Below are 57,308 nucleotides of genomic sequence, written 5' to 3' on the forward strand. Positions count from 1 at the left end.
GTTCATGATGATCTTCAGCGCCTGCGACAACGGCTTGTTGCCGTCGCGCTTGGCCGCCTCGCGCCCTTCGGCGACGCGCGCGACGATGGCCGGCAGGCAGTGCCGGGTGCGCGAGAAGCGTGCGCCGCGAAAGCCTGGCACCGAGTCGGCATCGCTCTGATGGCGCAGGCCATCCACCAGCCCGACCGGATCGATCAGGAAGCTGCGGATGATCGACGGGTAGAGGCTCTTGTAGTCCAGCACCAGCACCGATTCGTAGAGTCCCGGACGCGAGTCCATGACGAAGCCGCCGGGGCTGGCCTCCGGCGGACGCTCGCCGAGGTTCGGTGCGACGAAGCCCTGGCGGTGCATGGCCGGCAGGTACAGGTGACCGAACGCGGCCACCGAGCCGCCGCTGCGGTCCGCCGGCAGGCCAGTGACGCTGGCGCGTTCGAGGAGGAAGGTGAGCAGTTCGGTCCTGGCGAAGATCCGCGTGACCAGTTCGCAATCCTTGAGGTTGTAGTGCGCCAGCGCCGGTTTGTCCTCGGCGAACATCCGGTTGATCTCGTCCATGCGCTGGTACGGCGTGCTGATCGCCTTACCCTCGCCGAGCAACGTCTGCGCGACGTTCTCCAGGCTGAACGAGGGGAAGCTCCAGGTCGCCGAGCGCAACGCCTCGATGCCGTCGATGATCAGCCGGCCTGCGGCGGCCGCGAAGAAGTGCTGCTTGCTGCCGTGCTCGCGCCACTCCATCGGCTGGCCGCCGCGCCCCAGCAGCAGCGGCACCTTGAGCCGCTGCGAGTGCTCGTGCAGCACGCGCAGGTCGAACTGCACCAGGTTCCAGCCGATGATCGCGTCCGGGTCATGCAGCGCCATCCAGCCGTTGAGGCGCTCCAGCAACTGCGCGCGGCTGTCGCAATACTCCAGCGGGAAGTCCAGCCCGGCAGCATCGCCGTTGGCCGGCCCGAGCATGTACACCTGGCGCTGGCCGCAGCCTTCCAGGGCGATGGAATAGAGTTCGCCGCGCTCGGTGGTCTCGATGTCCAGCGATACCAGGCGCAACTGCGGGCGATAGTCCGGCGCCGGTTTCAGCACGGCGTCGAGGAGCACCCCGTCGGCGTCGGACGTGCCGGCGAACTGCACGGGCGCGGTGATGAAGCGCTCCATCAGGTAGCGCTCCGGTGGCCGGATGTCGGCTTCGTAGACGTCCAGGCCGGCGCCACGCAGGCGCTTCTCCAGCTGAATCAGTTGGCGATGCTGACGGCAGTACAGCCCGAGCACCGGGCGATGCTGGAAGTCACAGAGTTCCAGCGCACGCAACTCGACGTCGCGCTCACCTTGCAGCAGCAGTTCCACCCGCGCGCGCTGCTCGGCGGGCACGAAGGCCACCGAGGTCTGCAGCGGCAGACGCAGGCGCCGCGGGCCGTGGTCGGTCGCCAGCCAGAACTCCACCTGGGTGCCCGCGGGCGTGTCCTGCCAGTGCCGGGTCAGAACGAAGCCCTGCTGTAAATCCACCGTCGCATCCCGTGAAAACGCCATCGCGCCATTCTACCGGGCAACGCCGGGCCGCGCGCCGCAGAACCAAGCGCGCCGTCGGCTGCCTAAGCGCCAGGCGCTGGCGCCAACACACAACAAGAGGTTTCCACGCGTGAGCATCGAGCGTTACACCGGGCTGGCCCAGGCGCTGCACTGGCTCACCGCCGCGGCACTCTGCTTCGTGCTGCCCTTCGTCTGGGTGGCCGAGAACTTTCCTCCGGGACCGATCCGCACGTTCTGGTACATGGCCCACGAATCCATGGGCATCTCGGTGTTCCTGTTGATCCTGCTGCGCCTGACCTGGCGCTGGCGGCACCGCGCGCCGGCCTACCCCGCCGGCACGCGGCGCCTGATGCGGCTGATCGCGGGGCTCAATCACGGGCTACTCTACGCCGTGTTGCTGGCGATGCCGGTCACCGGCTACCTGATGGCCGGCAACGGCCAGGACGTGCCCTTCTTCCGGGTGATCTCGCTGCCCGGCTTCGAGAAGAACGAAGCGCTGGGGAAACTGGCCAATACCCTGCACGTGTGGGGGCAGTTCGCCGTGTACGGGCTGATCATCCTGCACGTGGCCGCCACCGTCTGGCACGTCGCCGTTCGCCGCGATGGCCTGCTGGAGCGAATGCTGCCGGAGCAGCGCCACTAGTCGGCACGCCGCGTCCGGCGCCCCTTGAACCCCCTGCAGCATCCGGGCACAGTGCCGCCACGGAGCTTTAATCTTTGAGGTCACGATGCCTCGCATCTGCTTGTTGCTGTTGGTGTTTCTGTTTGCCGGAGGGGTTTGCGCGATGCCGGTGGCGCCTCTGGATCAGGACGAACTGCGCCTGTCCCTGGGCCCCTACGTGGGCATTCTGGAAGACCCCGAAGGCCTGCTCGATATCGAACAGGTGCGGCGGATCGAAGACCGCCTGTTCCGGCCCGCCCCCGGCGTTTATCCCAACATGGGCAAGAGCCGTTCGACCTGGTGGCTGAAGGTGGACCTGCGCAACAGCCGGCCGCACGCGCTGGACGGCTTCATCGAGGTCAACTACCCGCTGCTCGACGACATCCAGCTGTACCTGATCGCGCCGGACGGGACGCTGACCCGGCAGGCCGGCGGCGACACGCATCCGTTCGGCGAGCGCCCGGTGCCGGTGCGCAACTTCTGGTTTCCCACCCGTGTGCCGCCCGGCGACAGCGTGCTGCTGGTGCGCGTGCAGACCACCAGCACGGCGTTCGTGCCGCTGTTCTTCGCCACCCACGCCGCCAGCGCGTCGGCGCAGGAAGTCGCCATGGGCTTCAACGGCGCCTTCTACGGCGTGCTATTCGCGATGTTCTGCTACAACCTGTTCCTCTACCTGTCGCTGCGCGAGCCGGCGTACTTCTGGTATCTGATGTACAACGTCAACATCGGCCTGTTCGCCGCCAGCTTCGACGGCCTGATGTTCCAGATGCTGCCGGACTGGCTCGAGCTGGAGGCGCTGGGCATCTACGCCCTGATGTACAGCCACTGCCTGTTCGCCCTGCAGTTCAGCCGGCACTTCCTGCACACCCGGCAGCACTTCCCGCGCATGGACCGCGCGCTGCAGCTGCTCATGCTGGGTACCGTGGTGTGCCTCTGCTCTGAGCCGCTGATCGGGATGATGGCCTGGACCATCCTCGCCAGCCTGACGGTGCTGACGGTGTCTTTCTTCTCGCTGCTGGCCGGCATCTACGTGTGGAATGCCGGGCTGCGCTATGGCTCCTACTACATGCTGGCCTGGGGCGTCCTGCTGCTGACGTTCATCCAGGCCACCACGGGCTCGCTGGGCCTGGAGGTGTTCGGCATCTACGGCGCCACCGCCGTGAAGATCGGCGTCACCGTCGAGCTCATCACGCTGTCCATCGGCCTCGCCGACCGCATCAACCTGCTCAAGGAGGAAGGCTTCCTCTCCCGCCAGACGGCCGAGCAGGCGGTGATCGAGAACAAGGCCAAGAGCCGTTTCCTCGCCACCATGAGCCACGAGATCCGCACCCCACTGAACGGCGTGCTGGGCATGCTGCAACTGCTCAAGGAAACCAGCCTGGACCGCAGCCAGCGCTTCTACGTGGAAACCATCGCCAGTTCCGGCACGGCGCTGATGGCGGTGATCAACGACATCCTCGATTACGCGCGCATCGAATCCGGCAAGCTGGCCTTGGAGAACATTTCCTTCGACCTCGAGGAACTGGTCTCCGACACCCTGAGCCTGTTCACCGCCCAGGCCATGGAAAAACGCCTGCGCCTGCACGTGAGCCTGGAGGGCGGCGTGCCGCAGCGGATCAAGGGCGACCCGACGCGCCTCAAGCAGGTGCTGATGAACCTGCTGGGGAACGCGATCAAGTTCACCGCCGAAGGCCACGTCGCGCTCGGCGTGACCCGGCGCACCGATGCGCGCGGCCAGGAGCAGCTGGTATTCAGCGTCAGCGACAGTGGCATCGGCATGCGCCGCGAAGTGCTCAACACACTGTTCCAGTCCTTCGCCCAGGGCGACTCCAGCACCACTCGCCGCTACGGCGGCAGCGGCCTGGGCCTGGCGATCAGCAAGGAGCTGGTGGAGATGATGGGCGGTCGCATCGAGGCGCAGAGCAAGCTCGGCCAGGGCACCCGCTTCACCTTCGACATCCCGTTGCAGGCCGAGCCCGATACCGACGAGCTGCGGGACCTGCTCGAAGGCCAGCACGCGCTGCTCGCCTCGCTGGACGCCACGGCGCTGGAAACCGTCGGCCATCTGCTGCAACGCTGGGGCATCCATACCGAACACTGCCAGAGCCCGGAACACCTGCTGGAACGTCTCGAAAGCGCGCCGAACCCGCAGTTGCTGGTGCTGATGGCGCCCTGGCCGGGCAGTGCCGAATACTGGCTGGACAGCCTGCGCAGCACCCTGGCACCCGGCCAGCGGGTCCTGCTGCTGTGCCCGCCGGAGCAATGCCAGCGGGTGCCGGCCAGCCAGGTGCTGAAACTCTTCGCGCTGGCCCAGCCGATCTCGGTGAAGCCGCTGCGCGAGACGCTGCTGAAGGTCTATGACCGTACCGAGGAACTTCCGCCCGAAGCGGCTCCGGCGCCACGACAGGCGCTCGGCGATGCGCCCTGCGTGCTGGTGGCCGAGGACAACGCAGTCAACCAGCTGGTCGTGCAGGGTTTCCTGCGCAAGCGCGGCTACCGGATCAGGCTGGTGTCCAACGGCGTTGCCGCGGTAGAGGAATACCGTCACTTCCCACGCGGCGTGCAGGCGATCCTGATGGACTGCGAGATGCCGGAAATGGACGGCTTCGAGGCGACCCGGCGGATTCGCCAGCTCGAACGCGAGCAGGACCTGCCGCCGGTACCGATCATCGCGCTGACCGCGCACATTCTCGAGGAACACCGCCAACAGGGCGCGGCCGTGGGCATGGACGACTTCCTCGGCAAGCCGCTGGACAGCCTGCTGCTCTACGCCACGCTGGAGCGCTACCTGCCACGACCGTCGCCGGCGGCCGCGCCGGTCGTCGAGGGCACGGATGACCACTCCAGGCCGGCGCGGTAGCATGCCGGCGCCAGGAGACTATCGATGCTCATCCCCCACGACCAACTGCAAAGCGACACCCTCACCCGCCTGCTGGAAGACTTCGTCACCCGCGAGGGCACCGACAACGGCGACGAGACGCCGCTGGAAACCCGTGTCGAACGTGCGCGCAGGGCGCTGGAGAAAGGCCGCGCGGTGATCGTCTTCGAGCCGGAAAGCCAGCAGTGCCAGTTGATGCTCAAGGAACAGGTGCCGCGCGAATGGCTCGATTGAGCCGTTGCGGCGGGCGCCACGCCTAGCCCAGCGTGCCGCCCTCGCGCTCCCAGGCGCAGCGCATGCGCAGGTCGCTGTCGTGCGGGCTGTGCAGGCCACTTTCGGATTCCCAGCGGAAGGTGTGGGTGCCGTTGAGCTCGGTTTCCAGGTGAACCACCGCGCTGACCCAGTACAGGCGCCGCAGCAGCGCCTCGAACTGCTCGATCCAGATCGACCACTCGTACTCCACTGCCGGATAGCTGGCACCGAAGTGGATTACCTGTGTTCGATAGAGCCCATCGCCGGGCTGCTCGCAGCAGTTGAACAGGTCGCGGCCGAGAAAGCTCCAGCCCTCGGCCGGCAATGAGGCGAGCACCGCACGGTTGTTCGCCCGGCGCTCGGCGCACTCCTGCGAACTGACCGTCGGCCAGTCGCGGATACAGCCATAGACGATGGATTCGGACTCCACGCCGTTACTCCGAAAAAACCAGGCTGCCTTCTAACACAGCGACGGCGCTCGGAGAAGCGCTCGCCGGGAGTCCGGCGGCAACGCTGTGACCGGCTGCAAGCGGCTCGCCGGGCATCCGACGAAGCCGCCCGGCCGCTTTCAGCCGCGCTGGGCCTTGGCGCGCATCTTCTCCGCCATACCGGCCATTTCCGCGTACAGGGCCTGCGGGTTCTTCTGCTTGAGCGCCCAGGCCATGCGGCCCATCTCGTGCGGCAGGATCATGAATTCGCCCTTGGCGATCTCCTGGTAGATGTAATCGGCGATCTCGGCGGCGCTGATCGGCGAGCCCTCCAGCAGCTTGCCGACCTGCGCCTTCATCGCCGGCGTCGGGCCGCGGAAGGAATCCAGCAGGTTGGTCTGGAAGAACGACGGGCAGACCACGTGCACACCGATGCCCTGCTGTTTCAGCTCGATCAGCAGGCTCTCTGACAACGCCACCACACCGGCCTTGGCGACGTTGTAGTTGCTCATGGCCGGCCCCTGCATCAGCGCCGCCATCGAGGCGATGTTGACGATCCGGCCCTGGCTGCGCTCGAGCAGCGGCAGGAACGCCTTGCAGCCCTTGACCACGCCCATCAGGTTGATCGAGATCTGCCATTCCCAGTCCTCCAGCGACAGCTCGCTGAAGAACCCGCCGGACGCCACGCCGGCGTTGTTGACGATGATGTCGATGCCGTCCAGACGCTCTTCGCAGGCCTGGGCGAACGCCGTGAGCTGGCTGTAGTCGCGCACGTCGCAGCGCTGGGTGAAGCCATCGCCACCTGCCTCGCGTACCAGTTTCAGGGTTTCCGCCAGGCCCGCTTCGTTGACGTCGGAAAGCGCCAGCTGGCTGCCCTCGCGCGCCCAGCGCAAAGCCATTTCGCGGCCCAGACCGGAACCGGCGCCAGTGATCATGATGCGTGTCTGCATGGGGTTTCTGCCTTCTTGTTGTTCGTCGTGAATGGCCGCAGTGTAGCGAAGGCAAACCGCCCTCCGGCCAACCATCAGGCTGCTGAATGGGTGCTCAGACGCAGCGACGATTCAGCGTTGGCGCCGCAGCCAATGTGCGTAGACCGCCAGGTTGAGCAGCACCACCAGGGCACCCATCCACAGCTGCGCCTGGACGGTCAGGCCCTCCGGATAAATCAGCCGAAGCAGGTAGTGCTCGATGAAATCGCCCGGGTAGCCGACCTCTCCGGCGGCGCGGCGCAGGCGGTTTTCCCAAGGTGTCAGCGGGCAGTACAGGTGCAGCAGCTCGACCGCCGCGCCCCAGCCCGCCGCCGGTAGATGCAGCCACGGCATCCAGCGCCAGCGCAGCGCGAGCAGGCCGCCGAACAGCACGAAGAGAATGAACGCCAGATGCAGTACCAGCAGCGCATCGGCGGCGAAGCGGTAGGCCATCGGCGACTCCACGAAGGCTCTGCAAAGGGGATGGGATGCGGATCATCGCGCTTCGGGTGAATTTTTCCCGCGCCGCGACAGTCGGATCAGATAAGCGTCGTCAAAAGCTCGACGCTGCCGGGTGCACGCCTCGAGCACCGTTCTTACATAAGGAGTTCCACCATGGGCATCAGCACTATTTTGATCATCGTCCTGATCCTGCTGTTGATCGGCGGTCTGCCAGTCTTCCCTCACTCGCGCAGCTGGGGTTATGGCCCCTCGGGGATCGTCGGCACCGTGCTGATCATCCTGCTGATCCTGGTACTGCTGGGCAAGGTATAGCCGGCCCCGTAACGAAAGAAGCCCGCCTCGCGCGGGCTTTTTCGTGCCTGCGATTCGCCGCCGGCAGGCATGAAAAAGGGCAGCCGAAGCTGCCCCAGGTGCCATAGGAAATGGCGGTCAGTGTGCAGCCGCGCTGCTCGAACCCAGGCCGGTTTGCGAGCGAACGAACTGCGGGAAGAACAGCTCACGTTCGCCAACCGCGGCTTTCGACTTGTCGGTGACCGAGAAGAACCAGATCCCGGCGAAGGCGATGAGGATGGAGAACAGCGCCGGATACTCGTACGGGTAGATGGCTTTCTCGTGGCCGAGGATCTGCACCCAGATCGTCGGGCCGAGCACCATCAGTACCACCGCGGTGATCAGGCCGAGCCAGCCGCCGATCATCGCGCCACGGGTGGTCAGGTTCTTCCAGTACATCGAGAGCAACAGCACGGGGAAGTTGCAGCTCGCGGCGATGGAGAACGCCAGGCCGACCATGAAGGCGATGTTCTGTTTCTCGAACAGGATGCCCAGGCCGATCGCCAGGATGCCGAGGGCAACCGTGGTGATCTTCGATACGCGCATCTCGTCCTTGTCGTTGACGCGGCCCTTGCGGAACACGCTGGCGTACAGGTCGTGGGACACCGCCGAGGCGCCGGCGAGGGTCAGACCCGATACCACGGCGAGGATGGTGGCGAAGGCCACCGCCGAGATGAAGCCGAGGAACACGCTGCCACCCACCGCATTGGCCAGGTGAACCGCCGCCATGTTGTTACCGCCCAGCAGAGCGCCGGTCGCGTCCTTGAAGTCCGGGTTGGTGCTGACCAGCAGGATCGCGCCGAAGCCGATGATGAAGGTCAGGATGTAGAAGTAGCCGATGAAACCGGTGGCGTAGAACACCGACTTGCGGGCTTCCTTGGCGTCGCTGACGGTGAAGAAGCGCATGAGGATGTGCGGCAGGCCGGCGGTACCGAACATCAGCGCCAGGCCCAGGGAGAAGGCCGAGATCGGGTCCTTCACCAGGCCGCCGGGGCTCATGATGGCCTCGCCTTTCGGGTGCACCTTGATCGCTTCGCTGAACAGCGTGCTGATGTCGAAGTTGACGTGCTTGAGCACCATGATCGCCATGAAGGAGGCGCCGGAGAGCAGCAGCACGGCCTTGATGATCTGTACCCAGGTGGTCGCCAGCATGCCGCCGAAGAGCACGTAGAGAACCATCAGGATACCCACCAGGACCACGGCGACGTGGTAGTCGAGGCCGAACAGCAGCTCGATCAGCTTGCCGGCACCGACCATCTGGGCGATCAGGTAGAACGCCACCACCACCAGCGAACCACAGGCGGACAGCGTGCGGATCTGGGTCTGGCCGAGGCGGTAGGACGCTACGTCGGCGAAGGTGTACTTGCCCAGGTTACGCAGACGTTCGGCGATCAGGAACAGGATGATCGGCCAACCGACGAGGAAGCCGATCGAATAGATCAGGCCGTCGTAGCCGGAGGTAAACACCAGCGCGGAAATACCCAGGAAGGACGCCGCCGACATGTAGTCGCCGGCGATCGCCAGGCCGTTCTGGAAACCGGTGATGGAGCCGCCGGCGGTGTAGAAGGCAGAGGTGGAGGTGTTGCGTTTGGAGGCCCAGTAGGTGATGCCCAGGGTCAGCGCGACGAAGGCGACGAACATGGCGATCGCCGAAACGTTGAGCGGCTGGCGCTGTACATCGCCGGTGAGCGCGTCGGCCCAGAGCAGCGGAGAGAAGCCGGCCAGGGCGAAGGCGGAAAGCAGGCGCGCGATCATTGTTTCACCTCATCCAGGATGGCTTGGTTGAGGCGATCGAACTCGCCGTTGGCGCGCTGCACGTAGATGCCGGTGAGCACGAAGGCCGAGACGATCAGGCCGACACCCATGGGAATGCCCCAGGTGACGCTGGAGTCGGGGCTGATGCGGGCGCCCAGCAACTGCGGCTGGAAGGCGATCAGCAAGATGAACACCACGTAGAGGCCGAGCATGATGGCGGAGAGAATCCAAGCGAACTTCTCGCGCTTGGCCACCAGTTCTTTGAATTGCGGGCTCTGTTCGATCCGCTTGTAAGCAAGGTCGTGCATTTTATTTTTATCCTCCACCGACGATTTGCGGTGAAGTTACTGTAAGCCGCCGGTTAGGCCGCGACAGCCGACCTTAGTAGTAATCGCGACCATAGTCGTAGAACCGGTCACGGACGTGCGGCGCTTGCCTGCGGCGCCTGCCAGCCGCCGCCGAGGGCGAGAAACAGGTCGATGCGGCTCATCGCGACCTGCGATTCCGCCGCCGCCAGTTGCCCGCGCACGTCGGTGTAGGTCCGCGTCGCCTGCAGGTCGGCGAGGAAGGATTCGCGGCCGGCCTGGAAGAAGCGGTGCGTCTGCTCCGCCGCCTGTTGTGCCGAACGCGCCGCATCGGCCAGTGCGTCGCGCCGCTCCAGCATCGCACGGTACTGCGCCAGCCCGGTCTGCGCCTCGCGGATGGCGTTGAGCACCACGCCGTCGAAATGCGCCAGCGCCGCCTGGCTCGCCGCCTCCGCCTCGCGGATGCGTTCGCGCGCGCCGTTGGACGGCACCGTCCAGCTCAACAGCGGGCCGAAGCCCCAGCGGTTGGTCGACGGCTTGCCGAGGTTGTCGATGATGCCCACCGTGCCGACGGTGGCCCCGATGCTGATGTCCGGATACAACTCGCCGGTGGCGATGCCGATGCCCGCGGTGGACGCCGCCAGGCGCCGTTCGGCCTGACGGATGTCCGGGCGCCGCTTGAGCAGCGCGGCGCCGTCGCCGACCGGCATTACCTGGCTGATCCGCGGCAGGTGTGCGCATTGCACGACACCCGCGGGCAATTGCTCCAGCGGCCGCGCCAGCAGCATCGACAGGCGAAACAGCCCGGCCTGGCGCTGCGCCTCGAAACGCGGCAGCTCGGCGCGCAGGGACTTGAACTGGGTTTCGCTGCGCGTCACCTGGGTCTCGTCGCCTCGACCGGCATCGCGAAGACGCTGCACCAGCGTCACGCCCTGCTGCTGCAGGTCGAGCGATTGCTCGGCGATGGCGCGCTCCTCGTTGGCCGCGCAGACCTGGGTGTAGGCGCGCACCACGTCGGCGACCAGGGTGATCCGCGCCGTATCGGCGGCGGCCTGAGTGGCGTCGGCGTTGGCCCTGGCGGCCTCGATGCCGCGCTGCAGCACGCCGAACAGGTCGAACTGGTAGGACGCGCTGAGCGCGACGTTGCCGATGTTCGCCACCGGCACCTTGTCGGGAAGCAGGAAGGCCTCGCCGGATTCCTGGATGCGCTCGGCGGCGAGGTCCACGCCACCACCGAAGCCACCGGCGGCGGCCGCCTCGTCGACCTGGGCGCGGGAACGCGAGAGGTTGGCCGCAGCAACCCGCAGGTCGGCGTTGGAGGCCAGCGCCGCGGTCACTAACTGGTCCAGGCTCGGGTCCTGATACAGCTTCCACCAGTCCGCCGGCACCGGCGCCGACACCACCTCGGCGCCCGCGCCGGCCAGCCCGCCCTGCAGGTCCGGGCGATTCAGCGCGGCCTTCTCGGGCAGGTGGTAATCCGGCCCGACGACCTGGCAGGCGGCGAGCAGCAGGGCGACGCCGACGGCGCCTGCCCGGATCAGCGCGCTCATTGCCGACCGCCCTCCCCGGCGCTGTCCTCGACGATCGACACCGTCGCGGTGCGTCCGGCGATCATGCGGAAATCCTCGGGTACCTCGTCGAAGTCGATACGCACCGGAATCCGCTGCGCCAGGCGTACCCAGCTGAACGCCGGGTTGACGTTGGGCAGCAGGTTGCTGCCGCTGCTGCGGTCGCGGTCCTCGATGCCGGCGGCGATGCTCTGCACGTGGCCGCGCAGGCGAGCGCCGTCGCCGACCACGCGGATGTCCACCGACTGGCCGACATGAATGCCGGCCAGCTTGGTTTCTTCGAAATAGCCGTCGATGTGGAAGGATTCGCCATCCACCACCGAGAGCACCGGCCGCCCCGCGCTGACGAACTCCTGGGCGCGCGGCGCGCGGTCGTTGAGGTAGCCGTTCACCGGGCTGCGGATCACCGAGCGGTCCAGGTTCAGCTGCGCGCTGTCCACCGCCACCTGCGCCTCGGCCAGCGCGGACAACGCCCGCGCCTCGCGCGACTGGCTCTCTTCCAGTTGCTCGCGGGCGACCAGGTTGCCCAGCTGCTGGTTGCGCCGTGTTTCGCGGCGCGCCTGCTCGTAGGTTTCCTTGCGCTCGGCGACGGTCGCCTGCGCCTGGCGCAGCGCCAGGCCGAAGCGTTCCGGGTCGATGCGGAACAGCACCTGGCCACGCGTCACGACTTGGTTGTCGCGCACGTCCACCTGGTGGATCAGCCCGGAAACGTCGGGGGCGATCTGGATCACGTCGGCGCGGATGTGGCCGTCGCGGGTCCAGGGCGCGAACATGTAGTACATCACCATGCGCCAGACGATCACCGCGGCGAAGGAGACAACGAGCAGGGTCAGGACCACGCGGCCCAAGGTCAACCAGGGTTTCTTCATGTCATCAGGTATCGACTGAGCCCGTCCACCGCGCCCAGCAGCAGCGCGTAGAGACCGACGTTGAACAAGGCCCGGTGCCAGACCAGGCGATAGAAATGGAGGCGCGTCAGTACGGCGTGCACCCCGAGGTAGAGCAGATAGGTGATGCCCATCAGCACCAGCAGCGTGGGCAGGAACACCCCGCTGATATCCAGATCGCCGATCACAGGGGAGCTCCATCGATGCCATAGGGCGGTGATTCTTCGGCCTCGCCGGTGCCGGGTACCTCGACGCCGGGCAGCAGCGCCAGGCGCAAGCCGCTGAGCGCGTGCAGCACGTGCGGGCGCGCCTCGTTGAAGGTGTCCAGCGACGAGGTCGACAGCGCGCGGCGGGCGCGATCCATGGTCATCTGCAGACCCTTGGGCGCGGGCAGGCGTTCGCCGGCGTCCAGGCAGGCCTGGAAATGCGCGCCCACCTCCTCGACGATCTGCCGCAGCAGCGCCTGCGGGTAGGACGGCAGGCGTGGCAGGTACGCCAGCAGGTCGAGCAGGTTGAGCGCGATACGCAGGTCGCGCAGGGCGACACCGGTGTCCTGCCCGGTCTGCGCCAGACGCGGCAACTGCTGCATCAGGCGATCGAGCATGCGCACCGCCATCACCCGGTGCTCATTGAGGTTGGCCGGCTCGCCCAGGCGGGCGATGTCGCGCCAGCCGGAATGGGTCATCCGCCGCGCCGCCAGTTCGACGCCGAACGGACGCATTACCAGGGTCCAGACGAAGGCGAACAGCAAACCCACCGGCCCGGCGAGGTTGGAGTTGATGAAGCTCATGAAGTCAGCGTCGTAGGCGCCCTGGATGCTGATGAACGACGCGGTGTTGACGATGGTCAGCAGGGTTCCGAGGTAGAAGCGCGGCTGCACGGTGAGCGTACCGACGCAGATGAACGGCACGGCGAACGCCAGCACCAGCATCGGGAAGTCGTGCAGGTTGGGCAGCACGAGGAACAGGTAGAGGCTGGCGAACAGCACCGACATCGCGGTCCAGAAGAAGAACCGGTAGATCTGCGGCGCCGGATCGTCCATCGCGGCGAAGAAGCTGCAGGCCACCGCGGCGAGGATCACCGCGCTGCCGCCGTCGCTCCAGCCGAGCAAAATCCACAGGAACGACGCCACGCTGATCGCGGCGATGGTCGAGCACACCGAGTAGAGCATCATGCCGCGGTCGAGGTAGGGCGTGAGGCGACCCAGCCGCCAGTGCCGGTACACCGCACGCCACGGCGTCTGGCTCTCGGTCTGGATGGCGTGCTGCAGGCTGCGGCAGTCCTGCCACAGGTCGATCCACTCGCCGAGGCGATAGAGCGCGTTGGAAAACAGCAGCTGGCGACGCTCGTCGAGCTGCTCCGGGCTCGGCTGCAGGCGCTCGAGACTGTCGCGCAGGGCCTGCCAGCGCTCGACCGGCGCGCCCTCGCGGGTGTCCCTGAGCCAGTCGCGCGTCTCGTCGAGCAACGGCGCCAGCCGCGCCACCAGCTCCGGCGAACGGCGCTCCAGCGCCCACCAGGCGTCGTCCAGCGCATCGACCACCGGCAGCAGGTGGATCATCCGCCCGCGCAGCTCCTTGGCGTTGCGCACCGTCTGCGGCCGGGCCCCTTCATGGGGCAACTGGCCGATCATCGGCTCGAGGGTGTTAAAGGTGGTGACCATCGAAGCCCGCAGCGCACCGACCTCCTCCGGCTGCACGTCGCGCGCCAGGAAGCGGTCGCTGTAGGTGCTGGCATCGGTGAACCAGCGCCCCGCCGCGTCCACCAGCACGGGCGCCAGACGTCGCGGCCAGAACATGCTGCCGACCACCGCCGCGCAGACGATGCCGAGGAAGATCTCCTCGGTACGCGAAACGGCCACTTCGAAGACGGCTTCCGGGTTGTCCACCACCGGGAAGGCGATCAGCGGCAGGGTGTAGCCGGCGAGCATCAGCGCATAGCTGTTGGCGGTGCGCAGGTGCAGCGAGAGGAACAGCAGGACGCCGGTCCAGAGCGCGATGACGATGGCCAGCAGATAGGGCGTCTGCACCAGCAGCGGCACGAAGAACACCGCCGCACTGGCGCCCAGCGCGGTACCGGCGGCGCGGTACAGCGCCTTGGAACTGGTCGGCCCGACGAAGGGGCTGGAGACGATGTACACGGTGGCCATGGCCCAGTACGGCCGGGGCATTTCCATCAGCAGCGCGATGTACAGCGCGATCATCGACGCCGCGAAGGTGCGCATGCCATAGAACCAGTCGCGCGCCGGCGGCACGCTGCTGAAGAACCCGGTCATGGCGCGCCCGAGCCCGGCACGCCCGCCGCCTCGAAGGCACGCAACACGCGCAGTGTCGCCTCGAGGTCGGCGGGGGCGACGTCCTGCAGCACCTCACGGCGCAGGCGGGTGAGTTCGGCTTCGATCGCCGACGCCAGCGCGCGCCCACTCTCGGTGAGGCTGAGGGACTTGGCGCGACGGTCGGCGGCGTCTTCACTGCGACAGACGAATCCGGCGCTGCACAGCTGATCGAGCAGCCGCACCAGCGACGCCCCTTCCAGCCCGGCGGCATGGGCCACGGTGACCTGCCGGACGCCGTCGCCAAGCCGCGCGATCATCAGCAATGGCACCGCGCAGGCTTCGGAAATACCGTGGTTGACAAGCGCCAACTGGCAGATCCGCCGCCAGTGGCGGGTCGCCACCACCATGCCGCTGCTGATGCTGAGTCGAAGGGCGTCGAGATTCATAGGAATGAAATAGAATGCATAAACATAGTTTGCTAACTATCAATATGCGTGAAACCTGTCGGGCTCGTCAATTGTTCGCGACGAGCGACCTTGTCTACCTACGTCAGCGCCGCCTGGAGGAAGGTTCAACGAAGAACCGCGGATCGGTCGACTTAGCCGCCCGCCCCTTTGCCGCATCGACGATGACCGCTCAAGCGCCGTTCACTCGAAACCATGCCCCGCGTCGACCAGCAGGCGCCGGCCCTGGTCGAGGTCAGCGGCCTTGAGCATCAGGAAGTCGCCGTCGTACGTCGAAACGACGAATATCCCCAGCTCCGCCTCCGACAAGGGACGCACCACCGACAGCACGATTCCGGTCTCGTCGAAGGCGAACGGCCCCACCAGTTGCAGGCAGGCCCAGCCGCCGTCCGAGATCACGCTGGCCGGCACGCGATGCTGCGGACAGACGATGGACAACTCGCCCGCGCTCCGGCTGATGGAGACGAAGCCCGGACCATCGGCCCACGCCGGAATAGGCTCGAAGCCGCCCAGTCGGGACACCGCATAGCGTTCGGGCAGCACGCGAAGGCGAACGGAGGCAGTCATTCGTGAATCCTGGAGGTAGGGATCGGCAAGCGTGGCGACGTGTGGCGGGCACAGCAAGAGAGGTGAACGACCAGCCGCCGACTCCACGCATCAGCCCGATGCAGACGCCGACTGGTCGCCCGCGCGCATCATAAGCTACCGACGCGCTATTGACGTCAATTTCACATCTTTAACTGAAGCTGCAAAAACGCTTTCCCGTTCGCAAAGCGCAGCGGCGGTTTTTCCAGGCACAAAAAAAGCTGCTCAAGGCAGCTTCTTTTGTTTCTCCGGTGAGGGAGAAGATATGGCGCAGCGGACGGGACTCGAACCCGCGACCCCCGGCGTGACAGGCCGGTATTCTAACCGACTGAACTACCGCTGCGTGTCGGTTGGACTTTCGTCCGATTCTCACATGGTGGCTGATGACGGGATCGAACCGCCGACCCCCTGCGTGTGATGCAGGTGCTCTCCCAGCTGAGCTAATCAGCCTTCGCCTTGCGAGGTGGCGCAATTTACGCAGCGGCCGACGCTAAGTCAACACCCCGCTTGAACTTTTTCCGAAAACGCTCAGTCGGTGTAGATCATCTTTCGGGTCATGCCGCCGTCCACGACAAACTCCTGGCCGGTGACGAAAGTGGCGTTCGGCGAGACCAGCCAGCTGACCAGCGAAGCGATGCCCTCCACCGTCCCTACCCTTCCTGCCGGATGCTGGTCGTGGTCGCTTTCGGACAGCGGATCGGCGCGCCGATCACGTGGGTCGCGGGCGTCGATCCAGCCGGGGCTGACTGCGTTCACGCGGATATCCGGCCCCAGGCTGACGGCCAGCGCGCGGGTCAATGCCAGCAGCCCACCCTTGCTCGCCGAATAGGCTTCGCTATGGGCTTCGGATTGATGCGCGCGGGTGGAGGTCAGGTTGACGATCGAACCGCCGTGGGCGCGCAGATAGGGCGCGCAATGCTTGGCCAGCAGCATTGGCCCGGTGAGATTGACCGCCAGGACGCGGTTCCACTCGCCCATGGGAAGGCTTTCCAGCGGCGAGTTATAGGGATCGGCGTGTCCGGCGTTGTTGATCAGCGCATCGAGGCGGCCGAACTGACCAAGCACTTCGGCCACCGCGGTGGCGACCTGCTTCTCGTCGCTGACGTCCATCCGGATGAACCAGGCGCTCTCACCCAGCGCCCTGGCGACGCGCGAACCCCGTTCGCGCTCGACGTCGGCGAGCACCAGCTGCCAACCCTCGGCGATCAGCCATGCGGCGATCCCCAGGCCGATACCGCGTGCGCCACCGGTGACCAGCGCGACCTTGCCGTTCGCTCCTGCGGCGGAACGGGGCGCCCACTCCAGGGCGTCCCGCTCGCCCGCCGTCATACCGTACGCAGGGCAGCGAGGCCCAGGGCCAGGTCCGCCTTGATGTCGTCGATGTCCTCGAGGCCCACGGCGACCCGGATCAGGTTGTCGTGAATACCGGCGCGTTCGCGATCCTGTTGCGACAGGCGACCGTGCGAGGTGGTCGCCGGATGGGCGATGGTGGTCTTGGTATCGCCCAGGTTGGTGGTGATCGAGATCATCCGTGTGGCATCGATGACCGCCCAGGCGCCCGCCTTGCCGCCGGCGACCTCGAAGCTCACCACCGCGCCGAACGCCTTCTGCTGCCGCTTGGCCAGCTCATGCTGCGGATGGCTGGCCAGGCCGGAGTAGTAGACACGCTCGACGCCCGGCTGGCCTTCCAGCCACTGCGCCAGCTCCAGCGCCGAATCGCTGTGCGCGCGCATGCGCACGCGCAGGGTTTCCAGGCCCTTGAGGAACACCCAGGCATTGAACGGACTCAGCGTGGGACCGGCGGTACGCAGGAACCCCACCACTTCGGACATCTGTGCCGCGCGACCGGCGACCACGCCGCCGAGGCAGCGACCCTGGCCGTCGATGTACTTGGTCGCGGAGTGGATGACGATGTCCGCACCGAGCTTCAGCGGCTGCTGCAGCGCGGGCGTGCAAAAGCAGTTGTCCACCGCCAGCAGCGCGCCGTGGGCGTGGGTGATTTCGGCCAGCGCGGCGATATCGACCAGCTCGGCGAGCGGGTTCGAGGGGGATTCGACGAAGGCCAGCCTGGTGTTCGGCTTGAACGCCGCGCGCCAGGCGTCGAGATCGGCCAGCGGCGGGTAGTCGACCTGCACGCCGAAACGCTTCAGGTACTTCTCGAACAGGCTGATGGTCGAGCCGAAGACGCTGCGCGAGACCAGCACATGATCGCCGGAACTACACAGGCTCATGACCATGGCCAGGATCGCGGACATCCCCGAGGCAGTGGCGACCGCCTGTTCGGCGCCTTCGAGCGCGGCGATGCGTTCCTCGAACATGCGCACGGTGGGGTTGGTGTAGCGCGAATAGACGTTGCCCGGCACTTCACCGCCAAAGCGCGCGGCGGCATCGGCAGCGGTGCGGAACACGTAGCTGGAGGTGAAGAACAGCGGCTCGCCGTGCTCGCCTTCCGGCGTGCGCTGCTGGCCGGCACGCACCGCCAGGGTGTCGAAACCTACGCCGTCCAGGTCGCTGTCGAGCCGACCGGCATCCCATTCCTGGGTCATATCGCTACCTCACGAAAAGTAGGGCTGCAGGGTGCGCCGTGCGCGCCCTCGAAACGGACAGGGTCGCCCCTGCCCGCCATCAGTTGTTGTACAGGTCGATGATCGCGCTGACCGCCTGAGATTTGACCTTGCTCGCGTCGTTGCGCGCCTGCTCGATGCGGTTCAGGTAGGCCTCGTCGATGTCACCGGTGACGTACTTGCCATCGAACACCGCGCAGTCGAAGTTGGCGATCTTGATCTTTTTGCTGCCGCTGACCGCTTCGATCAGGTCGGGCAGATCCTGGTAGATCAGCCAGTCGGCGCCGATCAGCTCGCAGACTTCTTCGGTGGTACGGCCGTGAGCGATCAGCTCATGGGCGCTGGGCATGTCGATGCCGTAGACGTTGGGATAACGCACCGCCGGCGCCGCCGAGCAGAAGTAGACGCTCTTCGCGCCGGCTTCGCGGGCCATCTGGATGATCTGCTTGCAGGTGGTGCCACGCACGATGGAGTCGTCCACCAGCATCACGTTCTTGCCGCGGAACTCCAGCTCGATGGCGTTGAGCTTCTGCCGTACGGATTTCTTGCGCGCCGCCTGGCCGGGCATGATGAAGGTCCGCCCGATGTAGCGATTCTTGACGAAGCCCTCGCGGAACTTCACGCCCAGGCGGTTGGCCAGCTCCAGCGCGGCGGTGCGGCTGGTATCGGGAATCGGGATGACCACGTCGATGTCGTGCTGCGGACGCTCGCGGAGGATCTTGTCGGCCAGCTTCTCGCCCATGCGCAGGCGCGCCTTGTAGACCGAGATGCCGTCCATGATGGAGTCCGGACGGGCCAGATAGACGTGCTCGAAGATGCACGGAGCGTATTTCGGATTCGTCGCGCACTGCCGGGTGAACAGCTTGCCGTCCTCGGTGATGTACACCGCCTCGCCCGGCGCCAGATCGCGGATCAGGGTGAAGCCGAGCACGTCCAGCGAGACGCTCTCGGAGGCGATCATGTACTCCACGCCCTCGTCGGTATGGCGCTGGCCGAACACGATCGGACGAATGCCGTTGGGGTCGCGGAAACCGACGATCCCGTAGCCGGTGATCATCGCCACCACGGCGTAACCGCCCAGGCAACGCTCGTGCACGTGAGTGACGGCGGCGAACACGTCTTCCTCGGTCGGCTGCAGCTTGCCGCGCTGGGCCAGTTCGTGGGCGAACACGTTGAGCAGCACTTCCGAGTCGGAATTGGTGTTCACGTGGCGCAGGTCGGATTCGTAGATTTCCTTGGCCAACTGCTCGACGTTGGTCAGATTGCCGTTGTGCGCCAGGGTGATGCCGTACGGCGAGTTGACGTAGAACGGCTGCGCCTCGGCCGAGCTGGAGCTGCCGGCGGTCGGGTAGCGCACGTGGCCGATGCCCATGTGGCCGACCAGGCGCTGCATGTGGCGTTGCTGGAAGACGTCACGCACCAGGCCGTTGTCCTTGCGCAGGAACAGGCGACCGTCGTGGCTGGTGACGATCCCGGCAGCATCCTGGCCGCGGTGCTGGAGGACGGTCAGGCCGTCATACAGCGCCTGATTGACGTTCGACTTACCGACGATACCGACGATGCCACACATGTGACGCAACCTCACTGGTTCAGGCTAAAGACAGGTTTGCGAAGGCCGGCATGTTCGCACGACGACCGCGCATGACCTCTTTTACTTGGGCATCAGCCCACTGGCGTTCAATCCCTGGGAAACGGCGCTGTCGATCATCCAATGACCGGCAAGATTCAGAATCAGGTTCTTCGACCAATCGGCGACCATCAGGAAATGCGGCAACAGCACCGACTGTTGCCACCAGACGTCCTCCTGGACCGGCGCCAGGCTCAGCAGCCCCACCAGGACCACCACCAGCAGCGCCCCGCGCGCCGCGCCGAAGACCATGCCGAGAAAACGGTCGGTACCGGAAAGGCCGGTGACCCGGATCAGCTCGCCGATCAGGAAATTGATCAACGCACCGACCAGCAGTGTCACCACGAAAAGAATGATGCAGGCGGCGATCACGCGCGCCGACGGGGTTTCGATGAAACGGTCCAGGTACACCGACAGTGCACCGCCGAACATCCAGGCGACCACGCCGGCAACGATCCAGGTGAGCAGCGACAGGGCTTCCTTGACGAAGCCGCGCTTCAAACTGATCAGACTGGAGACAGCGATGACGGCGACTATCGCCCAATCGACCCAGGTGAATGCCACGATGCTGCCTGCCAACACGGTGCTGCCTGCGAACGGGAAAGGCGCGGCATTTTAGCAGAGCCGACCCGCTCCGGTAAGCGAAGCTTTCTATCGCCTCGCCTGGCTGCGCCTATCAGGGTTTGAAGCGCACCACGAAACCGTTGAGCTTCTGCTGCTTGTTGAGCTGATCGCGCAGCCGATCGGCCTCCGCCCGCTCGATCACCGGACCGACGAATACTCGGTTCATGTTCTCGGCGTTGCGGATGTAGGCGTTGTAGCCCTGGTTGCGCAGGGTCGCCTGCAGCGTTTCGGCGCTGGCGCGATTGGATAGGCTGGCCAGTTGGACCGACCAGCTGATGGGGAGATTATTGGCATCCAGACGACTGTCCGCCGGTTTGCTCGCCGGCGCCGGCGCGGGAACGGTTGCCGAGGGGGCGGCAGCCGGAGCAGCCGGCGCGGTCGGCGCCGGAACGCTGGCGGCGGGCGTTGCAGGCAAAGCGGCAATCGGCGTCTGAGGCGGATCGGCCGGCACCGGCTCGTCCGGCAGAGGCTGGGGCTCGGGCACCGCGACCGGCTCGACCTCGATGGTCGGCGCCGCCGGCGTCGCCGGCATGCTCGGCGCGTCCACCACGACGCGACGCAGTTCGTCGTCGCGGGAGAGCAGCATCGGCACGAAGATCACCGCCAGCGCGACCAGCACCAGCGCGCCGACCATACGTTGCTTGAGCCCTTTGTCCAGCACAGCCATTCCCCGCTCCTAGTGCCGGGCCAACCATTCCAGGGCCTCGGCCACACAATAAAAAGAACCGAATACCACGATTTCATCGCCCGTCGATGCCCGCTCGCACTGAGCCTCGATGGCGCGACCGATGTCGCCTGCGTCGCTCGCCTCAGCCCCGGCCTCCTGCAAAGCGGCCAGCAACTCGACGGCCGGCCGGGAGCGCGGCGTCGGTAGCGCGGCGACCGACCAGTTGGCGATCTGTGGCAACAGCGGCTGCAGCACGCCCGCAAGGTCCTTGTCGGCCAGCAGACCGAACACCGCCAGACGCTGCCCGCCGATCGGCGTCGATGCCAGACGGCGTGCCAGGTACTCGGCGGCATGGGGATTATGCCCAACATCGAGCAACAGTGTCAGGGACTTGCCTCGCCAGTGAATCGCCCGCCGGTCCAGCCGCCCGGTGACGCGGGTTCGCGCCAGCGCCTCGAAGAGCATCGGCGGTTGCCAGTCGAGCCCCAGCAGCGCGAAGGCCTGCAGGGCGAGCGCGGCGTTTTCCATCGGCAGGTCTAGCAGCGGGAGGTCGTGCAACTCCAGCACCTGGCCGGCGCCATCGCGGCCCTGCCAGTGCCAGCCCTGTTCGCCGATCGCCAGATCGTAATCGCGTCCCCGCAGGTACAGGGGCGCGTGCAGCTCAGCGGCCTTGTCCAGCAACGGCGCCGGGGGATCGAGGTCGCCGCACAGCGCGGGCCTGCCGGCGCGCAGGATGCCGGCCTTCTCGAAGGCGACCGATTCGCGGCTGTCGCCCAGCCAGTCGGCGTGATCGAGGCCGATGCTGGTGACCAGCGCCAGATCGGCATCGATCAGGTTCACCGCATCCAGTCGCCCGCCAAGGCCGACTTCGAGCACCACGGCGTCGAGCCCGGCCCGCTCGAACAGCCAGAAGGCCGCCAGCGTGCCCATCTCGAAATAGGTCAGGGAAATATCGCCACGCGCGGCCTCGACCGCGGCGAAGGCTTCGCACAGCTGCGCATCGCTGGCCTCGACGCCATTCAGCCAGACGCGCTCGTTGTAACGCAGCAGGTGCGGCGAGCTGTAAACGCCGACGCGCAGTCCCTGCGCCCGCATCAACTCGGCCAGGAAAGCGCAGGTAGAGCCCTTGCCATTGGTGCCGGTGACGGTGATCACCCGCGGCGCGGGTCTGCCCAGCCCGAGGCGCCGGGCCGCTTCCCGCGAGCGTTCCAGGCCCATTTCGATGGCCGTGGGGTGCAATTGCTCGAGGTAAGCGAGCCAGTCGCCCAGGCTGCGCTCGATCATGCCTCGGCGGGAGCCTGGACCGGCGCCACGGAGTGCACGGGGCTGGGAAGCCCCATGAGCTGAGCGAGCAGGCGCGCCAGACGCGGGCGCAGTTCGGCACGGTGGATGATCATGTCGATGGCGCCGTGATCGAGAAGGAACTCGCTACGCTGGAAGCCTTCCGGCAGTTTTTCGCGCACGGTCTGTTCGATCACACGCGGGCCGGCGAAGCCGATCAGCGCCTTGGGTTCGGCCACGATCACGTCGCCAAGCATGGCCAGACTGGCCGACACCCCGCCATACACCGGGTCGGTCAGCACGGAAATGAACGGCAGGCCTTCTTCGCGCAGACGCGCCAGTACCGCCGAGGTCTTGGCCATCTGCATCAGCGAGATCAATGCTTCCTGCATGCGCGCGCCGCCGGACGCGGAGAAGCACAGCATCGGGCAGCGCTGCTCGAGGGCGACGTTGGCCGCGCGCACGAATCGCTCCCCCACCACGGCACCCATCGAGCCGCCCATGAAGGAGAACTCGAAAGCCACCGCAACCACCGGAATGTCCTGCAGCGTGCCGCGCATGGCGATCAGCGCGTCCTTCTCGCCGGTGTCCTTCTGCGCCGCGGTCAGACGGTCCTTGTATTTCTTGCTGTCACGAAACTTGAGGCGATCCACCGGCTCCAGCTCGGCGCCGATCTCTTCGCGGCCCTCCGGATCGAGGAAGATGTTCAGCCGCGCACGCGCATCGATGCGCATGTGGTGGTTGCACTTGGGGCAGACGTCGAGGGTCTTTTCCAGCTCGGGCTTGTACAGCACCGCCTCGCAGGACGGGCACTTGTGCCAGAGCCCTTCGGGCACGGAACTCTTCTTCACCTCGGACCGCATGATCGAAGGGATCAGTTTGTCTACCAGCCAGTTGCTCATGCTGTCGTTCTCCAAAGCTTCGGGCCCGCGCGCCACGAGGGCGCTTGCCGGGCGGATTCAAAGTCGCGACCGCGAGCGGCGCATTCGGCGTGCCAGGCACCCACGGGGCCGGGCTGATCCGCGCCGCCACTCGAACGAGCAGGCACGCGGATCGAAAAACAGTTCGTCGACAGGCGCCGTAGAGCGCCCGAGGCGCCTCGCGCCTGCGTCGACGACGCGTCAGTGCTAGTGGACGGCTGACGAGGGAAGGCCGTCACATGAACAGCGTGATCGCACCTTTCGGCCACGCGCAGCATCACGCCGCCGAGCCGCCTTTGACGGCATCGATGAACGCACGAATCTTCTGCGCATCCTTGATGCCCTTGCTGGCCTCGACCCCGCCACTGACGTCCACGGCGTACGGACGAACCTCCCGAACGGCATCGGCGACGTTATCGGGCGTGAGCCCACCGGCGAGGATCAGCGGCTTGGACAGGCCCCGCGGAATCAGCGACCAGTCGAAGGATTCACCGGTGCCACCGGGAACGCCGGCGACATAGGTGTCGAGAAGAATGCCGCTGGCCTTCGGGTAGTGGGCGGCCAGCGCGGCGATGTCATCGCCCGGTTTGACCCGCAGCGCCTTGATGAACGGCCGGTGATAGCCGTCGCAGGCATCCGCGCTTTCATCGCCATGGAACTGCAGAAGATCGAGCGGCACGGCGTCGAGGATCTCTCCCAGTTCGCAGCGACTGGCATCGACGAACAGCCCGACGGTGGTCACGAAGGGCGGCAAGGCCGCGATGATCGCCCGCGCCTGCTGAACGGAAACCGCACGCGGGCTGCGCGGGTAGAACACCAGGCCGATCGCATCGGCACCGGCGTCAACCGCGGCGAGAGCGTCTTCGATGCGGGTAATACCGCAGATTTTGCTGCGAACGGCTAGCAAGTTGCGAGGACCTCGGGGATCAGATAGCCCCGAATAGTAGCAAATGCGCTTCTAGGCGTCAGCCATCACGTCCGGCAGGCCGGAGAGGAAATGCGGGCCCAGGTAGCGCTGGGGGAGCTCGAACTCGGCCGGATACTCGACCTGCACCAGGTACAGACCGAACGGATGCGCCGTCACGCCGCCGGTGCGTCGAACACGGGTTTCCAGCACTTCCCGAGCCCATTCCACCGGACGCTCTCCGGCACCGATGGTCATCAGCACGCCGGCGATGTTGCGCACCATGTGATGAAGGAAGGCGTTGGCGCGGATGTCCAGAACGATGAAGCGACCGTGCTCGATCAACTCGAGGTGATGGATGGTCTTTATCGGCGACTTGGCCTGGCACTGACGTGCGCGAAAGGCACTGAAGTCATGCGTGCCGACCAGACTGCGCGCGGCTTCGCGCATACGCGCGACGTCCAGCGGGCGGTGATTCCAGGTCACCTCCTCGGCCATGTGCGCCGGACGAATCTGATCGTTGTAGATGACATAGCGATAGCGCCGCGCCATGGCCGAGAACCGCGCATCGAACGCGCGCGGCATGAACTTGGCCCAGGTCACGCTGATGTCCGGGGGGAGATTCAGGTTGGCACCCATGATCCAGGAATGCAGCGAGCGCTCGACCGAGGTATCGAAGTGCACCACCTGGCCGCTGGCATGTACCAGGGCATCGGTACGCCCCGCGCAGCTGAGAGTAACGGGGGCCCCGCCGGCGACCTTGGACAGGGCCTTTTCGAGGGACTCCTGAATCGACGGAACACCGGCGCGCTGACGCTGGAAGCCGCGGTAGCGGGTTCCGCGGTACTCAACGCCCAGGGCGACTCTGAAAAAGCCAGCGGCAGCCACTGGGGCTGCCGCTTCGGGTACTGCATCGGTCATGTGTCAAACCAGTCGGGAAATCATCTCGCGCGCTTCCTGCTGCTGGGCAGCGTCGCCTTCGGCAAGCACTTCGTCGAGGATGTCGCGGGCGCCTTCGCTGTCGCCCATGTCGATGTAAGCACGCGCCAGGTCCAGCTTGGTCGCGGTTTCGTCGGTACCGGAGAGGAAGTCGAAATCGTCTTCGTCGCTCGGCCCGGCCAGGGTATCGGCTGTCATCGGCGCATCGGCGAACGGGTCATCGAACGGCTCATCGACAACAGGCTCGGGAACGACCGGCGGCTGAGCCTCGTCATTCATCTGATCGAGTTGCGCCGCAACGCGGTCGAGCTGTGCGGCGAAGTCGTCCTTAGCCGGCTCATCGTCGTCCAACGACAGATCGAAATCGGCCAGCGGCGCGTCGACCGAGCTGCGCGGATCGACCACCGGCTCTTGCGGCAACTCGAAGCTCGGCTCGTCGAGGGTGCCCGTCTCGGAAGTTACAACAGGCTCGTCTTCGAGGTTGAAGAGGAAGTCGTCGTCAGCGGACAGCGGCTTTTCATTGGCTTCCTGAGCGTCCAGATCCAGGTTGAAGTCGGCAAGCTCGTCGGTCAGGTCGGGGCTTGAAGCGCCCTCGTCCTTGTCCAGATCCAGATCGAAATCCAGATCCGGCTCAGCCGCTGGCGAGGACGTCGACGCAAATTGCAGGTCATCATCCAGCGACAGATCGCCCAGGTCGTCTGCCGGCTCGGTCTTCGCAGCCGGGGACGGATCGGTATCGAAGTCCAGATCGAGGTCGTCGAGATCGAAGGCATCGTCATCCAGGGCCGCGCTGGGCGCTGGCTCCTGAATCGCCAGATCGTCCAGATTGAACTCGTCACGCTCGTCGTCGCGGGAGGCCGCGGCCGCGGCGCTAGCCAGGGCGGCGGCGGCCAGCGCGCTCATGGCCGGGTAGCGGAGCTTCAGCGAGTCGATATCGGAACTGCTGCCGCCCATTTCGCGCAGTTCGTTTTCCTGGCGAACGAAGCCTTCACGATCACCCAGCTCCGCATACACTTCCATCAGCTTGAGACGCAGGTCGGCACGTTGCGGCTCGTCATTGATGGCGCCCTGGAGCAACTCCGCCGCCTGGTTGAAACGACCGTAGGCGATGTAGATGTCCGCCTCGCCCAGCGGATCGCCGGTCTGCGGCGTAACGCGCTCGCTGACAGGGGACGAAAGCTCGACCTGCGGATCGTCGTCGAGGGCGTCGAAACTGCCGGCGCCCAGCCCCATGTCGCTGTCGAACTTGTTGCCGGCGTCATCGCCACCAATGATCACGTTGTTCTGCTGGACCGTTTCCTTGGCGGAATTGCGCCGCGACAGGATCAGCAGGGCGATCAGCAACAGCAGCAAGGCCCCGCCACCCAGGAGGGCGAGCATGGTCGGGTTGGCCAGCAGCGAGCTGAGGATACCTTCGTCGGGCTCGTCGGCCGCGGGCAGCGGCTGAGCAGGCGCAGGCTCCGGTGTTGGCTCGACCGGCGCGGGAGCCTGTTCGGCCTGAGGCTCCACGGGCGCGGCAGGTTCGGCGGGAGCAGCTTCCGGCGCAGTGGCCGGAGCGCCCACGGCGTTCTCGGTGGCATCCGGCTCCCCGGCGGGTGCAGAAGGCTGGGCGCCAGCAGGCTGGTTTTCGGTGGGTGCTGCGGGCGCTGGTGTCGGCACAGCCGGGGCTGGCGAGGCGGTCGCGGGTGCAGCAGGCGTTGCCGGAGCCTGACCCTGCTCGGCCACGCTGGCCTGGAGTTTGGCCAACTGGCTGTCCTTGAGCTGGATCAGCCGCTGCAGCTTGTCCAATTGGCTCTGCAGGTCGTCGACCCGACTCTTCAGCTCGGCGCTTTCGCGACGCGACGAGTCGAGGCTCTCCTGCGTGACCGCCAGCTTGTCCACCAGCGCCTTGCTGTTGCCGCCGCCGGTGCCACCGGCATCGCTGCCGCTGGTGGCGCTGCCGGCTTCCGGAGCCACGAGGCGGAGGTTGTCGCTACGCTCGCTCTGCGCGGGCGCGGCGCCCGCTTCGGCGCGGCGTGTGGCATCCAGTTGCCGGGCGCCAGGTGCCGCGCGGCGACCCGAGCGCCAGGCGGCGTTCTGCGCAGCGACCTGGGCCAGCGCTTCGCTCTGCGAGCGGCTGTGGATCTGCTCGTCGGTGGGCAGGCGCAGTACCTGCCCGCTCTTCATCCGGTTGATGTTGCCGTCGAGAAAGGCATCCGGGTTGAGGTCCTGGATCGCCAGCATCGCCTGGTGGACGGTGCCGCCGCTGCGGACCTGCTGTGCGACTTCCCAGAGGGTGTCGCGGGAGGTGGTGCGGTATTCGCTGCTGGCAACGCGTGGAGCGGATGCGGCGGGAGCCGAGGGACGTGGCGCGGTCGCGGGCGCTGCGCTCGAGGCCGGAGCGGGAGCCGGGCGTGGCGCGGTGGCTACCGGCGGACGCGTGACCGGCCTGGCGACCGGCAGTTGCGGCGCCACGGCGGCCGCGGTTTCCGGGGAATACAGCGGCGGGTCGAGCAGCAGGGTGTACTCGCGCAGCAGACGACCGCTCGGCCAGAGCACTTCCACCATGAAGTTGAGGTAGGGCTCGCGTACCGGCTTGGAAGAGGTCACACGGATGACGTTCTTGCCGTTGGCATTCAGGGCCGGGGTGAACTTGAGGTCGGTGAGGAAGAACTGGCGGTCGACGCCGGCCTTGGCGAAATCTTCGGGAGAGGCCAGTTTCGGCCGGACTTCGTCGGTTTCGAGTCCCTTGACGTCGAGGAGCTCGATCTCCGCCTGCAACGGTTGGTTCAACGCGGATTTCAGGGTGACTTCGCCCAAGCCCAGCGCATACGTCATCCCTGAGGTGAGCGACGTAGCGGCTGCGATTGCCAGCACCAGTTTGCGAACCCGAACCATAGTGTTTTCCCTTGTTTTCGCCTTCCCCCCGAAAACCCGGGGAGAAACTAGATACTCGCTGCCCGCTCCATCCTGGGATGGTCCCCGTCAGCGATCAGCCAAGCACGTAGCAACAAACCTAGAATAGTTCTTCAAACTCAAAGGTAAGTATCTTTTACGGATAGTGTTTTATCAACAACTCAGCCAGTTGCAGCACATTCAGCGCGGCGCCTTTTCGTACATTATCAGAAGCAATCCACAAATTGAGTTCATGGGGATCGTCCAGCCCGCCACGCACGCGCCCTACGTACACCACGTCCTGACCGACCGCATCCCCGGTGGCCGTCGGATAATCGTCCTCCAGCAACTCTACACCCGGCGCAGTGCCCAGTATTTGACGCACCGCGGCCATGTCCAGCGGCTCTTCGGCGACGATCGATACGCTGAGGCTGTCGCCAAAGAACACCGGCGCCTGGATGAAAGTCGAGGACACCGCCAGGCGCGGCAGGTCGAGGAGCTGCTTGAGCTCGCCCGCCAGACGCTTCTCCAGCGAGCCATGGCCGTGGGCATCGCATGCTTCCACCTGAGCCAGCAGGTTGAAGGCGATCTGCCGATCGAACAGACGCGGCTCCAGCGGGCGCAGGTTGAGCAGTTCCGTGGTCTGCCTGGCCAGCTCGCTGACGCCCTCGCGGCCGCGGCTCGACACCGCCAGGCAGGCGCTGACCGTGACCCGCTGCAATTCGACCAGTTGCCGCAACGGCGCCAGCACCACCGACAGCGCGATAGCTACCGGCGACGGGCTGCTCAGTTGCACGGGCAGGTTCAGCGCCTCGATCGCCAGCCCATTGGCCTCGGGCACCGCGCGCGGCGCGCGTTGCGCATCCAGCGCGCCGGTCACGTCGAGCAGCGAGCACCCCGCCGCTTCCGCCCGCGGCGCGTAGGAGCGGGTCAGCGCCTCGCCTGCGACGAAGAACACCAGGCTGACCTGGGAGAAATCGAAGTCGGCGACATCGCGCACGCGCAGGTTCTTGCCGCGAAACGGCAGCGATTCGCCGGCGCTTTCAGGGTCGCCAAGAAGGAACAGGTTGCCGACCGGGAAGTCGCGCTCGCCGAACAGTTCGACCAGGGTCTTGCCGACCTCGTCGCTGGCGCCGACTACGGCGATGTCGATGGTTTGGCTCATGACGGAAGCGGCCTCTTGCGAATGGAGAGGCACTTTATAGAGGAAAACCGGAGGGGGAAAGCACACGGCCCGCCGCCGTTCGCGGCGGGCGCGCGGGCCGGGAGCGGAGAGATCCGCTCCCGGAGGGCATCGCCATCAGCGTTCGAGGAGAATCCGCAGCATGCGCCGCAACGGCTCCGCCGCACCCCACAGCAACTGGTCGCCCACGGTGAAGGCGCCCAGGTAATGCGAGCCCATGTTCAGCTTGCGCAGGCGACCCACCGGAACGCTGAGGGTGCCGGTGACGGCGGTCGGCGTCAGCTCGCGCATGCTGATCTCGCGCTGGTTCGGCACCAGCTTGACCCACGGGTTGTGCTGGCTGATCAGCCCTTCGATATCGGACAGCGGCACGTCCTTGTTCAGCTTGATGGTCAGCGCCTGGCTGTGGCAACGCATGGCACCGATGCGCACGCAGATGCCGTCCACCGGGATCGGGTTCTTGAACCGCCCGAGAATCTTGTTGGTCTCGGCCTGACCCTTCCACTCTTCACGGCTCTGGCCGTTGGGCAGTTCCTTGTCGATCCACGGGATCAGGCTGCCGGCCAGCGGCACGCCGAAGTTTTCCGTCGGGAAGGCTTCGCTGCGCTGCATCTCGGCGACCTTGCGGTCGATGTCGAGGATGGCGCTGGCCGGGTTGGCCAGCTCGTCGGCCACGGAGGCTTCGATGGCGCCCATCTGTTTGATCAGCTCGCGCATGTTCTGCGCGCCTGCGCCGGAAGCCGCCTGGTAGGTCATGGCGCTCATCCACTCGACCAGGCCGGCCTCGAACAGGCCGCCGAGGCCCATCAGCATCAGGCTGACGGTGCAGTTGCCGCCGATGTAGTTCTTCACACCGCCGTCGAGCTTCTGGTCGATCACCTTGCGGTTGACCGGGTCGAGCACGATCACCGCGTCGTCGTCCATGCGCAGGCTGGAGGCGGCATCGATCCAGTAGCCCTGCCAGCCGGCTTCGCGCAGTTTGGGGAAGACTTCGCTGGTGTAGTCGCCGCCCTGGCAGGTGAGGATCACGTCCAGACCCTTGAGCTCGTCGATGCTGTAGGCGTCCTTCAGCGGAGCGACTTCCTTGCCCACGTCAGGGCCCTGGCCACCGACGTTGGAGGTGGTGAAGAACACCGGTTCGATCAGGTCGAAATCCCGCTCTTCCAGCATCCGCTGCATGAGCACGGAACCGACCATGCCGCGCCATCCGATCAAACCTACACGTTTCATCGCAACCGTACCTTTATTGTCGAAATCGCCCGCCGAATCGCGGCGGGCCGAAGAGATTAACGCCTGGAACCTCAGAGTGCACGCAGTGCCGCGACCACCGCATCGCCCATCTCGGCGGTGCCGACCTTGCGCATTCCAGCGGAATGGATGTCGCCGGTGCGCAGACCCTGGTCGAGCACCTTGCTGACCGCCTGCTCGATGGCGTCGGCCGCCTGGGTCTGGTTGAAGCTGTAGCGCAGCATCATGGATACCGAGAGGATGGTCGCCAGCGGGTTGGCGATGCCCTGCCCGGCGATGTCCGGCGCGGAACCGTGGCACGGCTCGTACATGCCCTTGTTGCTGGCGTCCAGCGAGGCCGACGGCAGCATGCCGATGGAGCCGGTGAGCATCGAGGCTTCGTCGGAGAGGATGTCGCCGAACATGTTGTCGGTGACGATCACGTCGAACTGCTTGGGCGCGCGGACCAGTTGCATGGCGGCGTTGTCGACGTACATGTGCGACAGCTCGACCTGCGGGTAATCCTTGGCCACTTCCTCGACCACTTCGCGCCACAGTTGGCTGGAGGCGAGCACGTTGGCCTTGTCCACCGAGCACAGCTTGTTGCCGCGCACGCGCGCCATGTCGAAGCCGACGCGCGCGATGCGGCGGATTTCGCTCTCGCTGTAGGGCAGCGTGTCGAAGGCCTTGCGCTCGCCGTTCTCCAGGGTCTCGGTGCCACGCGGGGCGCCGAAGTAGATGCCGCCGGTGAGTTCGCGAACGATCAGGATGTCCAGGCCGGAGACCACTTCGGGTTTCAGCGACGAGGCGTCGGCCAGTTGCGGATAGAGGATCGCCGGGCGCAGGTTGGCGAACAGGCCCAGTTGCGAACGGATCTTCAGCAGGCCGCGCTCGGGACGGATGTCGCGCTCGATCTTGTCCCACTTCGGCCCGCCGACCGCGCCCAGCAGCACCGCATCGGCCGCACGGGCGCGCGCCAGGGTCTCGTCGGCCAGCGGCACGCCATGCTTGTCGATGGCGGCGCCGCCGATCACGTCTTCGATCAGTTCGAAGCCCAGGCTGTACTTCTCGTTGGCCAGGTTCAGCACCTTGACCGCCTCGGCCATGATTTCCGGACCGATGCCGTCGCCAGGGAGAACCAGAATCTGCTTGCTCATGCTTTTCTCTCGTTGGGTGCCGCCTGGCACCGGTAAAAAATCAACGTTCGGCCCAGATCAGCAGCACGTCGGTGCTGAAGGAGCCGTCGTCGGCAATCTCGAAATACTCGCGAACCTCGTCGCCCACCGCCTGCTGCATCGCCCGGATCGCCGCGCGGAACACGTCCGGCGTGCGCATCCGTTCGACCCAGGAGCTGTACTCCAGGCGCAGGCGCTGGCGGCTGCACGCGGTCACCACCAGACCGGCCTCGCCGAGCTGGCGGGCCCACTCGGCGGGCGAATAATCGCGCACATGGCTGCTGTCGCGCAGCACTTCCACCGTTTGCAGATGCGTATCGAACAACGGCAGGCCAGGCGCCGCGACATCGACGAAGGCGGCCACGCCGCCCGGCTTGAGTACCCGGCGCACTTCGCGCAGGGCCTGGCCGAGATCGCTCCAGTGATGCGCGGAGTAGCGGCTGAAGACGAAATCGAAGCGGGCATCGGCGAACGGCAGGTGCTCGGCCGCGCCGCATTCGGTGCGGATGTTGCCCAGGCCGCGCTCGCGGGCGGCTTTGGCCACCACGTCGAGCATGTCCTGCGACAGGTCGTAGGCGACCACTTCGGCCACCGCCGGTGCGACATGGAACGCGACGTGGCCGGCGCCACAGCCGAGATCGAGCAGACGCGCATCGGCGCGACCGGCGACCGCGGCCTGGAGGGCGGCGAATTCGCTGCCCTGCGCATGCACGGCGCTGTTCAGGTAGGCGTTGGCCTGTTCGCCGAACTGCGTCTGCACCACCTGGGAATGGGCTTTCTGATTCACGTCGTGACTCCGCGTAGAGGGCAAGGTGCGCATGGCGCACCCTACGGCGCGCCGCTTACTTGATGGCGCCGAACAGCCAGGGCTGGCGCTGCTGGTGACCGGCCTCGAATTGCTTGATGGCATCGGCGTCCTGCAGGGTCAGGCCGATGTCGTCGAGCCCGTTGAGCAGGCAATGCTTGCGGAAGGCGTCGACCTCGAACGAATAGGTCTTGCCGTCCGGGCGGGTCACCGTTTGCGCGGCGAGGTCGACGGTCAGCTGGTAGCCCTCGTTGGCCTCGACCTGCTCGAACAGTTCGTCGACTTCCTCGTCCTTCAGGATGATCGGCAGCAGGCCGTTCTTGAAGCTGTTGTTGAAGAAGATGTCGGCGTAGCTCGGCGCGATCACGCTGCGGAAGCCGTACTCGTCCAGCGCCCAGGGCGCGTGCTCGCGGGAGGAACCGCAGCCGAAGTTCTCACGGGCGAGGAGCACGCTGGCGCCCTGGTAGCGCGGGAAATTCAGCACGAAATCCTTGTTGATCGGGCGTTTGGAATTGTCCTGGTTCGGCTGGCCGACATCGAGGTAGCGCCACTCGTCGAACAGGTTCGGACCGAAGCCGGTGCGCTTGATCGACTTGAGAAACTGCTTGGGGATGATCTGATCGGTATCGACGTTGGCGCGGTCGAGCGGCGCGACGAGACCGGTGTGCTGGGTAAAGGCTTTCATATCTGCTTCCTCAGGCCTGGATCAATTCGCGAACGTCGATGAAACGGCCGGTCACCGCGGCGGCGGCGGCCATCGCCGGGCTGACCAGATGGGTACGCCCACCGGCGCCCTGGCGGCCTTCGAAGTTGCGGTTGGAGGTGGAAGCGCAGTGTTCGCCGCTGCCGAGCTTGTCCGGGTTCATCGCCAGGCACATCGAGCAGCCGGGCTCACGCCATTCGAAACCGGCTTCGACGAAGATCTTGTCCAGCCCCTCCTCCTCGGCCTGCTGTTTGACCAGCCCGGAACCCGGCACCACCATCGCCTGGATCACGTTGGCCGCGACCTTGCGGCCCTTGGCCACTTCGGCGGCGGCGCGCAGGTCTTCGATCCGCGAGTTGGTGCAGGAACCGATGAACACGCGGTCCAGCTTGATATCGGTGATCGCCTGGTTGGCGGCCAGGCCCATGTACTTGAGTGCGCGCTCGATCGAATCGCGCTTGACCGGATCGGCCTCGCGCGCCGGGTCCGGCACGTTCTGGTCGACGGCGAGGACCATCTCCGGCGAAGTGCCCCAGCTGACCTGCGGCTTGATGTCTTCGGCACGCAACTCGACCACGGTGTCGAAATGCGCGTCTTCGTCCGACACCAGGTCGGCCCAGGCCGCCACGGCCTTGTCCCAGTCCTCGCCCTTGGGCGAATACGGACGGCCCTTCACGTAGTCGATGGTCTTCTGGTCCGCGGCGACCATGCCGACGCGGGCACCGGCCTCGATGGACATGTTGCAGATGGTCATGCGGCCTTCCATCGACAGATCGCGAATCGCGCTGCCGGCGAATTCCAGCGCATGGCCGTTGCCGCCGGCGGTGCCGATCTTGCCGATCACCGCGAGGACGATGTCCTTGGCGGTCACGCCGAAGGGCAACTTGCCTTCGACGCGCACCTGCATGTTCTTCATCTTCTTGGCGATCAGGCACTGGGTGGCGAGCACGTGCTCGACTTCCGAGGTGCCGATGCCGTGTGCCAGCGCGCCGAACGCGCCATGGGTCGAGGTGTGCGAATCGCCGCAGACCACGGTCATGCCCGGCAGGGTCGCGCCCTGCTCCGGGCCGATCACGTGGACGATGCCCTGGCGCACGTCGTTCATCTTGAATTCGAGGATGCCGAAGTCGTCGCAGTTCTCGTCCAGGGTCATCACCTGGATGCGCGAGACCTCGTCGGAGATCGCCGCAAGGCCACCCTGCCGCTCGGTGCGGGTAGTCGGCACGTTGTGGTCGGGCGTGGCGATGTTGGCGTCGATGCGCCAGGGTTTGCGACCGGCCAGGCGCAGGCCCTCGAACGCCTGCGGCGAGGTCACCTCATGAAGGATGTGGCGGTCGATGTAGATCAGCGACGACCCATCGTCGCGCCGCTTCACTTCATGGGCTTCCCAGAGCTTGTCGTAGAGCGTCTTGCCGGCCATTTCGGTTGTTCCTCATCAGGATCTTTTCTATGCCGGGGTGGCGCTGCATGAAAACCCACCTGGCTTGTAGGGGCGAATGCTAAAGGGGGCGCCTGGATAACTCCAATTCATCTTTTTCATCAGGCGCATTCCCGCCGGGAATGACTTGAGCTATAACGCCAGCGAAAGCCGCCCAAAGCGCGCGCTCAAGGGATCTGCCGTGGACCTCGCCAACCTCAACGCCTTCATCGCCGTCGCCGAAACCGGCAGTTTCTCGATAGCCGGTGAACGCCTGCACCTGACCCAACCGGCGGTGAGCAAACGCATCGCCGCCCTCGAGCAGCAGCTCAAGGTGCGCCTGTTCGACCGACTGGGCCGCGAAGTCAGCCTCACCGAAGCCGGTCGCGCCCTGCTGCCGCGCGCCTATCGCATTCTCAACGTGCTCGACGATACGCGCCGCGCGCTGACCAACCTGAGCGGCGACGTCAGCGGTCGGCTGACCCTCGCCACCAGCCATCACATCGGCCTGCATCGCCTGCCGCCGCTGCTGCGCGCCTTCACCCGCTCCCATCCGCAGGTGGCGCTGGACATCCAGTTCCTCGATTCGGAAGTGGCCTATGAGGAAATCCTCCATGGCCGCGCCGAGCTGGCGGTGATCACCCTGGCGCCGGCCACGGCGGCGCCGGTGAAAGCGGTGCCGGTATGGAGCGACCCGCTGGATTTCGTCGCCGCGCCCGAGCACCCGCTGGCCTTGAAGCAGCGGATCAGCCTGGAAGACGTCGCCCAGCACCCGGCGGTGTTTCCCGGCGGCAACACCTTCACTCATCACATCGTGCAGCGGCTGTTCGAGGGCCAGGGGCTCACGCCGAACATCGCCATGAGCACCAACTACCTGGAGACGATCAAGATGATGGTGTCCATCGGACTGGCCTGGAGCGTGCTGCCGCGGACCATGCTCGACGAGCAGGTGGCGCGCCTGCCGCTGGACGGTATCCAGCTCAATCGCCAGCTGGGCTATATCCTGCACACCGAGCGAACGCTGTCGAATGCGGCAAAAGCCTTCATGGCCCTGCTCGACCGCAGCGCCGATGGTTGCGCTGGCGTCGGGACGGACGCTAACGTAGCCACATAATGGCATTCTGCCGCTGCACGACCCTGTCGCGTGGCCGCCAGCCCAAGAAGAATCGCGATGGCCGACAAGCGCCGCTTCCCCAATCCCCGCATCGTTCCGCAAGACTCGCCTGGCTTCGACGATATCTGGCACGACGCACCCCTGCTGCTGGCGGCGCTGGACGGTGCCCACCTCGGCGTGTGGTACTGGTCCGTCGACAGCGGCGAACTCCATGCCTCGCCGGGCGCGCTCAGGCTGTTTGGCCTCGATGGCAGCGGCCGGGCGAGCGCCGTCGATTACCTGAGCCAGGTGCCGGAGGAGGAACAGGGCGAGGTCCTGGCGATCTTCCAGGCACTCGCCGACGGCAGCGCGCAGACCTATCGCCACCGGATGCACCGCGCCGACGGCGGCCTGTACTGGCTGGAACTCGGTGGCAGCCTGCGCCAGCGCGCAGACGGCAGCCGCCTTCTGCTCGGCGTATGCCGCGGCATCGACGAGCAACGGGCGCGCGAGGAAGCGCTGATCAGTTCAGAGCACCGCTTCTCCAGCCTGTTCGAGATGAGCCCGGACGCGATCTTCCTGGTGAAGTACCCCGACGGGCTGCTGATCGAAACCAACCACCAGTTCAAGACCCTGTTCGGCTGGAGCCGCGCACAGACGCAGAACCGCACCACCCAGGACATCGGACTGTGGGTCAACCTGGCGCAACGCGACTTCATCATCCGCAGCGTCTCGCTGACCTCGGGCCCGGTGATCCAGGAGGTCCAGCTGCGCACCCAGGACGGCCGCGTGCTCGACGGCACGTTGTCCTGCAAGCACCTGGAAATCCACGACGAGCCCTTCCTGCTCTGTACCTTCCTCGACACCAGCGAGCGCAAGCGCGCCGAATTTGCGCTGCGCGCCAGCGAGAACAAGTTCGCCAACGCCTTCCTCAGCAGCCCCGATGCGGTGGTGATCACCGAACTGCTCAGCGGGCGCTTCCTCGAGATCAATCCGGGCTTCGAGCGCCAGTTCGGCTGGAGCAAGGCCGAAGCCCTCGGCCGCACCTCGATGGACCTGGGCATCTGGAGCGACCTCAGTGAACGCCAGCGCATGCTCGAAGCCCTGAAGCAAGGCCATTTCCGCGACCTCGAGGCACACCTCTACCATCGCGATGGCCGGCGCAGCATCAACCTGCTGTACGGCGGGGAGGTGGAACTCGAGGGCCAGCGCTGCCTGGTGCTGACGGTGCGCGACATTACCCGCCAGCGCGAACAGGAGCAGGCGCTGAAAGTCAGCCAGGAACGCCTGCAACTGGCGCTGGAATCCGCCTCCCTGGGCACCTGGAACTGGCACATTCCCAGCGACGCGCTGTACGGCTCCGCGCGCTCGTCGGCGCTTCACGGGCTCGCCGAGCAGCCCTACCAGGGCAACTTCCAGGACTTCTTCGGCAGCGTCTATCTGGACGACCGGATCAAGATCCGCAAGACCTATCGGGCGCTGCTCGCCAGCCGCCGCACCGAGTACCAGAACGTCTACCGCACGCGCCTTGCCGACGGGCGCCTGCGCTACCTGGAAAACACCGCCAAGCTCTACCGCGACGAGCGTGGCAAGCCGCTGCGCATGGCCGGCATCCTGGTCGACATCACCGACCGGGTGGAGCGCGAACAACGCCTGGCGGCCTCGGAGGAGAAATTCGCCACCCTGTTCGAGGCGAGCCCCGATCCGATCTGCGTGACCTGCGTGGACCCGGGCACCTTCATCGAAATCAACCCCAGCTTCACCGCCACCTTCGGCTGGAAGCCCGAGGACGCGGCCGGCAAGAGCGCCGAGCAGCTGAATTTCTGGGCCGACCCGGAACAGCGCCAGCGGCTCTACGAGCGCATTCAAACCGAACGCGAGCTGACCAACATCGAAGCGCATTTCCGCACGCGCGCCGGCCAGGAGCTGACCTGCGTGATCTCCAGCCGCTTCATCCATGTGGACGGCGCGCTGTGCATCACCACCACCTTCCGCGACATCACCAAACGCAAGCGTGCCGAAGCCGCGCTGCAGGCCAGCGAGGAGAAGTTCGCCAAGGCGTTCCACTCCAGCCCGGACGCCATCACCATCAGCGAGCGCGACAGCGGCCGCTACATCGAGGTCAACGAGGGCTTCACCCGGCTCACCGGCTACCGCGCCGATGAGGTCATCGGCAAGAGCGTGTTCGAACTCGACATCTGGGCCGACCCCGCCGAGCGCGAGGCGATGATCGAGACGCTGAAGCGCGATGGCCGGGTCAAGCACCAGGAGCTGCGCGGCCTGCACCACAACGGCGAGATCCTCACCTTCGAGGTGTCGGTGGAACCCATCGAGCTGAACGGCATGCACTGCCTGCTGCTCACGGCGCGCGACATCAGCCAGTTGAAGGCCGCGCAGGCCCAGGTGCAGCACCTGGCCTATCACGACTCGCTGACCAACCTGCCGAACCGCGCGCTGCTGATGGACCGTCTCAAGCAGCAGATCGCCCTGCTCCGCCGCCACGGCATGCGCGGCGCGCTGATGTTCGTCGACCTCGATCACTTCAAGCACATCAACGACTCCCTCGGCCACCCGGTCGGCGACGCCGTGCTGAAGATGATCACCGCACGCCTGGAAGCCAGCACGCGCCAGGAAGACACCGTCGCTCGCCTGGGCGGCGACGAGTTCGTCGTGCTGCTCTCCGGGCTGGAGGGCGAACGCGGTGAAGTCACCCGCCGGGTCCGGCAGATCGCCGACAAATTGCGCCGGCTGCTCGCCGAACCCATGTTGCTCGACGGCCAGCGCCTGCAGGTCACGCCGAGCATCGGCATCGCGCTGATTCCCGATCACGGCAGCACACCTGCGGACCTGCTCAAGCGCGCCGACATTGCCCTGTACAAGGCCAAGGAGCAGGGGCGCAACGCCATCCAGCTGTTCCGCAGCAGCATGCAGGAAGCCGCCAGCGAACGTCTGCGCCTGGAAAACGACCTGCGCCTGGCACAGGCACGCAACGAATTCGACCTGCACTTCCAGCCGCAGATGGACGCCCGCAGCGGCCGCATCGTCGGTGCCGAGGCGCTGTTGCGCTGGGAGCATCCGACGCTGGGGCCACGCCCACCGGGGCAGTTCATCCAGATCCTGGAGGAAAGCGGGCTGATCTACGAAGTCGGCGGCTGGGTGCTGCAGCGCGCCTGCGAGGTCTGCGCCGAGTTGCTGCGCGACGGGCTGATCGATGCGCAGCACTTCAGCCTGTGCATCAACATCAGCCCGCGCCAGTTCGGCCACAGTGACTTCGTCGCCCGTGTCGAACGCTGCCTGGAACAGAGCCAACTGCCGGAAACCCTGCTGAAGCTGGAGATCACCGAAAGCATCGTGATCCAGAACCTCGAGGAGACCATCGGCAAGATGCTGCGTCTCAAGCGCCTGGGCCTGACCTTCGCGATGGACGATTTCGGCACCGGCTACTCGTCGCTGACCTACCTCAAGCAGCTACCGGTGGACATGCTGAAGATCGACCAGTCGTTCGTCCGCGACGCGGTGAACAACCCAAGCGATGCGGAAATCGTCCGCGCCATCATCGCCATGGCGCGCGCACTGGGCCTGGAGATCCTCGCCGAGGGCGTCGAGCAGAAGGACCAGCTCGCGCTTCTCCAGCGCCAGGGCTGCCACCTCTATCAGGGCTACCTGTTCAGCAAGCCGCTGCCGCTGGAGCGGTTCCGCGAGTTGCTGAAAAGTGCGGCACCAGCCGACTGATCCCGAACGGAAAACCGCGGGCAAGAAAAAGGGGCGCCGCGGCGCCCCTTTTCGTCTTTGACGATGACTCAGCTGTTCAGCGCCGGACGCTCGCTGGCGATCGGAATGCGCTTGGCCTTCGCTTCTTCCGGTACGACGCGCAGCAGCTCGATGCTGAGCAGCCCGTTGGCCAGTCCGGCCGATTTCACTTCGATGTGGTCGGCGAGGCGGAACGACAGCTTGAAGCCACGCTGGGCGATGCCCTGGTGCAGGAAGGTGACGTTTTCCTCGCTGCGCTCGCGCTTGCCGCCGCTGACGGTCAGTACGCCGCGCTCGACCTGCAACTCGAGATCGGACTCCTGGAAACCGGCCGCAGCGATGACGATGCGGTACTGGTCGTCGGCGTGCTTCTCGACGTTGTAGGGTGGGTACGAGCTGCCGGCGTCATTGCGCAGGGCCGACTCGAAGAGATCGTTGAAACGATCGAAACCGATGGATTGGCGGAACAGTGGAGCCATGGAAAGAGCAGTACTCATGTCGAATCTCCTGAATAATCAGCAAGTGGTAAGTGGCGGAAACCCGTCTTCGGCATCCCCGCGAGAACCAAGATGAGGACGCCCGAAACGATTTCAAGTCCGCCGAAAAATACCGTTCGTCAGGAAATCTTCAGGTCGAAAACAGGCGCAGTACCCGGCGCGCGGCCGGAACTGGGTGGCCGCTGAGCTGAGGGAACTCAGGCGATTCGAATCGCCGGCAGGGCCATCGGGTCCACACCGAGCAGCCGGTCGATCAGGCCGCAGTCGCTCTCCCGGCGGATCGCGCCGAACAGCGCCACCGCCTCGGGATAGCTGCGCATCAGCATGGCCAGCCACTGCTTGAGGCGCCCCGGCGCATAGCGCGGCGACAGCTTGCGCCGCGCCTGCAGCCAGAACGCGCGCAACAGCGGCAACAGCTCGCTCCAGGTCATCGGTTCGACCGCCCGCCCGGCCTCCGCCGCGGCGATCTGCCGGGCGAGGTCCGGGCAGGAAACCAGGCCGCGACCGAGCATGATGTCGCGCGCCCCGCTGATCTCGCGGCAGCGCCGCCAGTCCTCCAGCGTCCAGATATCGCCATTGGCGTACACCGGGACCGGTACCACCTCCTGCACGCGCGCCACCCATTCCCAGTGCGCCGGCGGCTTGTAGCCCTGCACCTTGGTTCGCGCATGGACCACGATCTGCGCGGCGCCAGCGTCGGCCAGCGCCCGCGCGCAATCCAGCGCAACATCGGGGCTGTCGAAACCCAGGCGCATCTTTGCCGTGACCGGAATCGCCGCCGGCACGCCGCGGCGAACCTCGGTGACGATCGCGTGAAGCAGCTCGGGCTCCCTGAGCAACACCGCACCGCCGCGCGACTTGTTCACGGTCTTCGCCGGGCAGCCGAAGTTGAGGTCGATCACCGGCGCGCCCAGGCCACAGGCGAAGGCCGCGTTGTCGGCCAGGCAGGCGGGATCGGAGCCGAGCAGTTGCACCCGCATCGGCGTGCCGGACGGCGTGCGCGAACCGTCGCGCAGTTCCGGCGCCAGCTTGTGGAAGTGCGAGGCGGGCAGCAGCCGGTCGCTGACGCGGATGAACTCGGTGACACACCAGTCGATGCCGCCGACGCCGGTCAGCACATCGCGGAGAATTTCATCGACCAGCCCTTCCATGGGCGCCAGGGCGATCTGCATAACGGCGGTCTCGCGGAAAAAGTCGCGTAGTTTACGTGCCCCGCCCGGGCGGGCACAGGGGCCGGGAGCTATCGCCGGCGCCGGCTGTCTGTGTAGACAGGACATGGAGAATCGACGATGAATCTGCAACGAAGCCTGCTTGCCGCGCTGCTCACGGTTTCCTGCGGACTGGCCACGGCCAGCCCGCCACCGGCGATGGGGAACGGAGCGATGGCGCCGCCAGCGGAAAACCCGGCGCCCGATTCACCGGCACGGCTGATCGTCAGTCGCGACGAGGAAGGGCTGAATGCCTGCACGGTGGACCTGTACGTTCAGAACCAGATGGCGGCGCAGATACCGCCGGGCGAACAGGTGGTGCTGGAAGTGGCGGCCGGCGATATCGCCCTGAGCGTCGCGCAGGCCGGCTCGGCGCTGTGCAAGCCGGACCAGGCCCAGGTCAGCGTCCAGTCGGTGCTTCTGCAGCCGGGCGAGACCCGCGGCTACAAGGTGATGCAGAACGCGTCCGGATTCTTCCTCTCGCCGCAGATCGAGTGAATCAGCCTCTGGCGGCGGCCGGAAGCAGCGCGCGCCCGTAACCCTCGACGAACTCTGCAGGCATTCGCTTGGGGCGGCCGGTGGACAGTTCGATGCAGACGAAGGTGGTCTGCGCGCGCAGCAGCACGCTGGCATCGCTGCCCCGTATCAACTGGAAGTGCCGGTTCATGCGCAGGCGCTGATCGGATTCGACGATCCAGGTCGCCATGCGCAGCTCGTCGCCCTCGTAGGCGGCGGCCAGGTAATCGATCTCGTGGCGCACCACGGCCATCGCCCGGTCGAGCCGACGGTATTCGGCCAGGTCAAGCCCGAGGCTCTGCGAATGGCGCCAGGCGCAGCGCTCCAGCCAGCTGACGTAAACCGCATTGTTGGCGTGGCCGAGGCCGTCGATGTCTTCGGTGGCGACCTGGATGTCGGTCAGGAAAGGCTCGGGGAAATCCCAGTTCACGGTTCGACTCTCGGTTGGCAAAGACTGCGAGTCTAGCGGTTGCGATGCGTCGAACGAAAATCCGGCGACAGAAAAAACAAAAGGGCCACCCAATGAGGGGTGACCCTTAACATCCCGTAAGACACGGGTAAAAAAATGGCGTCCCCTAGGGGACTCGAACCCCTGTTACCGCCGTGAAAGGGCGGTGTCCTAGGCCACTAGACGAAGGGGACGAAACCTTCGAAAAACAAGGCCAGCACCTGGCTGGCCTTGTCCGTGAATTGGTGGAGCTAGACGGGATCGAACCGTCGACCTCTTGCATGCCATGCAAGCGCTCTCCCAGCTGAGCTATAGCCCCGGATTTATCGTCTCTCGACTCGCGGCGCCGAAACGTCGCTGCTGGAATAATGGCGTCCCCTAGGGGACTCGAACCCCTGTTACCGCCGTGAAAGGGCGGTGTCCTAGGCCACTAGACGAAGGGGACGCAAACCCTTCTACAACATCAGCCAGCTCGTGAACTGACCGTGGCAAATTGGTGGAGCTAGACGGGATCGAACCGTCGACCTCTTGCATGCCATGCAAGCGCTCTCCCAGCTGAGCTATAGCCCCGTCTCGAGGACGGGGCGCATAGTAGGTGGGGACCTTGGGGCTGTCAACAGTATTTTTGCCGGCTTTGAAAATTTTCCGCCACAAGAACAATTACTTAAAAGCGAAGGTGGCAGAAAGGCGACTGCGACATCCACGCCCGTCAGGCGATCGCCGCGAGCAGCTTCTCCCACTCCTTGGTCTCTTTCTTCGATACCCCGCCCAGCAGCTCCAGCGCCTGGCGCAGGCGGAAGCGGGTCAGGTCCGGGCCGAGGATCTCCATGGCATCGAGCACCGACACCGAACTGGCCTGGCCGGTGATCGCCGGGAACATCAGCGGCATCAGATCGCGCAGCTTGAGCTGCAGCGACTCGGCCACCGCCTGGATGCAGCCGGTGATGCGCTCCTTCTCCCACTGGCGCAGCGCTTCGAGCTTCCACAGCACCAGTTGCATGACCTGGCGCACCTGGTCGGCGGACAGCTTCTTGTGCTCGAACAGGCTCGCGTCCAGGTTCAGCCCGCCGGAGAAGAAGAACCCGGCCAGCGGCGCGATCTGGCTCAGGGTTTCCACCCGGCCCTGAACATGCGGAGCGATCTTCATCAGGTAGTCGGGATTCAGCGCCCACTTCTGCACTTCAGCGGCGAAACGCTCCACCGGCAGTTCGCGCAGCCACTGGCCGTTGAGCCAGGAGAGCTTCTCCAGATCGAAGATCGGCCCACCGAGCGATACGCGGTTGACGTCGAAATGCTCGATCATCTCCGCGAGGGAGAATTTCTCGCGCTCGTCGGGCATCGACCAGCCCATGCGCCCGAGGTAGTTGAGCATCGCCTCGGGAAGGAAGCCCATGCGCTCGTAGAAGGTGACCGAGGTCGGGTTCTTGCGCTTGGACAGCTTGCTCTTGTCCGGATTGCGCAGCAGCGGCATGTAACACAGCGCCGGCTGCTCCCAGCCGAAGTATTCGTACAGCTTGATCAGCTTGGGCGCCGACGGCAGCCACTCTTCGCCACGCAGCACGTGGGTGATGTTCATCAGGTGGTCGTCGACAACGTTGGCGAGGAAGTACGTCGGCAGGCCATCGGTCTTCATCAGCACCTGCATGTCCATGCGGTCCCATGGAATCTCGACGTTGCCGCGCAGCATGTCCGGCACCACGCAGATGCCTTCGCTGGGCACCTTCATGCGGATCACGTGGGGTTCGCCGGCGGCCAGGCGACGCTGCACTTCCTCCTCGGAGAGCAGCAGGCCGCGACCGTCGTAGCGCGGCGTCTCACCGCGCGCGATCTGCTCGGCGCGCATCTGGTCGAGTTCTTCCGGGGTGCAGAAGCAGTAGAAGGCATGGCCCTTCTCGACCAGCTCCAGCGCGTACTTGCGGTAGATCTCGCCGCGCTCGCTCTGCCGGTAGGGGCCGTGCGGGCCGCCGACGTCCGGACCCTCGTCCCACTCGATGCCGAGCCAGCGCAGGGCGTCGTAGATCTGCTGTTCGGATTCGCGGGTCGAGCGGACCTGGTCGGTGTCCTCGATGCGCAGGATGAACTGGCCGCCGTGCTGGCGCGCGAAACACAGGTTGAACAGGGCGATGTAAGCGGTGCCGACGTGCGGATCGCCAGTGGGCGACGGCGCGATGCGGGTACGGACGGTGGTCATGGCGTCTCTCGAAACGGGGGGCGGAACGGAGGTCGATCAAAGCCGCGATGTTAACAGGCGGGCGGCGGATGGCTCCAGCAAGCGACCGTTCTCGACCGGCAGGTGGGTCATCAGGAAATCGAGGAAGGCCTTGACCTTCATCGCCTGGAAGCGCCGCGACGGATACAGCGCGTAAAGCTCGCCCATCGGCAGGCGTGCATCCGGCAGCAGCTCGATGAGTTGCCCGGAGCGGACCTCCTCCTCGCACATCATCATCGGCAGCGCCGCGATGCCGGCACCGGCCAGGGCCGCCTCGCGACCGAAGCTGATGTTGTTCGAGGAAAGCACCCGATGGCAGGGAATGTTCTGCCCGAGTATCGGCCAGTAGCGCGGGGAGTCGTGCGGCATCAGGATCGCCCGGTGGGCAGCGAGGTCCGCCTCGTTCCGTGGCGTACCGTTGAGTTCGAGATAGAGCGGGCTGGCGCACAGGCGCCGGGGGTTCTCGCAGAGCATCCGCGCGACCAGGCTGGAATCCTGCGGCTGGCCGATGTGGATGACGATGTCGACGCCCTCCTCCACCGGATCGACCTGGCGCGAGGTGAGCTCGACCTCGGCGATGATCTGCGGGTTGTCGCGCATGAACGCGCCGAGCAGGCGCCCGAGGAACAGCTGGCCGAACTCGATCGGCGCGGTGATCCTCAGCAGGCCGGACGGGTCTTTCTGCAACTGGGTGACCGCCTGCTCGGCCTCGGCGAAGTCCAGCATGATCTGCCGGCAGCGCTCGTAGTAGGCCTGCCCGACTTCGGTCAGCCTCAGCTTGCGGGTGGTGCGGTTGAGCAGGCGAACGCCGAGGCGTTCCTCGAGCAGCGCGATGCGCCGGCTGACGGTGGATTTCTGCATGCCCAGGCTCTGAGCGGCCTGGGTGAAGCTGTGGTATTCGACGACCCGGGTAAAAATCAGCGCATCATCAAGACCCATTATTGTTCCCTATACGCAACAAATTTCGGAAGTGTAGCGGCTATATGCCATTCGGGAACACTGGTAGATTCTTCTGCCCAAATTCCAAGAATCGCCTCGAGCCCCGCCCCATGCCCGCGCAACTCAAACGCCGCCTGTTCGTTTTTCTGCTCCTCGTCGCCCTCGTGGTCGGCGCCTTCTTAGCCCACTGGTGGTTGGTCGGCCGTTTCCACGAACACACCGACAACGCCTACGTTCAAGGCGAGATCACCCGTATTTCCAGCCAGGTGAGCGCGCGGGTGGTGGAAGTGCTGGTCGACGACAACCAGCAGGTGAACAAGGGCGATCTGCTGATTCGCCTGGAGCCGGACGACTTCCAGCTGGCCCTGGAACGCGCCCGCGCCACCCTCGCCACGCGCGAGGCCGAACGCGCGCAAGCGCAGAGCCGGCTGACCCAGCAGGCCAGCCTGATCGCCGCCAGCGAGGCGGACGTCGCCGCCAGCCAGGCGACGCTCGGGCGGACGCAGGTCGACCTGTCGCGCGCGCAGGCCCTGCGCAAACCCGGCTACGTCTCCGAGGAGCGCGTCACCACGCTGTCCGCCGACAGCCGCGTGGCACGCTCGCAGATGGCCAAGGCGCAGGCGGACCTCGCCGGGCAACGCCAGCAGGTGGAAGCCCTGAACGCCGACCTCAAGCGCCTCGACGCACAGATCGCCAGCGCCCGCGCCGACCTCGCCCAGGCCGAACTGAACCTCACGCGCACCGAAATCCACGCCCCGGTCTCCGGGCTGGTCGGCCAGCGCAGCGCCCGCGCCGGGCAATACACCCAGGTCGGCAGTCACCTGCTGGCGCTGGTGCCGGACGAGGCGATCTGGGTTCAGGCCAATTTCAAGGAAACCCAGATCGGCAAGATGGCGCCGGGACAGAAGGCCGAACTGACCTTCGACAGCTTCCCCGACGCGCCCATCGAAGGTCGCCTGCAGAGCCTGTTCGCCGCCTCCGGCGCGCAGTTCAGCCTGCTGCCGCCGGACAACGCCACCGGCAACTTCACCAAGGTGGTGCAGCGCATCCCGGTGAAGATCGCCATTCCCGCCGACAACCCGCTCAAGGGCCGCATCCGTCCGGGCATGTCGGTGGACGTCGACGTCAGCCTCCAGGCCGCCGAATAGCGTGGCCGGCGATCAACTGATCCGGCCGACCGGCGAGCCCAGCCGGCGCGACTGGATCGCCGTGATGAGCGCCATGCTCGGCGCCTTCATGGCGGTGCTCGACATCCAGATCACCAACTCCTCGCTCAAGGACATCCAGGGCGCGCTGTCCGCCACGCTGGAGGAAGGCTCGTGGATTTCCACCTCCTACCTGGTGGCGGAAATCATCATGATTCCGCTCACCGCCTGGCTGGTGCAGCTGCTCTCGGCGCGCCGGCTGGCGGTGTGGGTGTCGCTGGGTTTCCTCGCCTCGTCGCTGCTCTGCTCGATGGCCTGGAACCTGGAGAGCATGATCGTCTTCCGCGCGCTGCAGGGCTTCACCGGCGGCGCGCTGATTCCCCTGGCCTTCACCCTCACGCTGATCAAGCTGCCCGAACACCACCGGGCCAAGGGCATGGCGCTGTTCGCCATCACCGCCACCTTCGCGCCCTCCATCGGCCCGACGCTGGGCGGCTGGCTGACCGAGAACTGGGGCTGGGAATACATCTTCTACATCAACGTACCGCCCGGCTTGCTGATGATCGCCGGGTTGCTCTACGGGCTGGAGAAGAAGGCGCCGCACTGGGAGCTGCTGAAGACCAGCGACTACGCGGGCATCGTTACCCTGGCCATCGGCCTCGGCTGCCTGCAGGTGTTTCTCGAGGAAGGCCACCGCAAGGACTGGCTGGAGTCCTCGCTGATCGTCGGCCTGGGCTCCACCGCGCTGGTCAGCCTGATCCTGTTCGTCATCCTGCAGGTGTCCCGCCCGCATCCGCTGATCAACCTCGGCATCCTGCGCGAGCGCAACTTCGGCCTGACCAGCATCGCCAGCCTCGGCATGGGCCTGGGGCTCTACGGGTCGATCTACCTGCTGCCGCTGTACCTGGCGCAGATCCAGAACTACAACGCGCTGCAGATCGGCGAAGTGATCATGTGGATGGGGTTGCCGCAGCTGGTGCTGATTCCCTTCGTGCCCAAGCTGATGAAGGTGATCCCGCCGAAGCTGCTGTGCGCCGCCGGTTTCGCCCTGTTCGGTTTCTCCAGCTTCGCCTCGGGCGCCCTCAGCCCGGACTTCGCCGGCGCCCAGTTCCACCCGATCCAGATCATTCGCGCCCTCGGCCAGCCGATGATCATGGTGACCATCTCGCTGATCGCCACCGCCTACATCCAGCCGCAGGACGCCGGCTCGGCCTCCAGCCTGTTCAACATCCTGCGCAACCTCGGCGGTGCGATCGGCATCGCCCTGCTCGCCACCCTGCTGGACAGCCGCACCAAGGTCTACTTCGACTACCTGCGTGAGGCCGTGGTGCCGAGCAACCCGCAGGTCGCCGAACGCCTGAACCTGCTGACCGGGCAACTCGGCAACGAAACCGCGGCGCTGGGCAAGCTTAACGAGATCGTCCACCAGCAGGCGGCGATCATGGCCTACAACGACGCCTTCCACTGCGTGGGCATCGCGCTGGGCATCAGCATGATCGCGGTGCTGCTGACCCGCGCCCTGCCCAAGGGAATCCAGGGCGGCGGCGGGCATTGAGCCTCGCCAACGCGGGTTGCACCCGCCCTACCCTTGCACCGATTTCCAAACCAGGCCGTAGGGTGGGCTTCAGCCCACCGAATACGATGTTTGGGTGAAGGCGGTGGGCTGAAGCCCACCCTACGTGCTGCACCGGGCTGTCGTGGAGCGGTTGAAACCCGCGAAACACCGCGGAATACGCATCGAAACGCGGGTTGCACCCGCCCTACGCTTGAGCCGATTTCCAAACCAAGCCGTAGGGTGGGCTTCAGCCCACCGAATACGATTGTTTTGGGTGCAGGCGGTGGGCTGAAGCCCACCCTACGTGCTGTCGTGGAGCGGTTGAAACCCGCGAAACAGCGCGCGCAATACGCATCGAAACGCGGGCTGCACCCGCCCTACGCTTGAGCCGATTTCCAAACCAAGCCGTAGGGTGGGCTTCAGCCCACCGAATACGATGTTTGGGTGAAGGCGGTGGGCTGACGCCCACCCTACACGCGGCACCGGGCTGTCGTGGAGCGGTTGAAACCCGCGAAACAGCGCGCGCAATAAGCATCGAAACGCGGGTTGCACCCGCCCTACGCTTGAGCCGATTTCCAAACCAAGCCGTAGGGTGGGCTTCAGCCCACCGAATACGGGGTGCAGGCGCTGGGCTGAAGCCCAACCTACACGCTGCTGCGGATCAGACCTGCAGCAGGCGCTCGCGCAGCTTGTGGATCTCGTCGCGCATCTGCGCGGCGGCTTCGAATTCGAGATCGCGGGCGAGCTGCATCATCTTTTCCTCCAGCGTGCGGATGCGCTTGTTGATCTCGCTCGGTGAGCGCAGCTCGTTCTCGTAGCGCGCGCTTTCCTCCGCGGCCTTGGCTTCGCCGCGACGCTTCTTGCTGCGCGATCCCGGCACCGTGGCGCCCTCGAGGATGTCCTGAACGTCCTTGGTCACCCCGCGCGGGACGATGCCGTTGGCTTCGTTGAAGGCAATCTGCTTGTTGCGTCGACGCTCGGTCTCGTCGATGGCGCGCTGCATCGAGCCGGTGACGTTGTCGGCGTAGAGAATCGCCCGGCCGTTGAGGTTGCGCGCGGCGCGGCCGATGGTCTGGATCAGCGAGCGCTCGGAACGCAGGAAGCCTTCCTTGTCGGCGTCGAGGATCGCCACCAGCGACACCTCGGGCATGTCCAGACCCTCGCGCAGCAGGTTGATCCCCACCAGCACGTCGAAGGTGCCGATGCGCAGGTCGCGGATGATCTCCACGCGCTCCACGGTGTCGATGTCCGAGTGCAGGTAGCGCACCCGCACGCCGTGGTCGGCGAGGTAGTCGGTGAGGTCTTCGGCCATCCGCTTGGTCAGGGTGGTGACCAGCACGCGCTCGCCGATGGCGACGTTCCTGGTGATCTCCGAAAGCAGGTCGTCGACCTGGGTGGTCGCCTTGCGGATCTCGATCTGCGGGTCGACCAGCCCGGTCGGCCGCACCACCTGCTCGATCACCCGCCCGGCATGCTCCGCCTCGTAAGGCCCGGGCGTGGCGGACACGAAGATGGTCTGCGGGCTGATCGCCTCCCACTCGTCGAAGCGCAGCGGCCGGTTGTCCAGCGCCGACGGCAGGCGGAAGCCGTATTCGACCAGGGTTTCCTTGCGCGAGCGGTCGCCTTTGTACATGGCGCCGACCTGCGGCACGCTGACGTGGGACTCGTCGATCACCAGCAGCGCGTCGGCCGGCAGGTAGTCGAAAAGGGTCGGCGGCGCCTCGCCGGGACCTCGCCCGGAGAGGTAGCGCGAGTAGTTTTCGATGCCGTTGCAGTAGCCCAGCTCGAGGATCATCTCCAAGTCGAAGCGCGTGCGCTGTTCCAGCCGTTGCGCCTCCACCAGCTTGTGGTTCTCGCGCAGGTAATCCAGGCGCTGCTTGAGCTCGGCCTTGATGTTCTCCACCGCGCCCAGCAGCGTGTCACGCGGCGTGGCGTAGTGGGTCTTGGGGAAGAAGGTGAAGCGCGCCAGCTTGCGGATCACCTCGCCGGTCAGCGGATCGAAGGCCGACAGGCTCTCCACCTCGTCGTCGAACAGCTCGATGCGCACCGCCTCGAGGTCCGATTCCGCCGGGAACACGTCGATCACGTCGCCGCGCACGCGGAAGGTGGCGCGGGCGAAGTCCATCTCGTTGCGCGTGTACTGCAGCTCGGTGAGCCGGCGCAGCAGCTCGCGCTGGTCGAGTTTGTCGCCGCGGTCGACGTGCAGGACCATCTTCAGGTAGGTCTCGGGGCTGCCCAGGCCGTAGATGCACGACACCGTGGTGACGATGATCGCGTCGGAACGCTGGATCAGCGCCTTGGTCGCCGACAGGCGCATCTGCTCGATGTGGTCGTTGATCGACGAATCCTTCTCGATGTAGGTGTCCGACGACGGGACGTAGGCCTCGGGCTGGTAGTAGTCGTAGTAGGAAACGAAGTATTCCACCGCGTTGTTCGGGAAGAACGCCTTGAACTCGCCATACAGCTGCGCGGCCAGGGTCTTGTTCGGCGCCAGCACCATGGTCGGTCGCTTCACCTGGGCGATCACGTTGGCGATGCTGAACGTCTTGCCGGAGCCGGTCACTCCGAGCAGGGTCTGGTGCGACAGACCGGCCTCGATGCCTTCGACCATCTGTCGGATTGCCTCGGGCTGGTCGCCAGCGGGCTGAAAGCGGGTAACCAGTTGGAACTCGGACATGTGGACCTCGAAGCGGGTGGAAGCGAAACGCGCGAAGGTGACGACGATCACCCCGTAGCGGGAAATTTCCCCGATAACGGCCGTCGATGATATCGCGGGTAGCGGACTCGGCCGCTATAATACCGCCCCGTTTGCGCCTTCCTCAGCGCCTGACGGCAAGGGGGCGCACCTACTATCGCCCTCTTCCCTTCGAGCTCCCCGACCATGAGTTTGTTCTCCGCTGTAGAAATGGCACCGCGCGACCCGATCCTCGGCCTGAACGAGGCGTTCAACGCGGACACCCGAAGCACCAAGGTCAACCTCGGTGTCGGCGTCTACACCAACGAAGAGGGACGAATTCCGCTGCTGCGCGCCGTCGCCGAAGCGGAGAAGGCCCGCATCGCCGCCCACGCGCCGCGTGGCTACCTGCCGATCGACGGCATCGCCGCCTACGACAAGGCCGTGCAGAAGATGCTCTTCGGCGCCGACTCCGCCCTGTTCGCCGAAGGCCGCGTGGTCACCGCCCAGGCCCTCGGCGGCACCGGCGCGCTGAAGGTCGGCGCCGACTTCATCAAGCGCCTGCTGCCCGACGCCGTGGTGGCGATCAGCGACCCTAGCTGGGAAAACCACCGCGCGCTGTTCGAATCCGCCGGTTTCCCGGTGCAGAACTACAGCTACTACGATGCCGCCAGCCATGGCGTCGACCGCGCCGGCCTGCTCGCCGACCTGAAGGCCCTGCCGGCCCGTTCGGTCGTCGTGCTGCACGCCTGCTGCCACAACCCGACCGGCGTCGACCTGCAGCTGGAAGACTGGAAAGCCGTGCTCGAGGTGCTGCGCGAGCGCGAGCACGTGCCCTTCCTCGACATCGCCTACCAGGGCTTCGGCGACGGCATCGACCAGGACGCCGAAGCCGTGCGCCTGTTCGCCGAGTCCGGCCTGGCGTTCTTCGTCTCCAGCTCCTTCTCGAAATCCTTCTCGCTGTACGGCGAGCGCGTCGGCGCGCTGTCCATCGTCACCGGCACGAAGGACGAAGCCGCACGCGTGCTCTCGCAGCTCAAGCGGGTGATCCGCACCAACTACTCCAACCCGCCGACCCACGGCGCCAGCGTCGTCGCCGCCGTGCTCGACAGCCCCGAGCTGCGCGCCCTGTGGGAAGAGGAACTGGGCGAGATGCGCGAACGTATCCGCGGCATGCGCGTGGCACTGGTCGATCAGCTGGGTGCCCTGGGCGCCACGCGCGACTTCAGCTTCGTCGCCCGCCAGCGCGGCATGTTCTCCTACTCCGGCTTAACCAGCGAGCAGGTCGAGCGCCTGCGCAGCGAGTTCGGCATCTACGCCGTCGGCACCGGGCGCATCTGCGTCGCCGCCCTCAACCACGGCAACCTCGGCGCCGTGACCCAGGCCATCGCCAAGGTCCTCTGAAGCGTCGCCGGCAGCCCGCGCACGCGCGCCGGCAGCCCGCGCACGCGCGCCGGCTGCCGGCCGACTCAATCATCGCCCGGCGCTTTGCAGTAGTTGACTTCTTCTTCGTAATCAGTAGGATGCGCGTCGTTGTTCCGCGATAGCTCAGTCGGTAGAGCAAATGACTGTTAATCATTGGGTCCCTGGTTCGAGTCCAGGTCGCGGAGCCAAATTCAAAAGCCTCGGTTAATACCGGGGCTTTTTTATTGCCTGAATCTGGACGCTCACCAGGGACTGCGTCCCAGGTTATTCGCTGACGCTCACCCCTTCGGGGCCGCGCTGAACCGCGTTCGGCTGACGCCGTCGAGTCCAGGTCGCGGAGCCAAATTCAAAAGCCTCGGTTAATACCGGGGCTTTTTTATTGCCTGAATCTGGACCCTCACCAAGGACTGCGTCCCAGGTTATTCGCTGACGCTCACCCCTTCGGGGCCGCGCTGAAGCGCGTTCGGCTGATGCCGTCGAGTCCAGGTCGCGGAGCCAAATTCAAAAGCCTCGGTTAATACCGGGGCTTTTTTGTGCTCGTGGGAAATCTACTGAAGCGTGCTTTGCTCCCCTCTCCCATTCATGGGAGAGGGGCCGGGGGTGAGGGCTGCGGAAACACACGAAGCCCAAGCGACCACACGCTGCCCATCCGACCGGCCAAACGAAAAAAGCCCCGGGCACCACGCCCAGGGCTTTTCCTTTACCGCTACACCTTCACAGCGTGATCCGCGTCCCCAGCACCTCGAGAAACTTCGCCAGCCACGCCGGGTGGGCGGGCCAGGCCGGGGCGCTGACCAGGTTGCCCTGTACGTGGGCCTGGTCCACCGGGATGTCGATGTACTCGCCGCCCGCCAGGCGCACTTCCGGCGCGCAGGCCGGATAGGCGCTGCAGGCGCGGCCCTCGAGCACGCCGGCGGCGGCGAGTAGCTGGGCGCCGTGGCAGACGGCGGCGATCGGCTTCGTCGCGGCGTCGAAGGCGCGCACCAGCTCCAGCACCTTGGCGTTCAAGCGCAGGTATTCAGGCGCACGGCCACCGGGGATCACCAGTGCGTCGTAATCCTCGGCGCGCACGGAGGCGAAATCCGCATTCAGCGCAAACAGGTGACCGGGCTTCTCGCTGTAGGTCTGGTCGCCCTCGAAATCGTGGATCGCGGTGCGCACGGTCTGCCCAGCCTTCTTGTCCGGGCAGACCGCGTGGACGCTGTGGCCGACCATGGTCAGCGCCTGGAACGGCACCATGGTCTCGTAATCTTCGACGTAATCGCCGACCAGCATGAGGATCTTCTTGGCAGCCATGAGCTTTCTCCTGAAGGGTTGAACAGCAGCGCTACCAGCCTAGTTGGCGAACGGCCGATCCGCGCGTTTTGGATCATCGAAGCGGGTTCAGCGGCGCCGGTCGAGAAGATTCACCACCAGCCGGTCGATCCAGCCCCAGAGCCGCTGGTAGAGCCGCTTGAGCAGTGGTCGCGCCCGCCAGTCCTCGAGGGTGATCTCGCGGCTCTCGGCGAAATCGGCGATGAAGCACTCCTCGGCCTCGCGGGTCAGCGTGCGGTCGAAGGTCTCCACATTGGCTTCGAGGTTCCAGCGCAGGTTCCAGTGATCGAAATTGCATGAACCGACGCTGACCCAGCCGTCCACCAGCACCAGTTTCATGTGCAGGAAACGCGGCTGGTACTCGAAGATGCGCACCCCCGCGCGCAGCAGCCGCGCGTAGTAGCGCTGGCCGGCGAAGCGGATCGGCGGATGGTCGGTGTTGCGACTGGTCAGCAGCAGGCGCACATCGACGCCACGACGCGCGGCTTTCATCAGCAGGCGACGGACTTTCCAGGTCGGCAGGAAGTACGGGGTCGCCAGCCAGATGCGTTCCCTGGACTGGTTGAGGCTGCGGATCAGCGCGCGGAGGATGTCCCGATGCTGGCGCGCCGCGGCGTAGGCCACGCGGCCCATCCCATCGCCGAGGCTCGGGCTGGGCGGAATGCGCGCGGGCTGCAGCGGGTCGCTCGGCCACCAGAAGCGGCGCTCGCCGCAGCGGGCCCACTGGTAGGCGAACAACGCCCGCCAGTCCTGCATCAGCGGGCCTTCGATCTCCACCATCACCTCATGCCAGGGCAGTTCCGCGATGTCCGGGTTCCAGAACTCGTCGGTGGCGCCGGTGCCGCCGACGAACGCCAGGTGCTCGTCCACCAGCAGCAGCTTGCGGTGATCGCGAAACAGGTTGCGCACGCCGCGCTGCCAGCGCAGCGGGTTGTAAAGGCGCAGCTCGATGCCGGCCGCCTCGATCTGCGCACGGGCCGCATTGCCCAGTTTCAGGCTGCCGAAGCCGTCGAACAGACAGCGCACCCGGACACCGCGCGCCGCCGCACCGACCAAGGCCTCGATCAGCCGCTGCACGCACACGCCGTCCTCGACCAGATACAGCTCGAGGTCGACACGGGTTTGCGCCGCGGCGATGACCTCCAGCATGCGCGGGAAAAAGACCGGCCCGTCGACCAGCAGGGCGAAACGGTTGCCGCCGCGCCAGGGGAATACCGCGCCGTCCTGCATCACGCTGGATGCGCTGCCGCGACGGGACTGGCCGGGTTGGAACGGGAAAACGACGGGCGCATGCAAATTCCTGTTTCGGTGCGCGGAACAACGGTTACAGGCGGCGGCCGGAGGTGCACCGCATCAGGGGTGCCACTGGAAGGTGAGCACCGCGAACACCGGTACTTCCGGGGTGATATCGGGGACCGCGGAAATCTCCTTGAGACGCTGCAGCCCCTCGACCAGATCGAAGTCTACGGCCTTGAGCAGGACCGGCTCCAGCGTGCTGATCTGCATATTGTGCTCGCCGATGCGGCTGACCAGAACCTCGGCCTTCAGCCGGCGTTCCTGGCCATGCAGGCTGAGCTTGAATTCGATGGTGTCGATCTTCGAGGTGCCGACCGCGAGGGCTTCCCAGGTCGCCAGGTCGACCTGGCTGCTGACCTGCGCGTCGCTGAACCGGGCGATCTGGAACAGGTCATTGCGCATGCGTTCGTCACGCAGCGCCAGACCACTGTCGAGACCGCTGAACGGCACCATGATGCGCACACCGCCCTGCGCATCGACCACGCCGGTGAGACCGGTGAAACGCTGCACCTCGGCGCTGTCGCCGCGCTTCACCGAGACGAAGCTGATCCGCGAGTAGTCGGTCTGCAGTTGCCAGTCGGCCATCGCCAACGGGCTGAGGAAGAGCGCGAGCAAGAGCGTCAGACAGCGCATGGAACCTCCGCGAGGCGGCCGCCACACCGCCTGCCCAGGTGACGCGACCATCCGTGATTCGTTGATCTCGGCCGCCATGGGCTGACGCCGGAAAACGGCGCCGACAGACGACGGAACGCCCGGCGCGGGCGCAGCGGCCTGCCGCCGAACGCAGGTATAGGCAGGGCAATGCGCCGCGGAGTTCCCCGCTGCCTTTGCATGGCAACGGGAAATCGCGCGATCGACGGAGGGGAATGACGCGAGGTGCGGCGCTACTTCGGAATGCGGTAGTCGTTCGGGCCCATGAGGTCGATGCCGCATTCGAGTTTCTCGATCCAGTCGAGGAACGCACCGACCATCGCCTTGCCGACGAAGGGCTGGCCGTGCTGCGGAACGATCATTTCCAGGTCCGGAATGCCGCGCACCATCTGCGCCCAGAGCTTGCAGGCCTTGTTGCTGGCCATGTAGCGGCGATGGAAACCTTCCATGTGCGGCACGTGGGCGGCGAAGTCCCGCACCGGGCTGGCGTCGTCGACCATCGAGGCGCCCATGTCGCCGGAGAAGAGGATCTTGCTTACCGGATCGTAGATCTGGAAGTTTCCCACCGAGTGCAGGAAATGCGCCGGCACCGCCTTCAGCAGGCTGCGCCCCAGCGGGACCGCCTGGCCGGCGTCGGGCAGCGCGATGATCCGGTCGTAGGTGGAAATGCCGTGGCTGATGGCCAGGTAGTTGGCCGTCAGGTGCGGCAGGAAGCGCGCCCAGAGCTTGGAGCAGATCACCTTGGCGCGGGTGTGCAGCAGCCACTTGTCCAGCGAGGCGATGATGTCCGGGTCTTGGTGCGAGGCGAAGATGTAGGTGAGTTCCTGCAGATCGATGCGCTTGGAGAGTTCCAGCGACAGCGGCGTGTAGGTCAGATCGCCGCCCGGATCGAGCAGCAGGTACTGTTCGTGATCGGTGATCAGGAACTGGTTGGACTGGACGCCGTCTCCCGTGACGAGATCGTCGAACATCATGCATTGGTGGGTGCCGTTGTCGAACAGCACAATGGGTTCGCGTCGCATGGAAACCTCGTCGTAGAGTGCGCCGCGACCTTAACCGGCGTGACGCTTTGCCCTACTGACTTGTGTCAAGCCGCGTGCCACGGGGCTTTCGACGCCGGGACTCAAGCGACGAAAACGCCTCGTGTCGGGTCGACCGCGTGCGGCAAGCTCTGAATCACCGTTCGTAAGCCTGAGGTAATCTTGCGCGCAAAATTAATAGCAGTCTGCCATCACGCCCTGTAGTCTGTGCCCATGCGCTGGGGCATTGCACCCGCCTGGAGCCGCACATCCCAAGGAAGGGGAATCGCACCACTACCCCCGAGTCGGATGACGCCACCGATGACACGTCGCAACCTGGCACTCCTGCTGGCATTCGCCAGCTTCAGCACCGTCGTATCGGCAGGCGGCCTGGTGGCGGGCGCGCTCAACATCGGCATTACCCTGCAGGCCAGCTGTGAAGTCGGCGCCTGGGTCACGAAGGACGGTTACCAGGTGCAAAACCACGACTGCGCGGGCGCCAGCCGTTTCCGCGTGATGCAGCAGGTGGGCAGCAACCGCAGCGCCTTCGATCTGCAGCCCCGGTCCACCCTCACCCTCGCGGCCGACAAGACGCCGACCGTCGTCACCCTCTACTGGTAGCGCGCCGGCTCAGTAGCTGACCGTCAACACCACGTTATCGATGTAGGTTCCCACGGGCACGTTGGCCTGGGTCGGGTCGATGATCGCCTTGAATTCGAAGCTCTGGCTGCTGCCCGTTCCCACCGCGGGAAAGGGCGCCGCGGTATTCACCACGGTGACGCCGTCCGGCCGGTAGATGTTGTAGCGCAGACGGTTCGCCCCGCTGGCCAGTTGTCGCCACGGCGCCTGGTAGTTCTGGCCGTTGCCGAAGCCCAGGGTGAAGCCTTCGGTGTTGGTACAGCGGACCACCACGGTCTGGGTGCGCTGGGCGAACTGCGATACCAGCGCCTGGGCGCCGAAGTCCACCGCCGCCAGCGTGCTGAGCTGGCAGGCCTTGGTGACGACCAGCTTGACGCTGATCTGGGCCAGTGCGCCGGTTCCCCAGTTGGTCGGCGTGCAGTTGAGCACGCAGGCCGTTCCAGTTGGCTGGACCACTCCGGGACTGGTGTCCCAGGTGCAAAGGTTGAGCACGCCGGACGGGCAGATCGCCCAGTACCAGCGCACCGAGACGGTCCCGGTGTAAGTGCCGGCCGGCACGTTGGCGCCGAGCTGGGTGCGCGCATAGAGCGGCACGCTGATGCCCGATCCACCGATGGCCAGGAGGTTGGTGGCGCCGAGGGTGAGGGTCTGCCCGGCGAGCATGGCCTGGGTATAGCCGCTGTCGGA

50 protein-coding genes and 7 tRNA genes (1 of these 57 cut by a window edge) are annotated in these 57,308 nt (G+C 65.9%); 12 read left to right on the forward strand and 45 right to left on the reverse strand.

Annotated features, from left to right (window positions below; all coding sequences use genetic code 11):
- Positions 1–1,494: DNA polymerase II (locus B3E91_RS21170; RefSeq protein WP_287031264.1), on the reverse strand; the 1,494-nt coding region annotated here is incomplete at its 3' end.
- A 133-nt stretch (positions 1,495–1,627) separates the two neighbouring features.
- Here B3E91_RS21170 and B3E91_RS21175 point away from each other — a divergent pair.
- The 3 genes from B3E91_RS21175 (at position 1,628) to B3E91_RS21185 (ending at position 5,291) form a co-directional block, all read left to right on the forward strand.
- The gene (locus B3E91_RS21175; protein WP_273228894.1) at positions 1,628–2,161 is read left to right on the forward strand and encodes a cytochrome b; all 534 of its coding nucleotides are present in this window, start codon (positions 1,628–1,630) and stop codon (positions 2,159–2,161) included.
- Between the two features lie 85 nt (positions 2,162–2,246).
- Positions 2,247–5,039 (forward strand): hybrid sensor histidine kinase/response regulator, encoded by a 2,793-nt coding sequence (locus B3E91_RS21180; protein ID WP_287031265.1) that lies wholly within the window; start codon positions 2,247–2,249, stop codon positions 5,037–5,039.
- Between the two features lie 24 nt (positions 5,040–5,063).
- Positions 5,064–5,291 carry a YheU family protein gene (locus B3E91_RS21185; protein ID WP_287031266.1) on the forward strand — a complete coding sequence of 76 codons (228 nt, stop codon included), beginning with the start codon at positions 5,064–5,066 and terminating at the stop codon, positions 5,289–5,291.
- A 22-nt stretch (positions 5,292–5,313) separates the two neighbouring features.
- Here B3E91_RS21185 and B3E91_RS21190 read toward each other — a convergent pair whose 3' ends face one another.
- From B3E91_RS21190 to B3E91_RS21200, 3 genes are all read right to left on the reverse strand, one after another.
- Entirely contained in the window at positions 5,314–5,739 is a 426-nt protein-coding gene (locus tag B3E91_RS21190; RefSeq protein WP_273228900.1) for a hypothetical protein, read from the reverse strand.
- 138 nt (positions 5,740–5,877) lie between these two features.
- Positions 5,878–6,687 (reverse strand): SDR family oxidoreductase, encoded by an 810-nt coding sequence (locus B3E91_RS21195; RefSeq protein ID WP_273228902.1) that lies wholly within the window; start codon positions 6,685–6,687, stop codon positions 5,878–5,880.
- Between the two features lie 111 nt (positions 6,688–6,798).
- Positions 6,799–7,158, reverse strand: coding sequence for a DUF2784 domain-containing protein (locus tag B3E91_RS21200; protein ID WP_287031267.1), 360 nt, complete (start codon positions 7,156–7,158; stop codon positions 6,799–6,801).
- A gap of 162 nt (positions 7,159–7,320) precedes the next feature.
- Between B3E91_RS21200 and B3E91_RS21205 the strand changes: the two genes are divergently transcribed.
- On the forward strand, positions 7,321–7,479 hold the full coding sequence (locus B3E91_RS21205) for a DUF3309 family protein (protein WP_090230285.1): 159 nt from the start codon (positions 7,321–7,323) through the stop codon (positions 7,477–7,479).
- Between the two features lie 117 nt (positions 7,480–7,596).
- On the opposite strand, the gene B3E91_RS21210 is transcribed toward B3E91_RS21205, so the two are convergent.
- The 26 genes from B3E91_RS21210 to leuC form a co-directional block, all read right to left on the reverse strand.
- Positions 7,597–9,252, reverse strand: a complete 1,656-nt coding sequence (locus B3E91_RS21210) for a cation acetate symporter (RefSeq protein ID WP_273228907.1) — start codon at positions 9,250–9,252, stop codon at positions 7,597–7,599.
- Complete coding sequence (locus B3E91_RS21215) at positions 9,249–9,560, reverse strand: DUF485 domain-containing protein (protein WP_090230291.1); 312 nt, start codon at positions 9,558–9,560, stop codon at positions 9,249–9,251. The genes B3E91_RS21210 and B3E91_RS21215 overlap by 4 nt, the downstream gene beginning before the upstream one ends.
- Positions 9,561–9,667: 107 nt before the next feature.
- On the reverse strand, positions 9,668–11,107 hold the full coding sequence (locus B3E91_RS21220; protein ID WP_287031268.1) for an efflux transporter outer membrane subunit: 1,440 nt from the start codon (positions 11,105–11,107) through the stop codon (positions 9,668–9,670).
- Entirely contained in the window at positions 11,104–11,994 is an 891-nt protein-coding gene (locus B3E91_RS21225; RefSeq protein WP_273228911.1) for an HlyD family secretion protein, read from the reverse strand. Before B3E91_RS21225 ends, B3E91_RS21220 begins: the two co-directional genes overlap by 4 nt.
- Positions 11,991–12,200 (reverse strand): DUF1656 domain-containing protein, encoded by a 210-nt coding sequence (locus B3E91_RS21230; RefSeq protein ID WP_282338917.1) that lies wholly within the window; start codon positions 12,198–12,200, stop codon positions 11,991–11,993. Before B3E91_RS21230 ends, B3E91_RS21225 begins: the two co-directional genes overlap by 4 nt.
- On the reverse strand, positions 12,197–14,284 hold the full coding sequence (locus B3E91_RS21235) for an FUSC family protein (protein WP_287031270.1): 2,088 nt from the start codon (positions 14,282–14,284) through the stop codon (positions 12,197–12,199). The genes B3E91_RS21230 and B3E91_RS21235 overlap by 4 nt, the downstream gene beginning before the upstream one ends.
- Positions 14,281–14,730 carry a MarR family winged helix-turn-helix transcriptional regulator gene (locus B3E91_RS21240; RefSeq protein ID WP_287031271.1) on the reverse strand — a complete coding sequence of 150 codons (450 nt, stop codon included), beginning with the start codon at positions 14,728–14,730 and terminating at the stop codon, positions 14,281–14,283. Before B3E91_RS21240 ends, B3E91_RS21235 begins: the two co-directional genes overlap by 4 nt.
- A 201-nt stretch (positions 14,731–14,931) precedes the next feature.
- Positions 14,932–15,315: an ACT domain-containing protein gene (locus tag B3E91_RS21245; RefSeq protein ID WP_287031272.1), complete on the reverse strand. Its 384-nt coding sequence runs from the start codon at positions 15,313–15,315 to the stop codon at positions 14,932–14,934.
- Positions 15,316–15,599: 284 nt separating this feature from the next.
- Positions 15,600–15,676 (reverse strand) — tRNA-Asp (locus B3E91_RS21250).
- 31 nt (positions 15,677–15,707) lie between these two features.
- A tRNA-Val gene (locus B3E91_RS21255) sits at positions 15,708–15,783 on the reverse strand.
- Positions 15,784–15,861: 78 nt separating this feature from the next.
- Entirely contained in the window at positions 15,862–16,662 is an 801-nt protein-coding gene (locus B3E91_RS21260) for an SDR family oxidoreductase (RefSeq protein WP_287031273.1), read from the reverse strand.
- Positions 16,659–17,879 (reverse strand): O-succinylhomoserine sulfhydrylase, encoded by a 1,221-nt coding sequence (locus B3E91_RS21265; protein WP_287031275.1) that lies wholly within the window; start codon positions 17,877–17,879, stop codon positions 16,659–16,661. The genes B3E91_RS21260 and B3E91_RS21265 overlap by 4 nt, the downstream gene beginning before the upstream one ends.
- 79 nt (positions 17,880–17,958) lie before the next feature.
- Entirely contained in the window at positions 17,959–19,467 is a 1,509-nt protein-coding gene (gene purF / locus B3E91_RS21270) for an amidophosphoribosyltransferase (protein WP_090230314.1), read from the reverse strand.
- Between the two features lie 81 nt (positions 19,468–19,548).
- Positions 19,549–20,088 carry a CvpA family protein gene (locus B3E91_RS21275; RefSeq protein WP_090230412.1) on the reverse strand — a complete coding sequence of 180 codons (540 nt, stop codon included), beginning with the start codon at positions 20,086–20,088 and terminating at the stop codon, positions 19,549–19,551.
- 112 nt (positions 20,089–20,200) lie between these two features.
- Positions 20,201–20,815, reverse strand: a complete 615-nt coding sequence (locus B3E91_RS21280; RefSeq protein WP_287031276.1) for an SPOR domain-containing protein — start codon at positions 20,813–20,815, stop codon at positions 20,201–20,203.
- A gap of 9 nt (positions 20,816–20,824) precedes the next feature.
- A complete protein-coding gene (gene folC / locus B3E91_RS21285) occupies positions 20,825–22,099 on the reverse strand; it encodes a bifunctional tetrahydrofolate synthase/dihydrofolate synthase (RefSeq protein ID WP_287031277.1) in 1,275 nt (424 codons plus the stop codon).
- The gene (accD, locus tag B3E91_RS21290; RefSeq protein ID WP_090230323.1) at positions 22,096–22,998 is read right to left on the reverse strand and encodes an acetyl-CoA carboxylase, carboxyltransferase subunit beta; all 903 of its coding nucleotides are present in this window, start codon (positions 22,996–22,998) and stop codon (positions 22,096–22,098) included. Before accD ends, folC begins: the two co-directional genes overlap by 4 nt.
- Before the next feature lie 295 nt (positions 22,999–23,293).
- Positions 23,294–23,923, reverse strand: a complete 630-nt coding sequence (locus B3E91_RS21295; RefSeq protein WP_414708318.1) for a phosphoribosylanthranilate isomerase — start codon at positions 23,921–23,923, stop codon at positions 23,294–23,296.
- A 51-nt stretch (positions 23,924–23,974) separates the two neighbouring features.
- Positions 23,975–24,841, reverse strand: a complete 867-nt coding sequence (truA, locus tag B3E91_RS21300; RefSeq protein WP_273234532.1) for a tRNA pseudouridine(38-40) synthase TruA — start codon at positions 24,839–24,841, stop codon at positions 23,975–23,977.
- A 3-nt stretch (positions 24,842–24,844) separates the two neighbouring features.
- Positions 24,845–27,736 (reverse strand): FimV/HubP family polar landmark protein, encoded by a 2,892-nt coding sequence (locus B3E91_RS21305; RefSeq protein ID WP_287031278.1) that lies wholly within the window; start codon positions 27,734–27,736, stop codon positions 24,845–24,847.
- A 154-nt stretch (positions 27,737–27,890) separates the two neighbouring features.
- Positions 27,891–28,898: an aspartate-semialdehyde dehydrogenase gene (locus B3E91_RS21310; RefSeq protein ID WP_287031279.1), complete on the reverse strand. Its 1,008-nt coding sequence runs from the start codon at positions 28,896–28,898 to the stop codon at positions 27,891–27,893.
- 135 nt (positions 28,899–29,033) lie between these two features.
- On the reverse strand, positions 29,034–30,146 hold the full coding sequence (gene asd, locus B3E91_RS21315; protein ID WP_090230336.1) for an aspartate-semialdehyde dehydrogenase: 1,113 nt from the start codon (positions 30,144–30,146) through the stop codon (positions 29,034–29,036).
- 71 nt (positions 30,147–30,217) lie between these two features.
- Positions 30,218–31,300 (reverse strand): 3-isopropylmalate dehydrogenase, encoded by a 1,083-nt coding sequence (gene leuB, locus B3E91_RS21320; protein ID WP_287031280.1) that lies wholly within the window; start codon positions 31,298–31,300, stop codon positions 30,218–30,220.
- Between the two features lie 40 nt (positions 31,301–31,340).
- Positions 31,341–32,105, reverse strand: coding sequence for a class I SAM-dependent methyltransferase (locus B3E91_RS21325; protein ID WP_287031281.1), 765 nt, complete (start codon positions 32,103–32,105; stop codon positions 31,341–31,343).
- A 55-nt stretch (positions 32,106–32,160) separates the two neighbouring features.
- Positions 32,161–32,808 (reverse strand): 3-isopropylmalate dehydratase small subunit, encoded by a 648-nt coding sequence (leuD, locus tag B3E91_RS21330; protein ID WP_287031282.1) that lies wholly within the window; start codon positions 32,806–32,808, stop codon positions 32,161–32,163.
- A gap of 10 nt (positions 32,809–32,818) precedes the next feature.
- Positions 32,819–34,246: a 3-isopropylmalate dehydratase large subunit gene (leuC, locus tag B3E91_RS21335; RefSeq protein WP_287031283.1), complete on the reverse strand. Its 1,428-nt coding sequence runs from the start codon at positions 34,244–34,246 to the stop codon at positions 32,819–32,821.
- 199 nt (positions 34,247–34,445) lie between these two features.
- Between leuC and B3E91_RS21340 the strand changes: the two genes are divergently transcribed.
- Entirely contained in the window at positions 34,446–35,357 is a 912-nt protein-coding gene (locus tag B3E91_RS21340; RefSeq protein WP_287031297.1) for a LysR family transcriptional regulator, read from the forward strand.
- A gap of 51 nt (positions 35,358–35,408) precedes the next feature.
- The gene (locus tag B3E91_RS21345) at positions 35,409–39,068 is read left to right on the forward strand and encodes a PAS domain S-box protein (RefSeq protein ID WP_414708319.1); all 3,660 of its coding nucleotides are present in this window, start codon (positions 35,409–35,411) and stop codon (positions 39,066–39,068) included.
- Between the two features lie 68 nt (positions 39,069–39,136).
- On the opposite strand, the gene B3E91_RS21350 is transcribed toward B3E91_RS21345, so the two are convergent.
- Both B3E91_RS21350 and B3E91_RS21355 read right to left on the reverse strand, forming a co-directional pair.
- Positions 39,137–39,583 (reverse strand): Hsp20 family protein, encoded by a 447-nt coding sequence (locus tag B3E91_RS21350; protein WP_273234513.1) that lies wholly within the window; start codon positions 39,581–39,583, stop codon positions 39,137–39,139.
- Between the two features lie 197 nt (positions 39,584–39,780).
- On the reverse strand, positions 39,781–40,755 hold the full coding sequence (locus B3E91_RS21355; RefSeq protein WP_287031285.1) for a tRNA dihydrouridine synthase: 975 nt from the start codon (positions 40,753–40,755) through the stop codon (positions 39,781–39,783).
- A 117-nt stretch (positions 40,756–40,872) separates the two neighbouring features.
- Here B3E91_RS21355 and B3E91_RS21360 point away from each other — a divergent pair, with 117 nt between their 5' ends.
- Positions 40,873–41,289, forward strand: a complete 417-nt coding sequence (locus B3E91_RS21360; protein WP_287031286.1) for a hypothetical protein — start codon at positions 40,873–40,875, stop codon at positions 41,287–41,289.
- Between the two features lies 1 nt (position 41,290).
- Here the strand turns inward: B3E91_RS21360 and B3E91_RS21365 are convergent, their stop codons facing one another.
- From B3E91_RS21365 to B3E91_RS21395, 7 genes are all read right to left on the reverse strand, one after another.
- A complete protein-coding gene (locus B3E91_RS21365; protein ID WP_287031287.1) occupies positions 41,291–41,737 on the reverse strand; it encodes an acyl-CoA thioesterase in 447 nt (148 codons plus the stop codon).
- A gap of 136 nt (positions 41,738–41,873) precedes the next feature.
- Positions 41,874–41,949, reverse strand: a tRNA-Glu gene (locus B3E91_RS21370).
- A 49-nt stretch (positions 41,950–41,998) separates the two neighbouring features.
- Positions 41,999–42,074 (reverse strand) — tRNA-Ala (locus B3E91_RS21375).
- Between the two features lie 50 nt (positions 42,075–42,124).
- A tRNA-Glu gene (locus B3E91_RS21380) sits at positions 42,125–42,200 on the reverse strand.
- A gap of 49 nt (positions 42,201–42,249) precedes the next feature.
- Positions 42,250–42,325: transfer RNA gene (locus B3E91_RS21385), tRNA-Ala, on the reverse strand.
- Positions 42,326–42,464: 139 nt separating this feature from the next.
- Positions 42,465–43,946: a glutamate--tRNA ligase gene (gltX, locus tag B3E91_RS21390; protein WP_286785569.1), complete on the reverse strand. Its 1,482-nt coding sequence runs from the start codon at positions 43,944–43,946 to the stop codon at positions 42,465–42,467.
- A 36-nt stretch (positions 43,947–43,982) separates the two neighbouring features.
- Entirely contained in the window at positions 43,983–44,903 is a 921-nt protein-coding gene (locus B3E91_RS21395; RefSeq protein ID WP_273234504.1) for a LysR family transcriptional regulator, read from the reverse strand.
- 110 nt (positions 44,904–45,013) lie between these two features.
- Between B3E91_RS21395 and B3E91_RS21400 the strand changes: the two genes are divergently transcribed.
- Both B3E91_RS21400 and B3E91_RS21405 read left to right on the forward strand, forming a co-directional pair.
- Complete coding sequence (locus B3E91_RS21400) at positions 45,014–46,051, forward strand: HlyD family secretion protein (protein WP_287031288.1); 1,038 nt, start codon at positions 45,014–45,016, stop codon at positions 46,049–46,051.
- Between the two features lie 61 nt (positions 46,052–46,112).
- Positions 46,113–47,603, forward strand: coding sequence for an MDR family MFS transporter (locus tag B3E91_RS21405; RefSeq protein WP_287031298.1), 1,491 nt, complete (start codon positions 46,113–46,115; stop codon positions 47,601–47,603).
- Positions 47,604–48,264: 661 nt separating this feature from the next.
- Here the strand turns inward: B3E91_RS21405 and uvrB are convergent.
- Positions 48,265–50,280: an excinuclease ABC subunit UvrB gene (gene uvrB, locus B3E91_RS21410; RefSeq protein ID WP_273231489.1), complete on the reverse strand. Its 2,016-nt coding sequence runs from the start codon at positions 50,278–50,280 to the stop codon at positions 48,265–48,267.
- 204 nt (positions 50,281–50,484) lie between these two features.
- Between uvrB and B3E91_RS21415 the strand changes: the two genes are divergently transcribed.
- Both B3E91_RS21415 and B3E91_RS21420 read left to right on the forward strand, forming a co-directional pair.
- Positions 50,485–51,681, forward strand: a complete 1,197-nt coding sequence (locus B3E91_RS21415) for an amino acid aminotransferase (RefSeq protein ID WP_287031289.1) — start codon at positions 50,485–50,487, stop codon at positions 51,679–51,681.
- A 133-nt stretch (positions 51,682–51,814) separates the two neighbouring features.
- Positions 51,815–51,890, forward strand: a tRNA-Asn gene (locus tag B3E91_RS21420).
- Between the two features lie 526 nt (positions 51,891–52,416).
- Here B3E91_RS21420 and B3E91_RS21425 read toward each other — a convergent pair.
- The 4 genes from B3E91_RS21425 to B3E91_RS21440 all read right to left on the reverse strand — a co-directional run bounded on the left by B3E91_RS21425 (position 52,417) and on the right by B3E91_RS21440 (position 55,985).
- Positions 52,417–52,998 carry a DJ-1/PfpI family protein gene (locus B3E91_RS21425; protein ID WP_287031290.1) on the reverse strand — a complete coding sequence of 194 codons (582 nt, stop codon included), beginning with the start codon at positions 52,996–52,998 and terminating at the stop codon, positions 52,417–52,419.
- An 87-nt stretch (positions 52,999–53,085) separates the two neighbouring features.
- Entirely contained in the window at positions 53,086–54,246 is a 1,161-nt protein-coding gene (locus tag B3E91_RS21430; protein WP_273231497.1) for a phospholipase D-like domain-containing protein, read from the reverse strand.
- A 123-nt stretch (positions 54,247–54,369) separates the two neighbouring features.
- Complete coding sequence (locus B3E91_RS21435; RefSeq protein ID WP_287031291.1) at positions 54,370–54,945, reverse strand: YceI family protein; 576 nt, start codon at positions 54,943–54,945, stop codon at positions 54,370–54,372.
- A 251-nt stretch (positions 54,946–55,196) separates the two neighbouring features.
- Entirely contained in the window at positions 55,197–55,985 is a 789-nt protein-coding gene (locus tag B3E91_RS21440) for an MBL fold metallo-hydrolase (RefSeq protein ID WP_287031292.1), read from the reverse strand.
- Positions 55,986–56,303: 318 nt separating this feature from the next.
- On the opposite strand from B3E91_RS21440, the gene B3E91_RS21445 reads away from it, so the two are divergent.
- Positions 56,304–56,603, forward strand: a complete 300-nt coding sequence (locus B3E91_RS21445; RefSeq protein ID WP_287031294.1) for a hypothetical protein — start codon at positions 56,304–56,306, stop codon at positions 56,601–56,603.
- A 9-nt stretch (positions 56,604–56,612) separates the two neighbouring features.
- On the opposite strand, the gene B3E91_RS21450 is transcribed toward B3E91_RS21445, so the two are convergent.
- On the reverse strand, positions 56,613–57,308 hold part of the coding region annotated (locus tag B3E91_RS21450; RefSeq protein WP_287031295.1) for a Csu type fimbrial protein (this coding region is incomplete at its 5' end). Its footprint extends 293 nt past the window's final position; 696 of 989 annotated nt are visible.

Origin of the sequence: Pseudomonas sp. UBA6310, from assembly GCF_002438225.1 — a bacterium.
GTDB lineage: Bacteria > Pseudomonadota > Gammaproteobacteria > Pseudomonadales > Pseudomonadaceae > Pseudomonas_O > Pseudomonas_O kuykendallii.

Bases quoted from the DNA above. Each gene is read 5' to 3' on its own strand.
- B3E91_RS21180 (WP_287031265.1), top strand. From the start codon at position 2,247: ATGCCTCGCATCTGCTTGTTGCTGTTGGTGTTTCTGTTTGCCGGAGGG.
- B3E91_RS21185 (WP_287031266.1), top strand. From the start codon at position 5,064: ATGCTCATCCCCCACGACCAACTGCAAAGCGACACCCTCACCCGCCTG.
- B3E91_RS21195 (WP_273228902.1), bottom strand. From the start codon at position 6,687: ATGCAGACACGCATCATGATCACTGGCGCCGGTTCCGGTCTGGGCCGC.
- B3E91_RS21200 (WP_287031267.1), bottom strand. From the start codon at position 7,158: ATGGCCTACCGCTTCGCCGCCGATGCGCTGCTGGTACTGCATCTGGCG.
- B3E91_RS21205 (WP_090230285.1), top strand. From the start codon at position 7,321: ATGGGCATCAGCACTATTTTGATCATCGTCCTGATCCTGCTGTTGATC.
- B3E91_RS21210 (WP_273228907.1), bottom strand. From the start codon at position 9,252: ATGATCGCGCGCCTGCTTTCCGCCTTCGCCCTGGCCGGCTTCTCTCCG.
- B3E91_RS21215 (WP_090230291.1), bottom strand. From the start codon at position 9,560: ATGCACGACCTTGCTTACAAGCGGATCGAACAGAGCCCGCAATTCAAA.
- B3E91_RS21220 (WP_287031268.1), bottom strand. From the start codon at position 11,107: ATGAGCGCGCTGATCCGGGCAGGCGCCGTCGGCGTCGCCCTGCTGCTC.
- B3E91_RS21225 (WP_273228911.1), bottom strand. From the start codon at position 11,994: ATGAAGAAACCCTGGTTGACCTTGGGCCGCGTGGTCCTGACCCTGCTC.
- B3E91_RS21235 (WP_287031270.1), bottom strand. From the start codon at position 14,284: ATGACCGGGTTCTTCAGCAGCGTGCCGCCGGCGCGCGACTGGTTCTAT.
- B3E91_RS21240 (WP_287031271.1), bottom strand. From the start codon at position 14,730: ATGAATCTCGACGCCCTTCGACTCAGCATCAGCAGCGGCATGGTGGTG.
- B3E91_RS21245 (WP_287031272.1), bottom strand. From the start codon at position 15,315: ATGACTGCCTCCGTTCGCCTTCGCGTGCTGCCCGAACGCTATGCGGTG.
- B3E91_RS21260 (WP_287031273.1), bottom strand. From the start codon at position 16,662: ATGACGGCGGGCGAGCGGGACGCCCTGGAGTGGGCGCCCCGTTCCGCC.
- B3E91_RS21265 (WP_287031275.1), bottom strand. From the start codon at position 17,879: ATGACCCAGGAATGGGATGCCGGTCGGCTCGACAGCGACCTGGACGGC.
- purF (WP_090230314.1), bottom strand. From the start codon at position 19,467: ATGTGTGGCATCGTCGGTATCGTCGGTAAGTCGAACGTCAATCAGGCG.
- B3E91_RS21280 (WP_287031276.1), bottom strand. From the start codon at position 20,815: ATGGCTGTGCTGGACAAAGGGCTCAAGCAACGTATGGTCGGCGCGCTG.
- folC (WP_287031277.1), bottom strand. From the start codon at position 22,099: ATGATCGAGCGCAGCCTGGGCGACTGGCTCGCTTACCTCGAGCAATTG.
- accD (WP_090230323.1), bottom strand. From the start codon at position 22,998: ATGAGCAACTGGCTGGTAGACAAACTGATCCCTTCGATCATGCGGTCC.
- truA (WP_273234532.1), bottom strand. From the start codon at position 24,841: ATGACCGATGCAGTACCCGAAGCGGCAGCCCCAGTGGCTGCCGCTGGC.
- B3E91_RS21305 (WP_287031278.1), bottom strand. From the start codon at position 27,736: ATGGTTCGGGTTCGCAAACTGGTGCTGGCAATCGCAGCCGCTACGTCG.
- B3E91_RS21310 (WP_287031279.1), bottom strand. From the start codon at position 28,898: ATGAGCCAAACCATCGACATCGCCGTAGTCGGCGCCAGCGACGAGGTC.
- asd (WP_090230336.1), bottom strand. From the start codon at position 30,146: ATGAAACGTGTAGGTTTGATCGGATGGCGCGGCATGGTCGGTTCCGTG.
- leuB (WP_287031280.1), bottom strand. From the start codon at position 31,300: ATGAGCAAGCAGATTCTGGTTCTCCCTGGCGACGGCATCGGTCCGGAA.
- leuD (WP_287031282.1), bottom strand. From the start codon at position 32,808: ATGAAAGCCTTTACCCAGCACACCGGTCTCGTCGCGCCGCTCGACCGC.
- leuC (WP_287031283.1), bottom strand. From the start codon at position 34,246: ATGGCCGGCAAGACGCTCTACGACAAGCTCTGGGAAGCCCATGAAGTG.
- B3E91_RS21350 (WP_273234513.1), bottom strand. From the start codon at position 39,583: ATGAGTACTGCTCTTTCCATGGCTCCACTGTTCCGCCAATCCATCGGT.
- B3E91_RS21355 (WP_287031285.1), bottom strand. From the start codon at position 40,755: ATGCAGATCGCCCTGGCGCCCATGGAAGGGCTGGTCGATGAAATTCTC.
- B3E91_RS21360 (WP_287031286.1), top strand. From the start codon at position 40,873: ATGAATCTGCAACGAAGCCTGCTTGCCGCGCTGCTCACGGTTTCCTGC.
- gltX (WP_286785569.1), bottom strand. From the start codon at position 43,946: ATGACCACCGTCCGTACCCGCATCGCGCCGTCGCCCACTGGCGATCCG.
- B3E91_RS21395 (WP_273234504.1), bottom strand. From the start codon at position 44,903: ATGGGTCTTGATGATGCGCTGATTTTTACCCGGGTCGTCGAATACCAC.
- B3E91_RS21400 (WP_287031288.1), top strand. From the start codon at position 45,014: ATGCCCGCGCAACTCAAACGCCGCCTGTTCGTTTTTCTGCTCCTCGTC.
- uvrB (WP_273231489.1), bottom strand. From the start codon at position 50,280: ATGTCCGAGTTCCAACTGGTTACCCGCTTTCAGCCCGCTGGCGACCAG.
- B3E91_RS21415 (WP_287031289.1), top strand. From the start codon at position 50,485: ATGAGTTTGTTCTCCGCTGTAGAAATGGCACCGCGCGACCCGATCCTC.
- B3E91_RS21425 (WP_287031290.1), bottom strand. From the start codon at position 52,998: ATGGCTGCCAAGAAGATCCTCATGCTGGTCGGCGATTACGTCGAAGAT.
- B3E91_RS21430 (WP_273231497.1), bottom strand. From the start codon at position 54,246: ATGCAGGACGGCGCGGTATTCCCCTGGCGCGGCGGCAACCGTTTCGCC.
- B3E91_RS21435 (WP_287031291.1), bottom strand. From the start codon at position 54,945: ATGCGCTGTCTGACGCTCTTGCTCGCGCTCTTCCTCAGCCCGTTGGCG.
- B3E91_RS21440 (WP_287031292.1), bottom strand. From the start codon at position 55,985: ATGCGACGCGAACCCATTGTGCTGTTCGACAACGGCACCCACCAATGC.
- B3E91_RS21445 (WP_287031294.1), top strand. From the start codon at position 56,304: ATGACACGTCGCAACCTGGCACTCCTGCTGGCATTCGCCAGCTTCAGC.